Here is a 57,671-nt window from a genome sequence, read left to right on the forward strand (position 1 = left end):
TTACGGCTCTGATGGAGATTACTTCTCGAAGCCTAATGTGGAAGATGTGATAAGAGTAGTACTGGAAATGGTAGAAGAATAGGACTCCTTTCGATATAAAAAAACTAACGCAAGGCAGATGATGCCTTGCGTTTTGTTTTTAACTATAGTTGTAGGTTTGAATAAAAGACTAAGTACTTATGCAAATATTATAAAACTATTTTGTAATATTATCATATAACACGGATTTGATAATAAATTTATCCAGCGCTCTACTCACTGCATTTACTCTAAAAAAACGATAGATTTTTCATAATTACCTTTGATAACTAATATATTAGACATATACGCTTTATCATTTGTGAATAATGAATAAAATGAACACAGAAATATAAGTTGTACTTCTTAAATTTAAGTAGGAATATAGCTAAATTAGATAAACAGTTCAGTCCACGTTATACTGTTGAAAACTATGGTTTTCCTGATGCGTATATGTAGCAGGATAGCCACTTTGATTAACAAATCAATCCAAATCCATTTATGAAAGCAGGAGTTCTTTTAGTAGAAGACGACCACTTTTTTGCCAAGGTTATAAAAAATCAGCTTGAAAAAGCCGGTTATAATGTAGTGCATTGTGCCAATGGAGAGGAGGGATGGGCAACATTTCAGGAGCGTCCCTTTGATATTTGCCTTCTTGATGTAATTATGCCTGGGATGGATGGCTTAGCGCTGGCCCGGGAAATCCGTGATAAGGATGAAAATGTTCCCATAATCTTTGCTTCTTCCCGTTACATGGAACAGGACAAACTCAACGGTTTCGAAGCCGGAGGGGATGACTACCTGGTGAAACCCTTCAATATGGAAGAGTTGCTTTGCCGGATGGAAGTATTCATGAAGAGAAGCCGCCTTTTACAAAATGACAAACAGGTCATATTTAATCTGGGTAGCCTCGTATTCAACTATAGTGAATTCAAGATCTATCACGAACCAACCAATACCAATATTAACCTGCCTCCTAAAGAAGCAGAATTGTTGAAATACCTTTGTGAGAATCCCAATAAACGCCTGAAGAGAGATGTGATATTGTTAAGCGTTTGGGGTAATGACGATTTCTTTACGGGCCGCAGTATGGACGTATATCTTACACGTATCCGCAAGCACTTTAAGCTGGACGGTACTGTAAAACTGGAAACGATTCATGGTAAGGGATTACGCCTCGTAACAGACAATGAAGCCTGTCGCGTGCTCTAATCAACCAAAGTATAAAAGAAAAAGCTCCGTTCTGGTTACCAGAACGGAGCTTTTTCTTTACGCTTGCATTATCTGAGATTGTGAAATACCTGCTGTACATCATCATCCTGTTCCAGGCGATCTACCAGTTCAAGTACTTCTTTGGCCTGCTCCTCACTTAATTCTACGGTGGTAGTAGGAATACGCTTCAGTTCAGAACTGATAGGAGTGATGTTTTTTTCTTCCAGCGCTTTGGCCATATTGCCAAAGTCATTGAATGCCGTACGTAGTACGATATTACCTTCACTGTCTTCTCCGATCTCTTCCAGACCGGCATCAATCAGTTCCAGCTCAAGCTCTTCCATATTCACTCCTTCATTCTTGATCTTGAATTCTCCCATACGATTAAACAGGAAGCTTACAGATCCGCTGGTGCCAAGGCTGCCACCCAGCTTATTGAAGTGCATACGCACATTCGCTACGGTACGGGTAGAGTTGTCGGTAGCGGTATCTACTACTATCGCTACCCCATGTGGTGCATATCCTTCATATACAACCTCTTCGTAGTCGGTCTTGTCCTTACCCATAGCCCGCTTGATAGCGGCTTCTATACGGTCTTTAGGCATGTTAACACCTTTGGCGTTAACCATACATCTGCGCAACGCGGGGTTATTATCAGGATCAGGACCGCTGTTCTTTACGGCCATCGCGATTTCCTTACCAATCCTGGTAAACTGTTTAGCCATCCTGTCCCAACGGGCAAACATGGTTGACTTTCTTACTTCAAATATCCTTCCCATAGTGGGTATGTAATTAATAATTATTAAGAAAACTGAAACGCAAAAATATACACTTTATAGTAATAAAGTGGCAAGGTCGGAAAATCAATCTGCTTATAGCGATGACTTTCCGACCTTGCGACCTTTATTGTAAATTATTTTAGACTATAATTTTCTCGCCTTACTGTTCTTCACACTGTAGCCAAAATAGATCACAAAACCAATCAGTAACCAAACGATCAGTCGTGTCCAGTTTTCCCATCCAAGACTTACGATCATGGTCAGGCAGAACAGGATACCTAATACAGGTACAAATGGTACCCATGGCGTTTTGAACTCACGTGGCTGATCAGGGTTCGTTTTGCGCATTACCATTACACCAAGGCATACCAGTACGAACGCAAATAAGGTTCCGATACTTGTCATATCACCTACCACGCTATCCGGTACGAATGCAGCGAATAAAGAAACGAATACGAAGAACATCGCCTGTGATCTGTAAGGAGTACGGTATTTAGGATGTAATTTAGAGAACACCTTAGGTACCAGACCATCGTTAGACATGGAGTAGAATACCCTTGTCTGACCCAGTAACATTACCAGAATTACAGAAGAAAAACCTGCCAGGATAGCGATAGTAACGAAAGTAGACAGCCAGCTGTATCCAATCATATATTTATCAATAGCATAAGCTACGGATGCTTCACCACCTTCTTTCAGAAAGTCTTTATAAGGAGCGATACCTGTCAGTACATAAGAAAAGAGGATGTATAATAAAGTACATACTGCCAGTGATACCAGGATACCTATTGGCATGTTCTTTTTAGGATTCCTGGTCTCTTGTGCAGCAGTAGATACCGCATCAAAACCGATAAATGCAAAGAACACCACTCCAGCCCCCCTGAGCACTCCCGGTATACCGTGGTACCAGAAGTCGGCATAGTTGATGACCGTCCCATTATGCATGGTTACAGAACCTGCATCTGCCGGTATTGTAAATGGAGTATGGTTTGCAGGATTGATAAACTGCCATCCGAGGATGATCAGCAGGATCACAATAGCCACTTTAGTGATTACGATGATGTTATTTACGATTGCAGAACCTTCTATACCTCTTATGAGTAATAAAGTGAGTAACAGTAAAATAAAAACGGCAGGAAGATTCATGATACCATGAACACCTGCATCCGATGTCTCAAACGGACTATGTGCCCATTGATAGGGTATCGTAAATCCGCAGAGCTTACCCAACAGTTTATTGAGATACTGAGACCAGCCAATAGCTACTGTAGCAGCGCCCAGTGCATATTCAAGTACAAGGTCCCACCCGATAATCCAGGCAATAAATTCACCCATAGTAGCATAAGAGTAAGTATATGCACTACCGGCTATTGGGATCATAGAGGCAAATTCAGCATAACAGAGGCCTGCAAGTGCACAACCTATTGCTGCAATAATAAAGGAGAATACTACTGCTGGTCCGGCATGCTGTCCGGCAGCTGCAGCTGTTCTGACAAAAAGACCAGCACCGATGATGGCACCTATACCTAACGCTATAAGAGAACCAGCTCCTAATGTACGTTTGAGTCCTTTTTCGGTATCGTTTGCTTCAGCTAATAGCAGGGAGAGTGGCTTTTTCACGAAAAGTTTGCCCATACGAAAGAAATATTGTGGTTGACGTTTAAGTGGTTTAGTTTGTTGATTCTTTTTTTTAAGATCGCCAAATATAATTATCTAAAAGCAAAACCATGGCTTTTATTTTATGAGTTAACGCACAAGTTTAGCGCAGTAACCTTATTTTTGGAGGATTTTTATTACATTATCATTTTATTCAATAGAACTTCATGAAGAAATCTAACCGGCTGACTATCTTTATATTCACTGCAATGGTGCTGGGAATATTATTAGGGTACATTATCAATGTAATCTATGCTGGTCCTGAGAATGAGGCTACCGTTCAGAAATTTGCAGGTAATATTTCCATACTCACTGATATTTTCCTCCGGTTAATAAAAATGATCATTGCCCCACTGGTGTTTTCTACTCTTGTAGTGGGAGTGGCTAAGCTGGGTGATATCAAAGCGGTAGGAAGGATAGGCGGTAAAACCATGCTCTGGTTTATTACGGCAACATTCATTTCTCTTTTCTTAGGACTGATACTCGTTAACCTGTTGCAACCGGGTTCCACCCTTAACCTGACTATCCCGGATGCTAACGCCAGCAGTGGTATAGCAACAGCAGATATGACTCTGAAAGGGTTCTTCCATCACGTATTCCCTGATAGCGTGATTGATGCAATGGCGCACAACGAAATCCTGCAGATAGTAGTGTTCTCTATTTTCTTTGGAGTCGCAACAGCGGCCATTGGAGATATGGGACAGATCGTGATCAAGTTTATGGACAGCGTGGCGCACATCATGCTGAAACTTACAGGATATGTAATGAACTTTGCTCCATTTGCTGTATTTGGTGCTATGGCTGCCACTATTGCAGAAAAAGGTCCTGGTATACTGTTAACATACGGAAAGTTTATCGGACAGTTTTACATAGGACTCAGCGCTTTATGGATAGTATTGATATTTGCAGGATTTATAGTACTTGGTCGCAGGATACTTTCTTTATTAGGTCTGATAAAAGACCCTATATTGCTGGCATTCAGTACAGCAAGCAGTGAAGCGGCTTATCCCCGTACGATGGAAGGACTGGAGAAATTCGGTTGTGATCAGAGAATTGTAAGTTTTGTACTGCCACTGGGGTATTCTTTTAACCTGGATGGCTCCATGATGTATATGACTTTTGCCAGTTTATTCATCGCACAGGCATATGGTATGCACCTTGGGTTTGAACAGCAGATCTCTATGCTGCTGGTATTAATGATCACCAGCAAAGGCATTGCCGGCGTACCAAGAGCCTCCCTTGTAGTAATTGCAGGTACCTTGTCTATGTTCCATATACCGGAAGCCGGACTGCTGCTTTTACTGGGCGTAGACCATTTCCTGGATATGGGGCGTTCTGCTACCAATGTAATCGGTAATGCAATGGCTACAGCGGTTGTTTCCAAATGGGAAAATTCCCTGGAAGAAGAATCTAAAGCAGCTTAAAAGAAGTATAATAATGGCGTAACACATTAATGCTTATTTTGCCGTCTGGTACGCTATGTTAATTAACAGATTATGCAGGAATACAGCAGGGCATAAATGTACATTAGTACCTGAAATTTTGAAGATTATAAACATCATATGGATCAGTTAATTGAGTTATTCAAGCATCTTATCAATCCCCAATGGATCATTGAACATGGCGGGCTTTATTTATTATTGATAATCATCTTTGCAGAAACAGGTTTATTCGTAGGTTTCTTCCTTCCCGGAGATTCCCTCTTATTTGTTGCTGGTATCTATGGTGGCTTAATAAGTGATAGCTTCTACAACGTTCCTTTTGTCGTGATCATGCTGATGATTTCAATAGCTGGTGTGCTGGGCAATATGGTTGGTTTCTGGTTCGGACTTAAATCAGGTCCTATATTATTCAGCAGGAAAGATACCTTCTTCTTCAAGAAGAAACACCTGTATCAGGCCAAGGATTTTTACGATAAATATGGCGGAGGAGCTATATTCCTGGCCCGTTTCCTGCCTATCATCCGTACGTTCGCACCTATCGTTGCCGGTATAGTGAAGATGGAAAGGAAGAAGTTCATGTTCTTCAATATCATCAGTTCTTTTTCCTGGGTATTCTCTATGATGCTGGCAGGTCATTACCTTGATAAGTTTTTCCCTACGCTCAAAGATCACCTCGAACTGGTTGTCATTATATTGATATTAATTACTACATTACCTGTGTTATTAAAGTTATTCTTTGGTAAAACAAAACATGCGCATCCACCGCATACTAATGTGAATGAATAAACCTTAAATCACGCTATGAAATCCGGCAATCGCCCAGCAACCATTTTTAACGTAGCTGTGTTAGTAGCTTCGTTAGGCTATTTTGTAGATATCTATGATCTGCTTCTCTTCACGATAGTACGTGTTCCCAGTCTGAAAGACCTGGGAGTTTCGCAAACAGAGATTGATACCGGGGTAGGACCATTACTGATAAGTGTACAGATGCTGGGGCTTTTGGCCGGCGGTATATTCTGGGGCATTATCGGTGATAAGAAAGGAAGATTACGCGTATTGTTCGGTTCTATATTATTATATTCTATTGCCAATATTGCCAACGGTTTTGTGACCGGTACCAATGGTTATCTGTTCTGGAGATTTGTGGCTGGTCTGGGCCTGGCAGGAGAGCTGGGTGCCGGTATTACGCTGGTAGCGGAAATACTGCCAAAGGAAAAGCGTGGGTACGGAACGATGATCGTTGCTACCGTAGGCGTTTCCGGAGCTGTAGCGGCGAACCTCATTGCCAAGCTGGTGCCGGACTGGCGTTACTGTTATTTTATCGGTGGGGGATTAGGACTGATATTGCTCCTGTTGCGTATCAGTGTAATGGAATCCGGTATGTTTAGCAGTACTGTGGAAGATAGTACCATCCGCAGAGGAAGTTTCCTGGCGCTCTTCAATGATCGTACACGGTTTCTTAAGTACCTGAAATGTGTGTTGTTAGGTACTCCCACCTGGTTTGTAGTAGGTATCCTGATTGCCTTTTCCAATAAGTTTGCGATAGAGATGGGGATAAAAGAGCCTATCAGTCCTGGTGATGCGGTTGCTTTTTGTTATACGGGTCTGGTATTAGGAGATTTTACAACAGGTCTCCTCAGTCAGTTGCTTAAAAGTCGTCGTAAGGTGATGATAATTTTCCTGTTATTGACAGGAGCTTGTGTAGCTGTTTATCTAAATCTGCATGGAATAGAAAAATGGTTGTTTTATACCGTTTGTTTTATTCTTGGATTCAGTGTCGGCTTCTGGGCGATCTTTGTAACTATCGCTGCAGAGAGCTTCGGTACTAACCTCCGGGCTACGGTTGCGATCACTGTTCCTAACTTTGCCCGTGGCATGCTTCCCTTGATCACAATGCTTTTCATCTATTTACAGCATTACGTTACCTATCTGCAGAGCGGGGCTATAGTTGGTACGATCACAATTGTAATAGCGTTGATCGCTGCGTATACGGTAGAGGAGACTTTTGGTAAGGACCTGAATTATCTGGAAACTATCAAGTATAAATTAGATGAAATTGATTGAGTATCAATACTCAATCAATTTCATCTAATAACGGGTTAATACCTTATCGAGGAGTCCATTCAGTTGTAATATTTCGTCTTCGGAGAGAGATAATTTGAGAGAATCTTCCAGATCGGGAAGGTCAACATCCATCGTTTCCAATAACGCTAACCCCTTGGCAGTAATTTGTACATCTACTGCGCGGCGGTCTATTTCGCTACTCTTTCTTTCTATCAGTCCGGCCTTGCGAAGACGTTCTACCAGACGTGATACATCGCTCATTTTATCGAGCATTCTTTCCTTTAAAGTATTGATATTCGCTGCTTTAGGATATTGCCCACGCAGTATGCGCAGTATATTATACTGCTGCATGGTAATGTCAAATTTCTTGAAGAATTGCTGATGGCGTGAGACAATCCAGTTACCAACAAATATGAGACCTATTAACCCTTTGTTATACTCGCTCGAAAATGTTTTTTGCGAGATAAGTTTTTCTATGTTTGACATAAGTGAGAATATAGCCGGTTAAAAATACGAATGAATCATATTATTTCGGCAAACAAAGCAGTAGGTTTGATAAAAACGTTGAAACGAATGTAATGAATGTTTCCCGTTGTGAGAAAGGTTTTGTACCCGGTGGAGAGCCAAAGTAAAGAGGCTGACCAGTAGTAATCTGCTAGTCAGCCTCTTATATTTAAATATTGTTATATTATGCTGTAACTTTCATATTATCCAGTACATCCATAACTTCTTTCACGTGGACAGCAGATGTGCTGAGTAATTCTTTTTCGCTGTCGTTCAGCTGAAGCTCTATAATTTTCTCTATGCCTTTTTTACCCAGTATCACCGGAACACCCAGATAAATATCCTTCAGTCCATATTCTCCGGTTAACCATGCGCAGCAAGGGAAGATGCGTTTCTCATCTTTCAGGATAGCTTCTACCATTTGTGCAGCTGCAGCTCCCGGAGCATACCAGGCGGAAGTGCCCAGCAGATTCACTATTTCACCGCCACCTACCTTGGTCCGCTGGATAATTGCTTCCAGCTTATCAGCAGCTACCAGTTCAGTAACCGGGATGCCACCTACTGTGGTGTAGCGGGGAAGGGGGACCATTGTATCGCCATGGCCTCCCATCAGGATGGCCTGGATATCTTTAGGGGAACAGCCAATTTCGTCGGCCAGGAAAGCGCGGTAACGGGCAGTATCCAGGATACCGGCCATGCCGAACACTTTGCTGCTGTCTTTTTTGGCGGTGAGGAATGCGCAATAGGTCATTACGTCCAGCGGATTACTAACAACAATAATTATAGCATCCGGGGAATGCCTGCTGATGTTTTCCGTTACGGATTTAACGATATTGGCATTGGTAGAAATGAGGTCATCGCGGCTCATGCCGGGTTTGCGGGGTAAACCAGAGGTGATTACCACTACATCGCTGTTTGCAGTTCTTGCATAGTCGTTTGTAACGCCTGTCACTTTGGTGCTGTAATAATCGATCGGGGCCTGCTGCCAGGTATCCAACGCCTTACCTTCTGCGGTACCTTCCTTAATGTCCAGTAACACAACTTCCTGCAAAAAATCTCTGTGGGCCAGCACATTAGCGCAGGTTGCGCCTACATTACCAGCTCCTACAACAGTAACTTTCATCGTATGTATAAAATTTAAGGGTGAATAATCGGGTTATTAGTTCAGGTATTCTGTCAGTTGTTCCAGCTTAACAGTACCTTCGAACCCCTTTACAAACTGCTGTTTCTTATTATATACAAACAGGCCGGGGAAATAATGCAGATTGTAATAGTACATGATCTGGCGGGTGGGTTCACTCGTCATAACGATGTTGGGGTAATCTTTGATCTTATAAGTATTGTAATATTCCTTCATTTGCTCCGGTTTAAAAGGAGTAATCATCAGGATCTGTGTTTTTTTGAACTTATCTATATTCTTCAATACTTCCTCTGTAAGGTGTTTACAGTGGTCACAATCAACGCTAAAGATGAAAACGATCGTCTGTGTGTTCTTTTTCAGGTCGTTTTTGGTGATGACATGCCCATCTGGTAAAGTAAGCGGAAATGCCGGGATAAAGGGGAACTGCAGGTATGGAGGCTTATCTTTGTCTGCAGCCGTGGCGGAAGTTTGGGATTGTGCGGATAACAGCGCTGGCAGACAGCATAAGCACAAAAAGAACAAATAACGCTTCATATAACTCATAATTTTTGTCTAAGAGCTAAAGGTATTGAATTTTGGAATAGCCGGTTGAGGGAGCAACACTATATAAGTACTATTCACGCTCTTTATCACTTTTTTATAAAAAAATTACTAGATTACCCTTCCTTACATTATGTTTGCATTCCTAAAAAAAATAATAGGTTATATCCAGGTCTATAACTTAAAAAGAAAATTTAGGGGAAGAAACCAGTTCCATGAGGGATTTTGTAAGAATGAATTACTTTTGCAATCCTAATGTAAATTTTTAACTTTAAATTAAGTAACCTTTTTATGGCTACCACTGCAGATATCAGAACAGGATTAATCATAAAGCTGGATAACAGCTTGTATTCTGTTGTAGAGTTTGGTCAAAACAAAACAGCCAGAGCGGCTGCAAAAGTATGGGCTAAACTGAAGGGAGTTGACAATAGCCGTTCTATTGAACATACCTGGAACTCAGGCGATACAATCTATCCTGTACGTGTTGAAAAGAAAACTTTCCAGTTTTTATATAAAGACGACAGTGGTTACAACTTCATGGATAACGAAACTTTCGAACAGATCGCTCTTCCCGAAACCATGATTGATGCACCTCAATTCCTGAAAGATGGTCAGGAAGTATCTGTATCTATTAATACTGAAACAGACCAACATATGAGTGTGGAACTGCCTGATAAGATAGTAATGAAGGTTACTTACTCAGAACCAGGTTTAAAAGGGGATACTGCTACCCGTACCCTGAAACAAGCTACCGTAGAAACCGGCGCAACTGTGAATGTGCCATTGTTCGTGAATGAAGGTGAGCTGATCAGGGTGAATACCAAAACAGGTGATTACATAGAGAGAGTAAAAGAATAGTTTTAGTCCATAATTTTATCTACTTCAAGCATTTCTAAACCAAAAACTGTCTACATGGATTTTAAACAGATTCAGGAGCTGGTAAAAATGGTCAATAAGTCCAATATCAGTGAACTGAGCATCGAGCAGGACAAGTTTAAGATTACAATAAAGCAAAAGGATAACGAGACTCAGCAAGTGTTTACTATGCCAGCAACACCAATCCAGGCAGTAGCACAGTCAGTCCCTCAGGTTGCTGTATCAGCAGAAGCTCCTAAAGCACCAGAAGCGAAAGTTGATAACCTGGTTACCATCAAATCTCCTATGATCGGTACCTTCTATCGTAGTCCTGGTCCTGACAAACCATCTTTCGTGAACGTCGGCGACGAAGTGACCACCGGTAAGGTAGTTTGTATCATTGAAGCTATGAAGCTGTTCAATGAGATCGAAAGTGAAGTAAGTGGTAAAATCGTAAAAGTACTGGTAGATGACGCTTCTCCCGTGGAATACGATCAGCCTTTATTCCTGGTAGAACCATAATTTGTTAGTTGAAAAGGTTGGAATATTATAAGGTGGTAAGTGTACTTCCCAACCTTATAGTTTTCCAACCTTTTGGGCTTATTACTTTTTCTTTAACCTATTGAAAAAACATGTTTAAGAAAATATTGATTGCCAACCGTGGAGAGATTGCCCTGCGTATCATCCGTACCTGTAAAGAAATGGGCATCAAAACGGTGGCTGTTTATTCTACTGCGGATAAAGATAGCCTGCATGTAAAATTTGCAGACGAGGCAGTGTGCATTGGAAAACCACAAAGCAGCGAATCTTATCTGAATATACCTCACCTGATGGCGGCTGCTGAAATTACCAATGCAGATGCTATACATCCCGGTTACGGCTTCCTGGCAGAAAATGCAAGGTTCGCTGAAATCTGTGGTGAGCATGGTATTAAGTTTATCGGACCCACACCGGATATGATCCGTAAGATGGGAGATAAAATTACTGCCAAAGAAACAATGATAGCTGCCGGTGTACCGGTTATCCCAGGTTCAGCAGGTTTGTTACAGAGCCTGGATGAAGCGAAGAAAATTGCCAAGGAAATGGGCCTGCCTATTATCCTCAAGGCAACTGCCGGTGGTGGTGGTAAGGGGATGCGTGTGGTTTGGCAGGAAAGTGAGCTGGAAACAGCTTATAACATGGCTAAAAACGAAGCACGCGCTTCCTTCAATAACGACGGCATCTACATGGAGAAATTCGTGGAAGAACCCCGCCACATTGAAATACAGGTAGCTGGCGACCAATATGGTAAAGTATGTCACCTTAGTGAGCGTGACTGCTCCATCCAGCGCCGTCACCAGAAACTGGTAGAAGAATCCCCTTCTCCGTTCATGACTCCTGAGCTGCGCGAGAGGATGGGAGAAGCTGCTATTAAAGCGGCATCTGCTATCAATTACGAAAGCGTAGGTACCATTGAGTTCCTGGTAGATAAGCACCGCAACTTCTACTTCATGGAAATGAACACTCGTATCCAGGTGGAACACGGTGTTACGGAAGAGGTAATCAACTTTGACCTGGTAAAAGAACAGATCAAGATTGCTGCCGGTATTCCTATCTCCGGAAAGAACTATACACCGGAAATGCATGTGATCGAATGCCGTATCAATGCGGAAGATCCGTTTAATGATTTCCGTCCTTCGCCAGGAAAGATCACGGTATTACACATCCCTGGCGGTCATGGTGTACGTGTGGATTCCCATATTTACGCAGGATATGTTATCCCTCCGTATTATGATTCCATGGTAGCTAAACTGATCACCATCGCACAAACCCGTGAAGAAGCGATCAATACGATGGAACGTGCGCTCAGTGAATTTGTGATAGAAGGAGTGAAGACAACCATTCCTTTCCACCAGCAGCTGATGCGTGATGAGAACTTCCGTAAAGGTAACTTCACTACTAAGTTTACAGAAACATTCAAGTTGGTATAACTGACCTGTAATGTGAAAAATAAAGAAAGCCGTTCTGCCGCAAGCAGGACGGCTTTCTTATGTACACCCTGAGCAGGATGTAACTTTTAGCAGGGTAGCAGCAATAATGACTGCTGAAGGCATGGGTATAGAATGCTTATTCATGATAGATAAGTTGAGAAGGGTTAAAGAGTTGTGTGAAATGACCGGTATAAGTGTGCTACAGGGTATACGATGTTAACAAAGGGTGGAGTATGCGGTTATTAGGAGTAGTTGAAGATAAGCATAATTATCAGAAAAAGGAAGCGGTTCTGCTATAAAAGAATGGCTTTTTATAACGTTTGATATAGGATCATTACTAAAAACACAAAGCCCCGGATGAAGATCCGGGGCTAATCATACACCAAAACAATCTTACGGTTTTATCGCAAGAAAAGCAGCTCTCTGTACTTGGGCAATGCCCACATTTTGTCATCCACAAGGAACTCCAGTTTATCGGAGTGGTATCGGATCACATCAAAGTACGGCTTAATTTTTTCACAGTAATCTATAGCTTTCTGACGGCTGTCGGCAACTTTATTGGTTACTTTGCGCGCCTCGATCATAGCCTGTACGTTCTCACTGATGACATTTACATGTTCAGCAATTTTTTCAGCGATCTGTTTCTGCGCTTTAACCGCAGAATCTCCCAGACCTATTTCTTTCAGACCACGGATGTTTTCCACCAGTATGTTCATGTAAGAAATTGCTGAAGGCAGGATCGTGTTGGTAGCCAGGTCGCCGATTACGCGGGCTTCGATCTGCACTTTCTTCACATAATCCTCGAGCAGAATCTCATGACGTGCATGTAATTCTTTCTCGTTATACACACCAACTTCTGAGAAAAGTTTTGCTGATTTTGCGGTAACGAATGCATCCAGTGCCTGAGGAGTAGTTTTTACGTTAGGTAAACCTCTTCTTTCGGCTTCTTTTTCCCATTCTTCACTGTATCCGTCGCCTTCAAATAAAACTTTTTCCGAATCTACAATATATTTCCGAAGAGTTTGCATAATAGCAATCTCTTTTTTCTCGCCTTTTTCTATCAGTGCATCTACCTCTACCTTGAAGTTAGTGAGGGTTTTAGCAACGATTGTATTCAGCACTGTCATCGCTGATGCGCAGTTAGCAGAAGAACCTACGGCACGGAATTCAAACTTGTTACCAGTGAAGGCAAAAGGTGAAGTACGGTTACGGTCGGTGTTATCCAGTAACAGTTCAGGAATATGACGGTGAAGGTCCAGTTTCAGGATAGCTTCGTCCTGCTCATCAAACTTGTTGTTTACGCGGGTTTTAACTTCCTGCAGAACATCGTACAGGTATTTACCGGAGAACACAGAGATGATAGCCGGAGGCGCTTCGTTAGCACCCAGACGGAAGTCATTGCTTGGTGAAGCAATAGAAGCTCTCATCAGGTCGGCGTAGTCATGAACCGCTTTGATCGTGTTAACGAAGAAAGTCAGGAACATCAGGTTGGTCTTCGGTGTTTTACCGGGAGCCAGCAGGTTTACGCCAGTGTCGGTAGCCATGCTCCAGTTATTGTGTTTACCGGAACCGTTGATACCTGCAAATGGTTTCTCATGCAGTAATACTCTCAGCTTATGACGTTTAGCTACTTTAGCCATTACGTCCATCAGCAGGGAGTTGTGATCTACTGCTATGTTTACTTCTTCAAATATAGGTGCACACTCGAACTGAGAAGGTGCAACCTCGTTGTGACGGGTCCTTAAAGGAATACCCAGTTTGTAAGACTCTTCTTCGAAGTCGCGCATGAAAGCATATGCACGTTCAGGAATAGAACCAAAGTAATGATCTTCCAGCTGCTGGCCTTTTGAAGGAGCATGACCCACTACTGTACGGCCACACATTACCAGGTCAGGGCGGGCGTTAGCCAGGGCTTCATCTACGATGAAATATTCCTGTTCCCAACCTAAAGTAGCAGTGATCTTGGTTACATTTTTATCGAAGTAGTTACATACGTCTACAGCAGCTTTATCCAGAGCGGAAAGGGCTTTCAGCAATGGAGCTTTGTAATCCAGTGATTCACCGGTGTAAGCAACAAATATAGTAGGAATGCAAAGTGTTTTACCTGCTCCCTGCTCCAGGATAAATGGAGGAGAGGATGGATCCCATGCAGTGTAACCACGTGCTTCGAAAGTTGCACGTAAACCACCGTTAGGGAAGCTGGAAGCATCTGGTTCCTGCTGAACAAGCGCATCTCCGTCAAAAGTTTCCAGTGCAGTACCGTCACCTTTCAGGGTAAAAAAGGAGTCATGTTTTTCAGCGGTAGTGCCGGTTAAAGGTTGAAACCAGTGTGTGTAGTGAGTCACACCTTTTTTCATTGCCCATTGTTTCATACCGGAAGCTATCTGCTCAGCCATTTTGCGCTCGATCTTGGTGCCGGCTTTAATTGAGTTGTTTAAGCTCTTATAAGCTTCGTCACTCAGATTTTCGCGCATTGCTTTTCCTGTAAAAACATTAATACCGAAAACTTCAGTAATCTTAGTACCGTTAGTTGGTTCGGGTTTGATTTTTAGATCAACGCCGGAGAGGTTTTCCAGCGCGGTGAAGCGTAACGATTGCATGCTGTAAATAATTTTACACAAAAGAACGCTCTTGTGCTTACATAAGCAAGAAATAAGTTGATTTTAACTAAAAAATTACATTTTTTGGTCAAAAAGGGTTAATTTTTTAATTTTTAAATAAAAAAACAACAGCCATTAACAAGCAAACTAACACATTAAAAAAATAATAATCTGTATAAACTGCTAATTTGGCGCAGTATTCGCTGCATTTCGCTCTGAAACCCGCAAAGTATTGTCTTTACTGCAAATAAACTGTTTCACGTTCAATATCCTTTGTCAATTGCAGGAAAAACCTGTAGTTTCGCATCTTCTTTTATCTATCGTACTCATACTTTTAGTTACATGCAAACTACCGTAGAAACTACAGATAAGTTTTCCCAAACTACTGTTGAAACTGCCGAACAGCTTGGTCTTACTGCTGACGAATTTGAACGTATTGTCAGCATAATGGGCCGCACTCCTAATTTTACTGAATTAAGTATGTACTCTGTAATGTGGAGTGAGCATTGCAGTTACAAGAATTCAATTGTATGGCTGAAATCCCTGCCCCGTGACGGGGAACGCCTGCTGGTAAAAGCAGGGGAGGAGAATGCCGGCCTGGTAGATATTGGTGATGGTTACGCCTGCGTATTTAAAATAGAATCTCATAATCACCCTTCAGCAATCGAACCCTTCCAGGGTGCTGCTACTGGTGTGGGAGGTATCCACCGTGATATCTTTACTATGGGTGCCCGTCCTATTGCGGCCTTAAATTCCCTGCGTTTCGGTAATCTCAACGATAAGAAAACCCAGCACCTCTTAAAAGGTATTGTACATGGCATAGGCCATTATGGTAACTGCTTCGGTGTTCCTACCGTGGGTGGTGAAGCATATTTCGAAGACTGCTACGGTACCAATCCCCTGGTGAACGCCATGAGCGTTGGTATTGTGAAAGTTGGACAAACAGTTTCCGCTACTTCCTATGGTGCAGGTAATCCTGTATTTATAGTAGGTTCTGCTACCGGTAAAGACGGTATCGGCGGTGCTTCTTTCGCCAGTGCAAACATTACAGAAGACAGCGTGGAAGATCTGCCATCCGTACAGGTAGGAGATCCTTTCCAGGAAAAGAAACTGCTGGAAGCCTGCCTGGAAATCATTCCTACAGGTGCTTTGGTAGGTATGCAGGATATGGGTGCCGCTGGTATCACCTGCTCTACCGCAGAGATGAGTGCAAAGGGAGAACATGGTATGATCATTCACCTGGATAAGGTACCTACCCGCCAGGAGAATATGAAAGCATGGGAAATGCTGCTGAGCGAAAGCCAGGAAAGAATGCTGATCGTATTGCACAAAGGTCAGGAAGCTGAAGTATTGAAGATATTTGAGAAATGGGACCTGCACTGCGTACAGATCGGTGAAGTAACAACTGATAAGAACCTGAAGTTCTATATGAATGGTCATCTGGAAGCAGATGTTCCTGCTGAAAGTATGGTCCTTGGTGGTGGCGCTCCTCAATATCACCGCGCTTATACAGAACCTGCTTACTTTGAAAAGATCAAAGCATTTGATATACAGAACATACAGGATACCCTGCATGCCCGTTTTGCAGCTGAAAGGCTGGTAAAACTGCCTAATATTGCTTCCAAACGCTGGATCTATACCCAGTACGACAGCATGGTAGGTACTGCTAATGCCAGCACCAATGCTCCGAGTGATGCGGCCATTGTTATCGTTAAGGGTACTAAGAAGGCCCTGGCATTAACGACCGACTGTAACAGCCGTTATGTATTTGCTGATCCTCACACTGGCGGACAAATAGCCGTTGCCGAAGCTGCCCGTAATATCGTATGCAGTGGTGGTGAACCGGTTGCTATTACCAATTGCCTGAACTTTGGTAACCCTTACGATCCTGAAGTATACTATCAGTTCGTATATGCACTGAAGGGAATGGGCGAGGCCTGCCGTAAGTTTAATACACCCGTTACCGGTGGTAACGTGAGCTTCTATAACCAGTCTCCTGATGGTCCGGTGTATCCTACACCTACTATTGGTATGCTGGGTATCCTGGACAGCATTGAACAGCGTATCACTTTAAACTTCAAGCAAACCGGTCACCTGGTGTACCTGGTAGGCAGAAGCCGTAATGATATCAGCAGTTCTGAGTACCTGCACAAGCTGATCGGGATAGAGTACAGCCCTGCACCTCACTTCCACCTGGAAGAAGAACAGCAACTGCAACAGGCTATTACCAAGCTGAACAAAGCCGGATTGTTACAGTCTGCCCACGATGTAAGTGAGGGCGGATTATTCATTACACTGCTGGAAAGCGCAATGGCCGGCGGACTTGGGTTCGATATCCATACCAACAGTAATTTCCGCAAGGATGCTTACCTGTTTGGTGAAAGCCAGAGCCGTGTAGTCGTTACAATCAGACCAGAAGATAAAGACAAGTTTGAGTCGCTGTTACACAGCCTGGTAGATGCTACTGATTACTCTGTCCGTTTTGAGAAGATAGGTACCGTACATGGTGAGCAGGTAGTAATTGATGGTGATAGCTGGGGTACTGTTGCCGACTGGAAGAATAATTATGATACAGCGATCGAATCACATTTAGTATAAAACGTATCTATTAATTTATTAACGGGTGCAGCGTATATCCCACATGGGTGTTATGCTGCACTTTTTCATTTTTAACAGTATTTAACAATTGTTCATCATACACTTATAAACTTTCTTATACGCGAAATGAGTATTGTCGGGTGTTTTCTGTTAATAATCCAATTATTGTATTACACATTCGTTTTAACAACTCATTAACAAAATCCCATCTTCGTGTGAGCTTATATAGCAGTGGTTAACCTACTTTTGATAAAGAGAGAAGCAAATAAAAAAGGTCGACGTTAAGTCGACCAAACAAAAATTACTATCCTATACCTAATGAAATAAAAGAAGACTATCCTATACCTATTGACTACTATCCTATAAATTATCCCTGGAATCAAAAGGATTCCTTATTCTATGAAAACCATAGTTCTACCATGTCCTAATGAAAGCTAAGTGAATAACACCTAGTGAGAAAGAACGATTTGCTGTGAGGCCCCGGGAGTATCCCGGGGCCTCCTTATTTTCAAGGAAGCATGTAATTTATTTCAATAATCAAGCCAACTCATCCCCGCATAACCATTCTGGTTAAAACAATCCCAGACTTCATTAATATTCTATCAGAAGATCATTCCAGATAGGGATTTATCCTGTTTAAAAGACAAGAATGCACTCTCATTTTATGGTATTGATGAAACTCATTGAGAGGCTTGTGGAAAGTTGACCGGCAATAAAAAAGCCCTGTATCACCTTCCGGCAATACAGGGCACTTATCAGCAATATTGTTACACCATAGGTATCTCAGCCACTTTGTATTCTTTTTTATCCAATTTGGCCTTGGTTTGGGTGAATGCTTCGAGGGTAAGTTCTATATCCTGATCGCCATGAGCAGCGGTAGGAATAAGACGGTAAATGATCTGCCCTTTAGGTATAACAGGATATACCACGATAGAACAGAAGATGTTGTAGTTCTCACGGAGGTCCAGACACATGGCAGTAGCTTCCGGAATATCACCCTGAAGATAGATAGGGGTAACAGGAGAGTTAGTCTGACCAATATCAAAGCCACGGTCGCGAAGACCTTTTTGCAGCTTATTAACGTTCTCCCACAGTTTAGCTTTCATTTCCGGATGTTTGCGCATCAGTTCCACACGCTTTAAGTGACCAATCACCAAAGGCAAAGGAATAGATTTAGCAAAGATCTGGGAACGTGAATTATAACGCAGGTAGTTAATGATCGCTTTATCTCCGCTAATGAAAGCGCCGATAGAAGCACCGGATTTTGCGAAAGTGTTGAAAATCAGGTCAATTTTGTCCTGAACACCCTGCTCTTCACCTGTACCGGCACCGGTTTTACCCATAGTACCGAATCCATGCGCATCATCTACGAGGAAACGGAATTCGTATTTGTCTTTCAGCGCAGCAATTTCCTTCAGCTTACCCTGGTCGCCGGCCATACCGAACACACCCTCAGTAATTACAAGGATACCACCACCATTGGTTTTAGACAGTTCTTCTGCACGTTTCAATTGTTTTTCCAGATCATCTATATCATTGTGTTTGAACACATAACGATGACCCTGGTGGAGACGTAATCCGTCTATGATACTGGCGTGGCATTCTGCGTCGTATACGATCACGTCCCTGCGGTTGCAGATAGCATCGATAGAACTCATAATACCCTGGTAACCATAGTTGAGCAGGGTAGTGTCTTCCTTGCCCATGTAGTCGGATAATTCTTTCTCCAGCTTCTCATGGTAGTTAGTGTTACCACTCATCATACGGGCCCCCATTGGAGTGGCAAGTCCATAATCTGCTGCTGCTTTGGCATCTGTAGCACGTACCTCGGGATGGTTAGCCAGGCCCAGGTAGTTGTTCAGGCTCCAAACAATCTTTTCATTGCCCCGGAAGTTCATGCGGGGACCAATTTCACCTTCCAGCTTAGGAAAAGCGAAATAACCATGGGCTCTATTTGAGTGTTCGCCGATCGGGCCCATGTGTTTAAGCAGTTTCTCGAATATATCCATATGTTAAGTAATGATTAATAATGTTTGAATCAATCGGACACAAAGGTATTAAAATATTAGTTTTTGTAAACTTGCTTTACTTTTATAAAAGTGAACAATTTCTTAAATATGAACTGGAAATTTCTTTCGGGAATCTGCGTGGCAACATTATTATACACCTCACAGAACGGAATCGCACAAAAAGCAACCTCTCCCAAACCTATTACCGTTAATACACAAAGCAAAGTAAAAAATGCAAATCGTCCCAAACTGGTGGTCGGCATAGTGGTGGATCAAATGCGATGGGACTACCTCTACCGTTACTCGGACCGCTATACTAATGGTGGCTTCAAACGGTTACTGAAGGATGGGTTCTCCTGCGAAAATACATTAATTAATTATACTCCTACGATTACGGCCTGCGGACATACCTGTATATATACGGGTTCTGTTCCTGCTGTTCACGGAATTATCGGCAACAGCTGGTATAGCCGGGAGCTGGGAAGAGACCTCTACTGTGCAGAAGATACATCCGTAAGCACCGTGGGCAGCACTTCCGCTGCCGGAAAAATGAGCCCCCGCAATATGCTGGTGACCACTATCGGTGATGAACTGCGCCTCTCTAACAATTTTCAGAGCAAGGTGATCGGCGTGGCGATTAAAGACAGAGGCTCCATTTTACCTGCGGGACATGCCGCTACTGCTGCTTACTGGTTCGATGGCGCTACCAACAACTGGATCAGCAGTACTTATTATATGAAGGAACTGCCATCCTGGGCAAAAGACTTTAATAATGAAAAGTGGCCTGCACGTTACCTGAGCCAGCCCTGGACTACCCTATATCCCATAGAATCATACAAACTGAGTACGGAAGATAACAAACCCTATGAAGGCAGCTTCAAAGGTGCTACTGCTCCGGTATTCCCATATGCTGATCCGCCGATAGCGGCTACGCCTTTTGGAAATACCATGACCCTGGAATTTGCCAAAAAAGCGGTAGAAGCTTACCAGTTAGGTAAAGGTGCTGTGACAGATATGCTGGCTATCAGCCTTTCGTCCACAGATTATGCAGGTCATCAGTTTGGGCCTAATTCGATCGAAATAGAGGATGTTTACCTGCGCCTTGACAAAGACCTGGATACCTTCTTTAAGTACCTGGATGCGACCGTAGGGAAGGGACAATACACCTTTTTCATTACAGCAGATCATGGCGTGGCTCATGTACCTGGTTTTATGGAAGAAAACAAGCTTCCCGGCAAGGCTTACAGTGATCCAAAATTAATAACTAACCTTAACCAGCTGGTAAAGGACCGTTTCGGTATAGAGAAAACCATCATTGCAGCAGATAACTTCCAGTTAAGCCTGGACCACGATGCCATCGCTAAAAGCGGAAAAAATGAGAAAGAGGTCAGAGATCTGATCATCGCTAACCTGCTGAAACAACCTGCCATCTCCAATGCCTTTTCATTAACAGAGCTGAATACCACTACACTGGCAGAGCCATTGCGTACCATGATCACCAACGGATTCAATATTAAACGCAGCGGTGATATCCAGTATGTATTACTGCCAGGTTATATTGAGGGTGGCGCAACAGGAACTACACATGGTGTATGGAATCCTTATGATGCGCATATTCCGCTGGTATGGATGGGGTGGGGGATTCATCCCGGCCATAGTAACCGCACCATTGGTATGACGGACATCACGCCTACCCTGGCTGCTTTGCTGCATATTCAGATGCCTAGTGGTTGTGTGGGAAAAGTGATAGAAGAGATTACCCAATAAGCCCGGTTGACAATTTCAGATTGCAGAATTTCGCAGGTTCTTGCTATATTCATTCTGCAATCTGAAATTGCCAATACAAAATAAATGACTTTTGAACATATCCTATATAATGTAACGGCGCGCGTCGCAACAGTTACCTTGCACCGTCCGGAAAAGCGTAATGCGCTTAATGGAGCTATGGTGGCAGAATTGCGGACGGCCTTCAGCATAGCAGAAAAAGACACGAACGTAAAAGTAATTGTACTGAAAGGCTCCGGTGAAGCATTTTGCGCCGGCGCAGACCTCGAATATCTACAACAGCTACAGAAAAATACAAGAGACGAAAACCTCGCAGACTCCCGCTCTCTGATGCAACTGATGCAGCAGATCTATTATCACGATAAAGTTATTATTGCCCAGGTGGAAGGACATGCCATTGCCGGCGGATGCGGACTGGTAACCCTCTGCGACCTGAGTTATGCCGTACCTGATGCATTGCTTGGATATACGGAAGTGAAGATCGGCTTTATCCCTGCACTGGTATCCGTATTCCTGGTAAGGAAGATAGGGGAAGGGCGTGCACGCGACCTGCTACTGACCGGCAGACTGATATCTGCCCAGAAAGCGGAGTACTACGGTCTTGTGAATCAGGTGGTCCCTGCTGCCGAGATAGCGGAATATGTAGCGAAAATTGCAGACGACCTGTGCAGCGGGACCTCTGCCAATTCACTGAAAGTGACTAAAAAACTGATTGCCGGGGTACTGGATTTACCCCTCGGAGAGGCATTGGAAGGTGCTGCCCAAAGAAACGCTGAAACCCGTGAACATGCTGACTGTCAACGTGGTATACAGGCATTTCTGACTAAAGAAAAAATGAAATGGTAAACCGGTATGATTTTTTCAATATACCTATGAATCACACAACACTTGTTATGCAGAAATATCTATTAACGTTTTTGTTATTCAGCCTGATCACCGGCCGGTTAACTGCACAACGCCTGGTCTCAGACGCGAAAATTGTTTACAAAATGGAAACGGCCGGGCAACCTGCTGATCCAACTTTTGAAGGAGGTACGCTCACACAATACGTAAAAGGCCATCAAAGCCGTGTAGACATCGACTTTAAAGCCCTTCATTATAGTTATCTTATAGACAGCCGGAATCAGACAGTGGTTACACTGATTGATAATCATGGTGATAAATACCTGATCCGCGCGGGAAAAGAGGATTATGAAAAGGAGCTGAAACAATATGCCAGCGTTCAGTTCACAGACGCAAAGGAAACCAAGGAGATAGCAGGATATACCTGTAAACGCTCTGTGGGTAAAATGCCTGATGGCCAGACCTTTGACGTGTACTATTCAACCGATCTGGTTCCTGAGAACAAACAGTTCAACCGCCGTTTCGTAAACCTGAAGGGTATTCCTTTACAGTTTGAGATCCTGAATAAAAACGGGACCAAGACAACGATGATCGCTACGAAAGTAGATCTGTTCGCAGTACCGGGATCTTATTTCGATACACCTAAATCGGGCTATAAAGAGATCAGCAGGGAAGAAATGTCGAAGATTGGGAACTAACTATAAAAACGAAAGGCTTCGGTGGTCCCGAAGCCTTTCTTATATGCAGGAATGCAATATCAGTTGTAATTAGTTCCTTTTCAAAGGCAGAATGATCTGCAGATGATGGAAGTTCATGTTGGAAGGTGGTTGTATCTGCGTCGCATAAGGCAACACGTACGTCACGTTCCCTTTCTTAAAAGTCATTACTGACTTAATGCTCAAGGCACTGTTATCAGACAACCGGAATGCTGACGTCATAGAACCACTGTAACGAAAACCTGCATCCAGGCTTAAGTTAGCTTTAGGCATCAGCGATAATCCGCTCTCTGTTTTCTTTATCTTGTCTTTATTCTTGTCGGTTAATATGTTGTCACTGGCATGTGCACTGATAGCAACTACTGCCAGAGCGCCCGCCAAAAAGAAAGACAATGAAAAGGCCTGAAATATGTTAGTTATCTGTTTCATTGTAGCACAAATGTACAAACTTTTCAATATATTTTATAACAAATCCTTAACTAAGTTACGATAAATTCTTAAATAAATGTTAATGTTTTCATAAAGCTTGCTACTTTGGGCCCTGGCGCACGATTCAAAAATTTCTTATATTTACAGTAATGAATCAAGACTTTCCATTTTTCAACGAAGATTTTGAGGAGCTGAGAGACTTGTTGCAGCAGTTTGAAAACCTGAAATCTGGCCAGTCTCATTCCTTTCTCGATGAGGATTCTTTCGAACTGATCATAGATTATTATGATGAGCATGACGAACTCCCCAATGCAATGCACGCTGCTGAAATAGCAATCGAGCAGTTCCCTTATTCGTCCTCCCTCTTACTAAAAAAAGCAAATCTGCTCATAGAAGCAAAAAAATACCAGGATGCCATGGAGCTGCTGGAAAAAGCAGCCATCCTTGACAGTACAGATATTAACCTGTACATCTTACAAACAGACGTATTCCTGGCAATGAACCAGCATGCGAAAGCCGCAGCTTTGCTGGAAGAACAGATTGCAATATTCGAAGGAGAAGATAAGACGGAACTGTTACTGGAACTGGCCGATGTGTACGACGACTGCGAAGAATTCGACAAAGTATTCGACTGCCTCAAACTTACTCTGGAGCACGCTCCCAATAATGAAGAAGCCCTGCATAAAATCTGTTTCTGGACGGAATTCACCGGCAGGAACGAAGAAAGCATCCGCCTTCATACCAATATTATCAACGAACACCCTTATAATCAGCTTGCCTGGTTTAATCTCGCTACTGCCTTTCAGGGGCTGAAACTCTACGAGAAAGCAATAGATGCCTACCAGTACGCTATTGTAATCGATGAGAAGTTCGATTATGCCTACCGTAACATGGGGGATGCCTACATCCGCTTACGTAAGTACGCAGAAGCTATTGAAGTGTTGAAAAAACACCTGGAAATAGCCAAACCGGAAGACGTTATCTATGAGGCTATCGGCCACTGTTACGAAAGACAGCGCAAATACACGCAGGCAAGGTATTATTACCGCAAGGCTTCTCACTTAAGCCCCAGCGACGATAAACTCTATTATAAGATAGGGGTGGCCTATATGACAGAATCCAACTGGGAGAATGCCATAAAATCCATCAACAGCGCTATTAAGATCAATAAGAACAACGCTGAATACCTGATAGCGCTGGGGCAGTGCTTCATAGAGCTGGACCGTAATAAAGAAGGGCTTATCCACCTCCTGGCAGCCGTTCGCTTACGTCCCTCCAGTATTACCACCTGGCAGGAATTTATCCGCGGTCTCTACATCTCCGGCTTCTACCAGGAAGCATTGACGCAGCTGGATGCAGCAGATAACAAACTGGGTTACAAGCCGGTATTGTTATACTATCGTGCAGCCGTGCAGTTTGCCCTGGGAAAATCCAAAGAAGGATTGATTTTGCTGGAAAATGCCCTGCAACGCTCTGCCAAACATGTGAAAAAACTGATAGAGTTAGATCCTTCATTGTTGCAACACAGCTCAATTGTGGAGGTCATATCACGCTATAAAAAGACCAAACGCGGTAAAAATCAATAAGATAGCGTAACGCTTATACCAAATGCGAAACGCTGAACGCTCAATGCCGGCGTTCGGTGTTTCGCATTTTACATTTCCTGAAATTCTTATTTGAGACACTTTAATTGGAATGTAGTAATTTTGCGCCGGTTTTATATACATATATTATTTACTATTCCATACCATTACATTTATGAAGGCCCGTCCTCAGTGCCTTTATATTTAGATGATAGGGTTACTGACCAGGACGATAAAAATGTTTTAAATGAATTTTAATCTGACACAAATTCCCGATCGGACAAAGAAGCCTCGCAACCATGGACTAACAATGGTCATGGACAAAGGATTAAGTTTGGAAGAAGCTAAGAATTTTTTATCGGTCGCGGCGCCACACGTAGATATTTTAAAACTGGGTTTTGGCACCTCTTTCGTTACGCCTAATCTGCGTCAAAAGATTGAAATATACCAGGCTGCTAACATCCCGGTATATTTCGGTGGAACTTTATTCGAAGCCTTCCTCATCAGGAACCAGTTTCAGGAGTATGTAAACATCATCAAGGACTACGGCATCACGATGATGGAAGTATCCGATGGTTCTATCACTATCCCTCATGCTGAGAAATGCGGTTATATTGAGAAATTAGCTAAAATCGGACTGGTACTGAGTGAAGTGGGTTCTAAAGATGCAGAACACATTATCCCTCCTTACAAGTGGATCGAGCTGATGAGCGCTGAACTGGGCGCTGGTGCTACCTATGTGATCGCAGAAGCCCGTGAAAGTGGTAACGTAGGTATCTACCGCGGTACCGGTGAAGTACGTGAAGGGCTGGTACAGGAAATCCTGACGCAGATCCCTGCTGAAAAGATCATCTGGGAAGCGCCTCAGAAAGCACAACAGCTGTATTTCCTGGAACTGATTGGCTGTAATGCCAACCTGGGCAACCTGGCTCCTCATGAAGTAATTTCCCTGGAAGCTATGCGTGTTGGCCTCAGAGGCGACACTTTCCATCTCTTCCTGGATAAGGAATAATACAGAACATAATAGGCTCCGTTAGGAGCCACGCATTTGTAGAAATACATTCATCAACAAAACACCGACTCCGTAGGAGCCCACTGATATTCAACATAGAAGGGGACTCCTACGGAGTCGATTAAAGAACATAAACATTTGCTGCAAACACGTAGCTCCTAACGGAGCTGAATGTAGCAACAAGGGGCAATACAGTAGCTAACATGTAGCTGGAACGGAGTTTCTAACGTAGTTAAATCGGAGTTTAAATATCAGCACTAAATTTCTTCAGTTATGAAAGTATACGGTCTTATTGGCTATCCTCTCAGCCATTCGTTTTCTAAGGGTTTCTTTGCTGAGAAATTTGCTAAAGAGAATATTAAAGATTGTATCTACGATAATTTTCCGCTGCCCACTATAAAAGAGCTTACTTCCCTGCTGAAAGATCAGCCGGAATTATGCGGACTAAACGTCACCATCCCTTACAAACAGGCGGTAATTCCTTATTTAGATGAACTAAGCCCTGCTGCTGCACAGATCAAAGCCGTGAACTGTATCCGCTTTATCGACGGTATTAAGACCGGCTTTAATACAGATGCCATAGGGTTCAGGAGATCCCTGGAGCCATTACTGAAGTCCCATCATACCAACGCATTAATACTGGGTACAGGTGGTGCTGCCAAGGCTGTGCAATACGTACTGGAAGCACTCAATATCCCTTATAAGCTGGTAAGCAGGAAGGCTGCTCACGGCGCCGTGACCTATGATCAGCTGGATGCGGATGTGATGGAAGAAAATACCATCATTATCAATACTACTCCTCTCGGAATGTACCCTAATGAAGATGCAGCTCCGGAAATACCTTACCAGTTCCTCTCTTCCAAACACCTGTTATACGATCTGATCTATAACCCGGCTACAACTTCTTTCCTGAAACAGGGAAAAGAGAAGGGTGCAACCATCAAGAACGGACATGAAATGCTCATCCTGCAGGCTGAAGCCAGCTGGGAAATATGGAATGACCTGTAAAGCCGGCGGGTAGCAATCCGGTATACCAATAGATACAGATGGTAATCTAGTGTATCATGTAATACACGCAGGTTGTAACAAAATTCCTTAAGAAAGGTAACTTCGCTACAGGTCCCCACTGTAATCTTGGTTTCAATCCGAATTTATATTTGTAGATAGGATTTATGAGATAGAATTGCTTTTTAGTAATACCATACCCCTGTTCTTTCACGATCTTCTCAAACCGTTCAATAGAAATTCCTGTATCCTTGATCTCCATCAATTCGGTGATCACAGATTCATCTTCTTTAAAAGCACGTAAAAGTCCTTTATAAAAAGGGTTAGGGAGTAAATGTATATAAGGCATCATATTCAGCACCTTGCTCCGGCAGGTCTGCTGATGGCCGCCATGTGGCATATACCAGGGAGGGAAACCAAAATAAACCTGACCTCTTGGCGTCAGGAGGTTTTTGAGATAACCGATGATCCTGGCCTGATCAGGAATATGTTCGATGGCATCTTTCAGGATAATAAGATCAAAAGAATGTTTGAACTCTCCCAAAAAATCAACATCATAAATATTTTTGTTGATGAGTTGCATGATACCTGCATCTACATACTGCTTCAGGAATTCATGCCCCAGTGCGATCTTATCATCGGATAAGTCCACACCTACACAATGACATCCTTTTTCCAGGAAGGGGATTAATACGCCGCCTTCCCCACAGCCAATCTCCATGATCCGGATATCCGGCGTAATGGGCATGGCCGCTTCAATAAAGGGCATTACGTAGTTAATGGAATTGTCCACCTGTTGCTGGTATCTGATGTTTGCGTTGCCGTGTTGTACTAAGGACATAGTCTGAAAATTCTGTGAAAATAGTAAAAAATCCCTAACCCACTTATATTTGCGCCATGAATCAGACGGCAGACAAAAATATTTACGAAGAAGGACAGGTAGTATTGATCAATAAACCATTGAAATGGACCTCCTTCGATGTAGTGCGTAAAATAAGGAATACCACCAGGGCTAAAACTGGCCATGCCGGTACCTTAGACCCGCTGGCTACCGGTTTACTGATTTGCTGTACCGGTAAAATGACAAAGAAGATCAATGAATACCAGGCTGCAGAAAAAGAATATACGGGTACATTCACATTGGGGTCAGTAACACCTACGTACGACCTGGAATCTGAACCTGTCGATTTCAAACCCCTGGACGGAATTACTGATCAGGCTATCCTGGATGCTACAAAGCAGTTCATGGGAGCACAGCAGCAATTACCACCTATTCACTCCGCTATCAAACAGAACGGGAAACCTATTTATGAGCTGGCTCGTAAAGGAGTAGAAGTGAAGGTAGAACCAAGAAGTATTTTCATCGCTGAATTTGAGATTACTAAAATAGAATTACCTGTAGTACACTTCAGAGTAGTATGCAGTACCGGTACTTATATCCGTTCACTGGCAAATGACTTTGGCGCTGCATTGGGAGTAGGTGGTTATATGAGTAGCCTGTGCAGAACAAGAATAGGCACCTTCAGATTGGAAGATGCAAAAGATATTCAGGTATTTATAGATGAATTTAAAGATCAGAAAGGATAACCGATCGCAATATTCCAGATGATATTATCTCTGCGCCATCTGCCATCACCCAGTTGCCATTCGCTGAGATACCAGCCATTTTTATTACCGGTAAAGTAAGGCACTTTGATGGGAATGCCCCAATCCAGCCTTATCAGGAAGAAAGAGAAATCCAGTCGTAAACCTGCGCCGGTACCAACGGCGAGGTCGTGATAAAAGTTGGACAACTGAAAGTTCGATCCCGGACGGTCCGCGTCTTTCCTCAGCATCCAGATGTTACCTGCATCCAGGAAAGTTGCTCCTTTCAGGTTGATGGTGCCGTTAAACAAACGAAGCAGGTCGAACCGGTACTCCACATTGCCTTCCAGTTTCATGTCGCCTGTCTGATCGGGGAAGCTGATCGCCGTTGCAGAAGTATCTTTATAGGTACCCGGACCTAAAGTACGCAAACGCCATGCACGTATACTGTTAGGCCCTCCGGCGGTAAACTGCCGGATATAAGGCAGTACGCTTGAGTGGCCATAGGCAATACCTACTCCGGCATAAGCACGGGTGGCCAGGGTCGTGTGTGTGGTCAGGTTCCAGTAATGCCTGTAATCCACTTCCAGCTTTACAAAGTTGGCGATGGAAGTATGTGTTAATGTATCCAGGTTCGTTTTGTAATTGGTAGCTGCGCCCCACAGGCTGTTGATCCCGTTCAGCCATGCGCCGGATTCCTCTATGTTCGCGCGGAAATAAGAGTTATGCAGTTTATGGTAGATGTCGTTATTACTGAAGATATAGGTTACGTTCTCTCCGCCGATGAATGCCGGTTCAAAACTTCTCTGCAGGTAAGGGTTTTTTGCAACAGTAGAGTCGCGGAATAATTTATTCAGATTTACTCCCACATAGTTCAGGGATATCGGTTTAACGATCCAGCGTTTGTTCTGGGACTCGTTCCATTCGTAACCAAAGGAGGCATTTACGTTGGAGATGTAGAACTTATCAATACGTGTCAGGTAATCTACCCCGGTGGTTAACCTTGTTCTTCCTGTAGAACGGTTCGTCTGCGCTACTTTGAAAAAAGGAATGATGAAGCGGGGGAAGATCAGGCTTACCTGTCCGCCGATCTCCTGCGACTGCAGCATCCAGGTATTTGCCTGGTTGCGGATCAGTTCTATACCACCGTTCAGCGTGATATTCAGCTGAGTGGCGGAACGGGCGATATTCAGGTGTTTATAGTTCAGCGTGATACCACTACCCAGCAGGTAATCGGAGCTGGTACTTACCTCGAAGTTGGCCCCTATTTCCTGACGGCGTTTCGGTGTCAGATAAATGTAAGCGTCCAGTTTATGGGAAGTATCTTTCTTTTCCTTGTATTGCAGCGTTACAAACTGCCAGGCGCCTAAATCATACAGGCGGTTAATGGCGTCGTTCGTCTTTTGCTGTGAATAGAGATCTGAGCTGCGCAGCAGAACTGATCTCGATAATACGGCCGGTTTTAATAAGCTCTGCCGGTAACGGATGGTGAGGTCTTTCCGTTGCAGCTCTTTAAAGGTAGAATCAGCCGTATTCCCGTAGGCCGGATAATCCGGATAAGTGTATATGCTATCTATATGATAAAGGTCGTAATGGGCAGCCGAATCATCCGGGTTACGGATCTTCACCGTGATATCCATGGTCGGGCGGTCCAGTCCTTTCTTTTCATTGTACACGTTCACGATACCCTCGAATGGGTTCATCAGGTTACGGAACAGCATTTTATGCAGGGTATCTATCTCAAACTCTATCGCATCGCGGTCAAATTTATAATAACCGGCATTGCGCATCACACGCATGAGCCTTTCACGTTCACTGCCCAGCAGCTCCTGTTTGTAGGCCATACCGGGTTTTATCAGCGATAATGATTCATTTTTCTTTGTAAGGTCCAGCAGGCTGGAGTCTGGTATTTCGTAATCTATTTTGTTGATGATAAAGTTACGGCCGGTATTCACTTTGTATTTGACGCTTACCTTCTGTTTTTTGATCGTTTCGTGATAATCTACGGTGGCATAGAAATAACCCTGGTTATTCATATAACTGACCATACGTTTCACAGATTCCTTTGTTTTCAGGGAATCGTAGATCACGGGTTCATCAAGGTTGCGTTTGGAGAGCATCAGGTTCCAGAACCAGTTAGACTTCTTCTCGTTGTATTTCTGGTTATACAGCCATACTTTGAAGCGGGTACCAATAAAGGGTTTATTGGACTGCTGCATCATCAGTTGTTTGGATGTAAGGGAACTGCGAAGGTTTTGCTTATCTATGGAAGAGGCATCTCCCTTTACTTCTACGCTGCTGTTGATATACAGCAACTGGCTTTTTTGAAGGTATTTCGTATTGGAACAAGCTGACAGTGCCACGGAAGTGATCAGTATAAATAAATAATTCAGTGGCCGCTGCATCACAGTCAATACAATATTTATAGTTAGTAGCTTTGTTTCAATCAGTATACATAGACCCCTTGCTTTGCCGATTAATAGAAATCATGTAGGTTTGGCCCTATGTTGTCAAAGGCGCAAATTAAGTATATTCAATCATTACAGCATAAAAAATACCGTCAAAAATCCGGCCAGTTCATTGCCGAAGGAGATAAGATCGTCCCTGAACTGCTGTCAGAAGGAGTACCAGTGCAGGAAGTATATGCCACCACCTCCTGGATCAGTGCACACGAACAATTACTCAATAATGTACGGGTTACTGCTGTGGATGAAGCCGTTTTAAAGCAGATTTCTGCTTTAACCACGCCCAACCAGGCCATGGCCCTGCTGAATATCCCCGAACCAACACCGGCAGTTTTAAAAGGAGTAGTCACTATTGCGCTGGAAACTATCCAGGACCCCGGTAACCTCGGGACTATTATTCGTATAGCCGACTGGTTCGGCATTAAACAGGTCATCTGTTCTCCGGATTGTGTGGATGCCTATAACCCTAAAACGATACAGGCTACGATGGGTAGTATTGCCCGTGTACGGGTAATAGAAAGTGAGATCATCCCCTTGTTACAGGAAGTTCCTTCTTATGCTGCTACGCTTCATGGAACTAATATTGTTGAATTTAAGAAGATAGAAGAAGGGATTATCCTGATAGGAAATGAATCCCGTGGATTGAGCGACCAGGTCATTGCTGCCTGTACCTACCGGATAACCATCCCCCGGCTGGGTGGAGCAGAATCATTGAATGCCGGTATTGCCGCAGGTATTATCTGTGGGCGCCTGCTTATTTAAACTGTATCGCCTTCATCGGGGTGATCCGCCGTATAACCATAGAAGGTATAATCAATACCAGCAGGCAGATGATAAAAGTACCTGCATTAATCAGCAATACTTCCCACCAGTGTAGTGATACAGCGGCTACAGACATATAATAGCTTTCTTCGGATAATTTAAAGAAGCCGGTCTTTTGTTGTAAGGCAACAACACTGATACCCAGTATATCTCCCAGTATCAGCCCTGCCAGTACAATGTAACCCGCCTGGTAAATAAAGATCTTCTGAATATTCCAGTTGCGCATCCCCAGCGCTTTTAAAATACCAATCATATTGGTACGTTCCAGTATAAGGATCAATATAGCGGTGATCATATTAATGATCGCTACGATAGTCATGATGATGAGGATAATGATTTCGTTCTGGTTCTGTAATTGTAACCAGTCGAACACATTCGGGTATATCTCTTTAATGGTACGGATAAATAATTTATCGGGCATTACAGCATCTGCCTGGATACTGATCGCATTCATTTTTTTATAATCATCCACAAACATTTCATATCCACCTACATCTCCCGGTTGCCAGTTATTGAGTTTCCGCACCAGTTCCAGGTCTCCTATAACATAAGTTTTATCATATTCTTCAATACTGGTTTTATAAATACCGCTGATAGTCAGTTTACGTGCCCGGGGAGCCTGCCCGTTCCCCTGGATAAAATATACAATAAGGGGATCATGGAGTTTTACCCGTAATTCTTTGGCCAGACTCACAGAAATCACTATTTCAGGGGCATAACTGCTATCCTTGTAACGAATAGGGCCACCCTCTATAAAAAACTGTTGCAGGTGCTGCCAGTTATATTGACGGTCTACTCCTTTGAAAATGACGCCTTCAATATCTTTTTCTGCTTTTATGATGGCAGATTTAGTGGCATAGGCATTCACAGTATTGATCCCTTCAATCTTTTTCAGCCTGGCTACCATGGCGCTATCCCCCTGGAAAGGGATCTGTTCTGTCAACGGACCGGCATTGGGCTGGTACTGTGTAATGTGAATATGCCCCCAGAAGCTGAAGATCTTTTGCTGGATCGTCTGCTGAAAACCATTTACCAGGGCTATTGCCAGGATCATCACCGCTACGCTGATGGCTGTAGCTAAGATAGCTATATTGATGATGAACCGGGAAAAAGAGGAAGATTTGTTAAAAGCGATCCTCCTGGCAACTAGAAATGATAGACGCATAGGACAAAAGTATCAAATTATACTTATCCGCTCAAAAGCACCGTTATTAGGTGACCGGAAATATTGTAACTTGAAAATTATTATGAGGATAACACCTGTTTTCTGCCTGCTAGTACTATTAGCATATATCCTGCCCGTAGCAGCGCAGGATAACCCCATTGGCCCCGACCACGTGTACTATAACAACATCAAATCTGTTAAGTTCAACCAGGCCGGCGACCAGCTCACGATGCCCATGATTACCCTGGGTAGCGGTGATAAGCTGGACCTGAGCTTCGATGATCTTGACAATGATGTGAAAAACTACTACTACACCTTTGTGCTGTGTAATGCAGACTGGTCACCGGCCCAGATCAACCAGCTGGAATACCTGCGGGGTTTCTCCGAAAACAGGATCCAGGATTCCCGTTTTTCCAGTATCGCATTACAGAAATATACTCATTACAGTGTGCAGGTGCCCGGTCAGAACGGTTATCCTATCAAATCCGGGAATTACCTGTTAAAAGTTTACCTGGATAGTGATACCACACAACTGGCATTTACCCGCCGTATGCTGGTAGTAGGGAATAAAGCAGGCGTGAGCGGTTTTATCCAGCAGCCGGTAACACCTAAAATATTCAGGACACATCAGAAGATCAATTTTTCTGTAGGTACAGGAGGATTGAACCTCGTGAACCCTTTTGATCAGCTGAAAGTGGTGATCCTGCAGAATTACCGTTGGGATAAGGCGATTAAATATCCCCGTCCTTTATTTATCAAGGGAAATACGATAGAATATAACTGGGAAGTGGATTGTGTGATGCCGGCAGGGAAGGAGTGGAGATGGATAGATCTCCGCAGTTTCCGTTTACAAACGGAAAGAGTGAAGCATACGGATTACCGTAAAGATGGTACCGATGTATATGCCCAGCCGGATTTTGAGAGAGGCAGTAAACTATATCAGTATATCAAGGATATCAATGGATTATATTACCTGGCTACGCTGGATGATTACGATCCGTTTTTTGAAGGGGATTATGCCAATGTACATTTCAGCTTCCCTGTAAAAGAGCCGTATGCGGGTTATGATATGTATATCGTGGGCCAGTTGACAGATTATGAGATCAATGATAATACGAAGCTCTCTTTTAATCCTGCTACCATGGCCTATGAAGGCGCTTTATTCCTGAAACAGGGATTTTATAATTACGAATATGCGTTGGTAGATAAAACCGTAACCGGTAGTCAGCCATTTACAGAATATACAGAGGGTAACTGGTGGGAGACGGAGAATAATTACACCATCCTGGTATATTACCGGGCATTGGGAGGAAGATCGGATGAACTGGTCGCTACGGTTACACTGAACTCTATGTTAAGCAGAAAATAAAAGAGGAACAAAACAGCTCTTGAACAGGATCATCCTCCGTTTATCCTACGTCTTTTAACGTAGGATAAACGGAGGATGATCCTGTTCAAGAGCCTGTCAGAACCTGGGATATTAGAAGTTTACTGTTTGTCTTAGCTTTACAATATTAGCTGCACCCCGTTTAATAATGATACGGGTACCTCTCTCAAAGGTAAAATAGCGGTAGAACCAGTTGATAAATACTACCAGTTTGTTACGGAAGCCCAGCAGGCTTAATAAGTGTACCGCCATCCATACCATCCAGGCAAAATATCCGTACAGTTTCATGCCGGCAAATTCTGCCACTGCCTTGTTACGGCCTATAGTAGCCATGCTACCGAGGTCTTTATATTTAAAAGGAACTAAAGCAGGATCTTTTTTAAGGATTTTCTTCAGGTTGGCAGCGACATTGGCGCCTTGCTGAATAGCAACCTGCGCTACCATCGGATAGCCTTTAGGGTGAATTTCGTCCGTCATCAGGGCGATATCGCCTATCGCATATACGTTGGTATGGCCTACTATCTGGTTCAGCCCATTTACCTGAACACGTCCGTTGGGCGCTATTATTTCTGGAGCAATACCATTTACGGGAACGCCTTTCACGCCGGCCGACCAGAACAGCGACTGGCTGTCTATTTTTTCTCCTGTACTCAGTGTTAAGGTTTTACCATCGTATTCTTTTACAACGGTTTTCACCATCACTTTCACGCCTAAAGCCGTAAGGGCTTCCAGTGCCTTTTCGGAAGACTCCTCGCTCATCCCTGCCAGCAGGCGGGGACTGCTTTCTATGAGATATACGTTCATAAGGGAAACGGATAGTTCGGGGTAGTCTTTAGGCATGATATATTTACGGAGTTCCGCAAATGCACCAGCCATTTCCACACCGGTAGGGCCACCGCCCACCATTACGAAGTTGAGTTTGGGCTTTATTTCTGCTTCGTCTTTCAGCAGCAGGCTTTCCTCGAATTGTTTGATCACGTAGTTGCGGATCTGTACAGCCTCTATCAGGGATTTCATACCGATAGCATGTTCTTCTATGAGTTTGTTGCCGAAGAAGTTGGTCGTGCTGCCGGTAGCGAATACGAGGTAGTCGTAATGTAAGTCGCCAATACCGGTTTCGAGGATGTTTTCCGCTGCGCGGAGGCCGGTGACTTCGGCCATACGGAAGATGAAATTTTTCTGACTTTTAAAGATCCCGCGAAGGGGGAAAGCGATGCTGTCTGCTTCCAGTCCGGCTGTAGATACCTGGTATAATAGGGGCTGAAAGAGGTGATAATTGTTCCTGTCTAACATTACAATCTGAACAGGTGCATTTTTGAGCTTTTTAGCAAGATTAATACCGCCAAAGCCACCGCCCACAATTACAACGCGTGGCACGCCGGCTTCCGGAACATTCGGTTGGATCATAAAACATCATTTATCAGTCAAAGAATAAACCTACTGTGCTGTTCTAACGCTGGAGTTCATAAATGCATCTCAAAGTTACAAAACTTTCAGAAAAGAATGAAAGTTTAATTAAAAAAAATCCCCGGTACATTGCTGCACCGGGGGATATATACCATCTAAAAGTATGTACTACATTTTTTTCGCGTCTTCCAGGAATTTGGCCAGGCCAATATCTGTCAGAGGATGTTTCAGCAGACCCAGGATAGAGTCTAAAGGGCAGGTACAAACGTCAGCACCGGCTTCAGCACATCTTACGATGTGGAGGGCGTTACGGATAGAAGCTGCGAGGATTTCAGTTTTGAAGCCCTGCAGGCTGTATATCTGGGCAATCTGAGCGATCAGTTCCACACCATCCCAGCTGGTATCGTCGATACGGCCGATGAATGGAGATACGTAGGTAGCGCCAGCTTTAGCAGCCAGGATCGCTTGTCCTGCGGAGAACACCAGGGTACAGTTGGTTTTGATACCATTGTCGGTAAACCATTTCAATGCTTTGATACCATCCTTGATCATTGGAACTTTCACAATGATATTCGGGTGAATAGCCGCTAACTTTTTACCTTCTTCAATAATGCTGGCGAAGTCGGTAGAAAGTACTTCAGCGCTGATAGGTCCGTCTACCAGTTCGCAGATTGTTTCGTAATGCTTGATGATGTTAGCCTCGCCTTTGATGCCTTCTTTAGCCATCAGGGAAGGGTTGGTCGTTACACCGTCAAGTACGCCCAGGTCGTTTGCTTCTTTGATCTGTGCAAGGTTTGCAGTATCTATAAAGAATTTCATGATGAAATGATTTAGTAGTTTAATGGCATTCAATTGTTCAACGAACAAAATAATTGAAGTGCAAAGTTAGGTAGTTTAAATTTAATGCTGAGGGCTGCAGTGAATTTTTAGAAGAAATCTAAAAAAGAGGAAAAAAAATCGGCAAGTTACTTACATCGCACCGCTACAACCACCTACCCTTGCTACATTCCTGTCCTGGGGGAGTTCAGTAGGAGCTGGTCGTATAAGACTTGCCGGCTGCAAATGTAGGGGAATTGAATATAATTCCAAAAAAAGAACTTAAATTTCAGATAATAAAAATTTAACTTCCTGGGACTGCTTCATTTAAAGATATTTAAGCATGGTTTTTAATAATAATACGAATGTTGTATAAATATTAATTAAAAGATCTCTATTTTGTACAGGATCATTTATCCAATTATCTATTAACCTTTAACTTTTACTAGTATGCAATCTAACTACGACGCCTCATCCGGAATAATGGCTATGTTCGGTATAGGCTTCTTCATTTTTATCCTTGTCATTCTTTTCTTCTACGGCTTATGTATGTGGAAAATATTTGAAAAGGCTGGCCATCCCGGTTGGAGCGCCATCGTACCTATCTATAACTACTACATCTTCACAAAAATCATTGGCAAACCAGGATGGTGGACTGTATTATTGCTGATCCCTTACGTGGGCATCATCTTCCAGATCTGGGGCGCTAACCTGTTAAGTAAGAGCTTTGGCAAGGATACCGGCTTTACAATAGGCCTGATCTTCCTGAGCTTCGTATTCTTACCAATCATGGCTTTCGATAAAACCATTCAGTACCGTGGTCCTTCAGGAACACCTTTGAACATGGATGAACAGATCGACAGCATCGGAAAACCAACTATATAATTTTTGTTTTCTGCCATAATGATTACTGCCGGCACACATCTAATGTAGCCGGCAGTTTTTTTATACTTTTATCTATGCTTACTCAAAAAGACCTGCTGGATGATCTTGAGACCGACATCATTCTGCAACCGGCTTCCCGCACACAGCGCTTTGTGAATGTGCTGATAGACAGGATCGTCATTCTTATCCTGCTATTTATGATAATGGTGATATTCGCCATTATAGACGCTACTGCGTTCGATAAATTTATGGATGAAGATAACCATAACGGACAACCTGCTATTATCTATTACGCATTGATCATACTCTATTATTGTATACTGGAAGCTGGTAATAAAGGGGTTACTGTCGGGAAACTGGTTACGGGGACCCGGGTGGTGGTGGAAGATGGAAGTACACCTCCGTTGAAAACAGTGTTTGTAAGAACAATCATCCGTATGATACCGCTGGAAGCATTTTCTGCTTTTAATGTTGCCTGGCACGACCTCTGGACACGCACCACTGTGGTGAAAAAGTAATTACCGGGTAGTGTAGTAGTTATAATCGTTGAGTACTGTTTCCAGGAAAGGAAGATGATCAAGGTCCGATTGAATGTTCAGTACGTCCCTTACCCGGTAGGATACACGTGCCGTTAACTGCACATCTCCGGATTTAATAGCCCTGTCCATCAGTTCTTTGATCTTATTCATGTCCCTGTCAGACAGTTTTAATATCTGTGGGAACTGAGGCGTATAATCTACCTCAGACATATCCCGGAATATGGTTTCGTTGATGCTGGTCTTGCTTCTCGTATTTACTACGATAGTGCCGGCTACCACATCTCCCAGTCTCTGGTCATAGGGAGAACGTACCATAGACACGATCGGGATAACGGCATTGAAGACGATCCAGGGGGTTTCTATCGCACGGAACAACCAACGGATAAGGTGCTGACTGATACTGGGTTTACCGCCATTCATATTTCTTACCCTTATCCCCATCATCTTTTTACCAGGTGTTTGCCCGTTCATCAGAATTTCAAGCGCCAGGAAGTAAAAGGTAAAAGGGAGCAGGTAGATGAAGAAATAGATCACGTACATCGTGGTAGACGAATAGTGCAGCTTGCCCAAAGTGACACTCATTACCAGCACAAACACTCCTCTTATCAAAACATCAATAAGCCAGGCAAGGAACCGCTGACCGATATTGGCGGTTTCAAATTCCAGATCAATGTTGAAGGATGTTGGTATTTTTACACTGGTCATGTACAAATTTACTAATTAATGTATATGTTTGTTAGGCAATTATAAATTTAATAAGAGTATTTTGAGCAGACAGAAAAATTCCGGGACTTAGTCTGCATACCTGATCTGACAACCCATGCGCGAATCTACTTTCATTAAAAAGAACCTGCCCCGCTGGAAAAAATACCAGGAGGAACCCACCGGTGACCCCGATGAGATGGCAGAGCGTTTTACCACGTTACTGGACGACCTGGCCTATGCTAAAACTTTTTACAGTTTCAGCAAGGTAACCGGGTATATCAACAGCCTGGCTGCAGGCATCTATCAAATCATTTATGCTAACAATAAAGAGGAAAGTGGACGATTCCGCTCCTTTTTTGTATACGAACTGCCACTCCTGTTCCGCAAATACCATCGCCTGATATTATTCACCTTCCTGTTTTTCCTGCTGTTTTGCCTGATTGCCGCCTTTTCTGCTGCACATGATGAAACATTTGTAAGAGGGGTAATGGGAGATGAATATGTGAATATGACAGAACAGAACATTAAAAAAGGAGATCCCTTTGGTGTATATAAAGGAGAAAATGAACTGTATATGTTCCTGCGTATTGCTTATAATAATATACAGGTGGCATTTCTTTGTTTTATAGGCGGTATTCTGTTTGGCGTGGGATCGTTGTGGTTCATGATGAAGAATGGCGTGATGCTGGGCGCTTTCCAGTATTATTTCTTTTCAAAAGGATTAGGACTAAAATCTGTACTCGTAATATGGATTCACGGGACACTGGAAATTTCTTCTATTGTCATTGCCGGTAGCGCAGGACTGATAATGGCCAGTGGATTACTGTTCCCCGGTACCCGTAAAAGAGTGGATGCCCTTAAAAAATCGGCCAGGGACGGGGTGAAGGTAGTGATAAGCCTGGTGCCTTTATTTATAACGGCTGCTTTCCTGGAAGGGTTTGTAACGCGTCATACTGCGATGCCTATCGCTATCAGTATTTCTATATTACTGATATCACTGGCATTTATTATCAGTTATTTCATTGTATACCCTATACTACTTCAGCACAGGGGATTCCGGCTGGATGAAAAAGGAAAAGTTATAAAACCTGTGAAATGAATAGATGTGTAAGACTGGTACTGTTGCTGGCATTACTTCCCCTGGCAGGCAGGGCGCAGTATAAAGAACCGTTGTCTGTATATAAGGCCCGGCTGGATTCTATCTCGAATGCAGGAGATGGCACATCATCAGATGAAGAGGAGGATGAAGATGAGTTAATTCAGGATTCAGCAGTAGCTGCGGCAGGTACAGCACAGGATTCAACTGTTTACGACGATACTGATACTACCTCAGCAAGAGTTGCTGCTCCACATCACCTCTGGGACCAGGAAATACCAGTTAATCAGGATTCGACGGATTTCGAATATGATGAAGGCGAGGGACTGAGATTAAGAGAGGTCCCTGCATCCCTGATAAAAGAATTTAAAGCGGATAAAGGGTTACAGTACAAGAAGAAACAGACCAGGGAAAGGGATTTCACTGCTCTGCAGATGATATTGTTCTATATATTCATGTTCATCCGTTCCTTTTACTGGATACTGATTATACTCATAGTACTGGTACTGGCTTTCATCCTGTATAATTATCTGAAAGGCCAGGGGTATATTTTAGGACGTAAAAGCACTTCTATTGATGATGAAATTGTAGCATTGTCAGAGGAAGAACTGGACCTCAGGACTTATGAAAAACAGGTACAGGCAGCTATTGCAGCCGGTAAATTAAGACTGGCAGTGCGGTTATTGTATTTACAAACACTGCGGCTGTTATCTGACAAAGAACTCATTGTTTTCAGCAAGGAAAAAACAAATGCGGCTTACCTGCGTGCAATGGCACAAACAACATGGTATAAGTCCTTTGCTAATCTTACACTGGATTATGAATATATATGGTATGGGGAAATACCTGTGAATGAAGCTCAGTTTGAAACTATTCACAGGCATTTCAATCAATTTATGAACGAATTAGGCTATACCCGGTGAAATCAAAACTACCAATCATCATTGTCGGTGCACTGATAATACTGTTGCTGATCTTTGTGGTCGCTGCTTCGGTGCAGAACCTGCAGGACCAGGATCAGGACCTGCAAAAGCAGAGCTTTAATTATAAGGAGAAAAAACCGGGAGGTTGTTATGTACTGTTTAAGGCATTGCCCGAATTATATTCTACTGAGATAAAGCCAAAGGTAGTTACCAAACCATTTGCAGATACTTATAAGAAAGATAAAGAACTTGCTAACGGATACAATCTCTATGTGCTGGTATCAGACAAATTGTATGCTACCGCACAGGACGTAAAAGACATGCTCACTTATGCAGAACTGGGCAACCAGTTATTCCTGGCAGTGAATATGCCGGACAGTGTGCTGCTGGAAAGACTGGGCCTGACTATAGCCATGGATACTTCGCATGTTTACTACAGAGATAGTGAACAGCATTATGTAAATCCGGCACTGGCGCCGGATACGGCCTTCTCCTGTAAGGGTATTTTTGGCGGGGATTATTTCACCTCCATGGATACCAGTATCACTACTATCCTGGGAACAGATGAGCAGCATCGTCCTAATTTTATCAGGGTGACCAGGGGTTCGGGAAGTATATTGATCTCCCTCAATCCTTCTGCTGTTACCAACTATTTCCTGATGCATGAGAACAACATCGCATCCATGGGTAAAGAGTTTTCTTATACCAATAATTACCAGGATAATATTTATTGGGATGAGTATTATAAATACCAGGATTATAAACGTTCCGAAGGAGACTTTAGTGAATGGCAGGTGCTGATGCGTTATCCTGCTATGCGCTGGGCACTATGGCTGGCCATACTGTTACTCATCATCTATATCGTATTTGAAGGGAAACGCAGACAGCGTATTATTCCGGATAAGCCGGTGATTACGAATAATTCGCTTGAGTTTGTAAATGCACTGGGTCAGTTATATTATCAGCAGCATGATAATGCGAACCTGGGCCAGAAGATCATTCAGCAGTGGTTAGAGTTTATCCGTACCCGTTTTTACATGAATACAAGTTATCTGAATGATACCTTTATTGCTACGCTGTCTCACAAATCAGGGATCCCGGTAGATAGGGTACGTGAGATCATTGATAGCATTCATCATATACGACTGGCCGACCAGGTAAGTGACGATTTTCTGAATACATTTTATAAAAATATACAGGCATTCTATTTAAACACTAAATAATGGAGGAAACTACATTTCAGCCCCGCACAGATTTTGCTGCCCTGCATGAGGCAGTGACAGCTATCCGGGTACAGATAGGAAAAGTTATTATCGGCCAGCACCAGATGGTAGACCTGCTGATTGCGGGTTTACTGACACAGGGACATGTGCTGATCGAAGGTGTGCCCGGCGTGGCTAAAACCCTCACCGCTAAATTGCTGGCACGCTGTATAGATGCTGATTTTTCAAGGTTACAGTTTACTCCGGATATTATGCCGGCAGATGTACTGGGAACTTCTGTATTCAATCCCGAAACAAGGGAGTTCGAATACAAGCGTGGCCCTGTATTCAGCAACCTTGTACTGATAGATGAGATCAACCGTGCTCCGGCTAAAACACAGGCCGCATTGTTTGAAGTGATGGAAGAACGTCAGGTAACCAACGATGGTGTTTCTCACAAATTACCTGCTCCGTTTATGGTACTGGCTACACAGAACCCCATTGAACAGGAAGGTACTTACCGGTTGCCGGAAGCACAATTAGACCGTTTCCTTTTTAAGATAGAAGTGAAATATCCTTCTTTGACAGAGGAAATAACCATGTTGCAATCCATGCATCAGCATAATGAGGTAACGGACCTTACCAAACTGGTAGATAAAGTAGTGACTGCTACGCAGATCATAGAGTTCCAGGCACAGGTCAGGCTGGTACATATTGAAGATAAACTGTTGCATTACATTGCGGCGCTGATACAGGAAACCCGTGTGAACGCATCTTTGTACCTGGGCGCATCACCACGGGCTTCATTGTCTGTGATGAATTGTTCCAAGGCGCTGGCTGCAATGAATAACCGTGATTTCGTAACACCGGATGATGTAATTGAAATGTTGCCGCATGTATTGCGTCACCGTATCATGCTTACACCAGAGCGTGAAATGGAAGGGATCAGCGCAGATGAAGTGATTGCACAGATTATTAAAGCGGTGGAAGTACCGAGATAATATATGAAGAAGACATTTTTTCATTCTTTATTTTTTACTACCCGGTTTTACCTGATCCTGGGTAGTACTACTATGTTATTCGTGCTGGCTTTTTTTTTCCCGGCATTATATCCGATTGCGCTCATCATCATTGCCTCACTGACCCTACTGGTGGTGCTGGATGTTGTATTCCTGTTTGTAGCAGGCGCTTCTCCTTTGATAGTAGAGCGTATCATGGCGAACCGGTTCAGTAACGGAGATGATAATAATGTTGATATCAGGCTGGTAAATAATTATCGTTTCCCCATATTCGTTACCCTGCTGGATGAAATACCTTTTCAGTTTCAGTTGCGCGATTTTACGCAAAAGGAAAGTCTGAAACCGGGAGAGACAAAAGTATTGCGTTATGTACTACATCCGCTGGAAAGAGGGGAGTATGAATTCGGTAATACGAATGTGTTTCTCCGCAGTCCTTTAAGTCTGGCCCAGCGTCGCGTTGTAGCGGAGAACGGGCAGATGGTAAAGGTGTTCCCATCCTTCATTCAGTTGCATAACTATGAGTTGTTTTCCATCAATTCCAAAATGACGGAAATGGGGGTGCATAAAAAACGTGTGATAGGGCATAGCATGGAGTTTGATCACATTAAGGAATATGTAAGGGGAGATGATATCCGCAGGTTGAACTGGAAGGCTACGGCCCGCCGTAGTAACCTGATGGTGAATAGTTATGTGGAAGAGAGGTCTCAGCAGGTGTATTGTGTAATTGATAAAGGGCGTAGCATGAAGATGCCTTTTGAGGGATTAACGTTGCTGGATTATGCAATTAATGCTTCCCTGGTATTCAGCAATATTGCTTTGCAGAAGGGAGATAAAACAGGGCTTGTTACCTTAGCCGCCAACCAGGTAGACGTATTGGCGGCCAGCAATAAAAAAGTGCAGCTGAATAAGATCCTGGATACTTTGTATGCACAGGAAACGCAATGGCAGGAGAGTGATTATGAAAAGCTGAGTGTAACGTTACGCAGTGTATTCTCTCAGCGTTCTTTACTGATCCTGTTCACAAATTTTGAATCTGTGTCCGGTTTGCAAAGACAGTTGCCCTATCTGCGCCGGTTGGCGAAGTATCATTTATTACTGGTGGTGTTTTTTGAGAATACAGAGTTGAAGAAGATGAGCCAGGAAGCGGTACACTCCACTGCGGATATTTACCGGCAGGTAATTGCACAGAAGTTTGCCAATGAAAGAAAGCTGATGGTACGTGAGCTGACGCAGTATGGTATTTTGTCATTACTGACTACCCCCCAGCAACTGACGATGAATGTGGTGAACAAATATTTAGAATTAAAAGCCCGTTCCCTGATCTAGGATTATTTCTTTTTGATCAGGGACATATCATCCGGTAATTGTTTTACGGGGATGCTGGTGGTAACCTTTATGTTGGGATTATTTTTATCGGTAGCTGTTACTGTAATGATACGGGTAGCAGAATGCAGGTCGATGAGCAGGTCCTGACCTATTATTTTCCCTTCGCTTGTTTCAAATTTTATAGCTGAAGTATCCAGCGGGTATATTTTACCGCTGCTGAACACACCTTCTACGTTCAGGTAAAAATGAATATCTCTTTTTAAGCTGTCTGCATAATGGTTAAACCGGATACTTTCCACGTGAGGAAGCGTGAGAGGTACCTGGAAAGGTTGTGCCACACCAGGAACGGTAACGGACAGTTGTACGGTATATTGTTGTTCCGCCAGTTGTTTACGGTTAATGAGCAGGGTCCCGTTCTGGAAGGAGCCGTTGTTAGTGTTTACTTTAAGGCGGTTCCAGCGGTAATCACCTTGAAGGAAGCCTTCTGTTTTTCTAAACTGGCCGTTATCGTATACGAGTTTTAATCCGATAGGGATGCGGTCGTAGAGTTCAGCGACACAGGTGGGATCGTAGGTAGCGGAGATGGCTGTCTGACCAAGCGCAGGGATCCATAACAGCAGTTGTAATGCAGTGAAAAAAAGTTTCATGAGATAAAAGTAGAAAAAATCGTTCCAGAAATAGGGTAGAGATTCGCCGGGACTGCCCCAAAGCCGGTGAACACTACCACGCAATAGGCTCTCTTTGCAGTAAGGTGCAACACAGTAAGAGCCTAAACGTTTCTTTAAACTTACTATAATTCTTACCAGACTTCTATATAAGAGGTATATAAGCCCTATCTAAATAAGTACGGCTTATATACCTGTTATATAGGGGTTATATAGGGCTTATATACGGGTTATATATGCTAAATGGCAGAGTATCAGTTACTTATTAGTAGTGACTAATATTTCGATGCTTTTTTACTACTGATTAGCAATACATTAAAATATAAGGGAAATTATTATAACAGGGTATTGTCGCTAAAACGGGTGAATTAAAGGTAGGTTTTTTGCAGGGTGGCTTTGAGGTCTGTAATGATATGGGCAACAATATCTTTGATGCTGCTCACCTCATGGACCATTTCAACACTCTGACCGGCAGTCCAGAGTTGATTATAGTTATTAGGCTTTACCGCCTGTTCCAGTTTCTTCATGCCGCGTAGCTGTACCAGCATTTTAAAGTACTTACGGGTGCGTGGGTTGTTACTTAGCATTTTCTCGTACCAATGCTGCCTGTAGCCCATTTTCTTCGCCGCAGGGGTATTAATTACGTTACAGGGCGTACCGGAGAGGCGTTCGGTCAGCACAATATCCTCCATCCCATAATTAACGATCCCTTTTTTATACGCGTCACTTACCGGTGCTTCTTCGCTGGCGATGAAGCGGGTACCGATAGAGGCCCCATCTGCGCCTAATACAAGTGCGCTGGCCATTTGCTGACCGGTAGCGATACCGCCTGCAGCGATGAGGACCTTATCCGGGTAGGCTTTTTGCAAAGCAGGTACCAGTATGTGCATGGGGTATGGGCCGGCATGTCCGCCAGCGCCGGCACATACGGCAATGAACCCATCACAGCCTGCCTGGGCAGCTTTATCCGCATGCAGCATATTTGTTACATCGCAAAAAACTTTAGCCCCATAGCTGTGGGCAGCCGCTATCACTTCTTTAGGACTCCCCAGTGAAGTGATATAAAATGGAACTTTTGCCTCCACGCATTCTTTTAAATGCTTGCTATACAACGGGTTTGTTTTCTGAACGATCAGATTAACGCCATAGGTCCCTTGTCCGGGAGCTAAGGAAGCCATGTGTTTATTGAGATTTTCAAGTACTGTCTTCAGTTCACCTTCTTTTCGGAAGTTAAGGGAGGGGAAAGTACCGGCAATCCCGTTGTCCATGGCAGCTTTTACCATTTTCTCATTGCTGACGAGGAACATGGGGGCCATAATAATGGGGTAACGGATAGCCAGGGCAGAGGTAAGTTTCATAATTATGGTTTGACGGATAATTGCCTGGCCACGTATTTGCCGAGTATATCAAATTCCAGGTTGATGGTACTGCCGGGTAAAACAGAAGAGATATTGGTGAATTCGTATGTATAAGGGATCACGGCAACGGTAAATTCGGTGTCTGTGACATTAAATACGGTGAGGCTGATACCATTCAGACAGATAGAGCCTTTTTCCACTATAAGGGCCGCAAACTGGGCAGGGTAGCGGAAGCGGTATTCCCAGCTGCCGTTCTGCGGGGTACAGGAGATACATTCCCCTGTGCTGTCTACGTGGCCCTGAACGAGGTGTCCGTCTATACGTCCGTTGAATACCATGGCGCGTTCCAGGTTTACTTTATGGCCGGGGGCCAGTAAGCCTATGTTGCTTTTCTGCAGGGTTTCGGCCACGGCAGTGATATTATAGGTATCGTGTCTGATCTCTGTGACGGTAAGGCAAACGCCATTGTGAGAGATGCTTTGATCTACTTTCAGTTCCGGAGCCAGTGAGGACCGGATAGTGATCTCCATATTGCTGCCTTCCGTTCTGGTGGCTATTACTTCTCCAAGTGCTTCTATTATTCCTGTAAACATGGAGCTAAATTAATTAATAATAAGGAGATGGGGACAGCGTGCAAAAGAGTGGATCAGATACTTACATTTTTTTGTTTTTTTAAAACAATGCTATATCTTTGCCTTCCTGAAAAAAAGGAGACTAATACTATGTTGATCATCGATTCTAAAGATTGCGAAAATATTGACAAGGCGCTCAAGAAGTATAAAAAGAAGTTTGAGAAAGCTCGTATCCTGCTGCAACTCAGGACGCGTCAATCTTTCACCAAGCCTTCTGTAAAGCGTCGTACTCAGGTACTGAAAGCTGTTTACAAACAGCAGTTGGCTAGTGGTAAATTGGACGATTAATTCAAACTACAGATAATTCCAACGCAAGATATGTGATGATTGTAAGGTTTTGCATAACTTTACAATCATCAATTTTTTTGTATTGAGTGAAGAATTACATCCGGTAGCCATCCGCTTTTTGGCTTATATCCGGCTCGAAAAACGATACTCTGAGCATACTTTCGCTGCATACCAGCAAGATCTTACCCAGTTTTTTACGTTTTTACAGTCAAGTTATGGTGATGTGCCGCTTAAGGGCATCACCCATTCGCATGTCCGTACATGGCTGGCCTGGCTCATGGAGCATAGTAATGTGGCCAAGACTGTTAACCGCAAGATTTCCTCTTTAAAATCATTCTTCAAATATGCTTTAAGGCATGGGGAGGTCAGTATGACCCCTATGACGAAGGTGACTGCCCCTAAGATCGGGAAGCGGCTGCCTGGCTTTATTGATGAAAAGGGGATGCGGGCGCTGGAGGACAATCATAGTATGCGGAGGGGAGAGGAGAAGGAGCCGGTGTTTATGGATGGTCTGGAAGGGCGTACACACCAGTTGATATTTGAATTGCTGTATAATACGGGGATCAGGTTGTCTGAGCTGATCTCTTTGAAGGAAAGGCATATTGATGCCGGTAATCTGAGCATTAAGGTGCTCGGGAAGGGCAATAAGGAGCGGATTATCCCTATCAGTCCTCATTTGATGGAGGAAATAAACACTTACCGGGCTGTTTGCAGGAAGGAGCTGGCGGAATATGATCAGGAGGTTTTGTTGGTAAATCCGAAGTCGGGCCGTAAGTTATACCCCAAATACGTGTACAATGTGGTCCGGGATTACCTCACCCGCCACGAGATAACGACGATCAACAGAAAGAGTCCACATATTCTCCGGCATACGTTTGCCACACATCTCACGAATAACGGAGCGGACCTGAACGCAGTGAAAGAACTGCTGGGTCATTCCAGTCTTGCATCTACACAGGTATATACATCCAATAGCATAGAGAAGCTGAAGGCAGCATTTAAGAAGGCTCATCCCAAGGGATAGGGAATATTAACAAAATATTACTAAATGGTTAGTAATAAGATTGCAAAAGTGACTAAATTAGTAACGAGTTCTTTGTAAAGCATATTGTAATACCATTAAAACAAATGAGAGCCTATGCAAACAATGTTACAAGCATGTACTAAGATTGTTAAATATTAAAAATTAATGCTATGAACGTTCAGATTCAAACTGTGCACTTCGATGCGGATGCAAAACTGATTGACCATGTGAGCAAAAAATTACAAAAGCTCAATACATTCTACGATCGCATTATCAGTGTTGAAGTATTTTTAAAGTTAGATGGAATAGCCCACCAGATTAAAGACAAAATTGCAGAGATAAAGGTCCATATCCCCCGCCAGGACGTCTTTGTAAAGCATGAATCCAAATCCTTTGAAGAGTCGTTCGACTTAGCCTTTGATTCAGTTGTAACCCAGATCAAGAGGCAGAAAGAGAAGAAATTTCAGTAAATCCTTAAAAATATTTTGGAATTAAATATCTGTTTACTACCTTTGCCATCCCGATCGAAAAAAGGGATCGGCGAAGGTAGTAAAGTTCTTTACTGTAGGGCATTTTAGCCAAAACGAACAAGTTTTGAAATTTGTATCCGGGCGCAAAAAAAAGATTTTGAGATTATCTAAATACTGTTATTTTTGCACCTCTTTTAACGGATACCTTTTATAGATACTTGGTATGCCACCATAGCTCAGTTGGCCAGAGCTACTGATTTGTAATCAGTGGGTCGGGGGTTCGAATCCCTCTGGTGGCTCCGGAAAAATTCCGAAGCAAAATTAAAGTCCGGACGATGGACATGACTTTTGAAAAGGGGTTTTAGGATTTAAGATGGGCAGGTTCCAGAGTGGCCAAATGGGGCGGACTGTAAATCCGCTGATTCGTCTTCATAGGTTCGAATCCTATCCTGCCCACACAGTGCAAATGTTCCGCCTTTGCCCCTCGCAAAGGCGGAACTTCCTTGTTAGCAAGAGATTTGCCTCAGTTCTTTTATTGTTTTTTTTATGCGGGAGTAGCTCAGTTGGTAGAGCGACAGCCTTCCAAGCTGTAGGTCGCGGGTTCGAGCCTCGTCTCCCGCTCATTAGTTAAGTAATGGGCAACTATTGGTTAACGAAAGAGTTCTTTACAAATTTAGTAAAAGCTGTTGTAGCTCAGGGGTAGAGCACTTCCTTGGTAAGGAAGAGGTCGTGAGTTCAATTCTCATCAACAGCTCAACGGATTTCAACATCCGGAATCCGGAATTTCGTTGTAGCTCAGTGGAAGAGCGATTCCGGTCTTAGTGCCGGAATAGGTCGTGAGTTCAATTCTCATCAGCGGTACAAGTTTGTAAAACCGTTTTTTTAAAACAACTATCAATACAATCTTTACAAACCATCTAAAAAGTAAAATACAATGGCAAAAGAAACCTTTAAGCGGGATAAACCCCACGTAAACATTGGTACCATCGGCCACGTTGACCACGGTAAGACTACCTTAACTGCTGCCATTACTACGATCCTGTCAAATAAGGGTCTGGCAGAGAAGAGAGGATATGATGAGATCGATGCGGCTCCTGAAGAGAAAGAAAGAGGTATTACTATCAATACAGCCCACGTTGAGTACGCGACTGCAAGTCGTCACTACGCACACGTTGACTGTCCTGGTCACGCTGACTATGTGAAGAATATGATCACTGGTGCTGCGCAGATGGACGGTGCGATCCTGGTGGTTGCCGCTACAGATGGTCCGATGCCACAAACTAAAGAACACATTCTGCTGGCTCGTCAGGTAGGCGTTCCACGTATAGTTGTGTTCATGAACAAAGTTGACCTGGTTGATGATCCTGAGTTGCTGGAACTGGTTGAACTGGAAATTCGCGAACTGTTAAGCAAATACAATTACGACGGAGACAATACTCCAATTATCCAGGGTTCTGCAACCGGCGCTCTTGCTGGCGATGCTAAATGGGTAAAAGCAGTAGATGATCTGATGGATGCAGTGGATTCTTACATTCCATTACCTCCTCGTCCGGTTGATCTGCCTTTCCTGATGTCTGTAGAAGACGTTTTCTCTATCACTGGTCGTGGTACTGTTGCTACAGGACGTATCGAGCGTGGTGTTATTAACGTAGGTGAACCCGTTGAGATCGTAGGTCTGATGGAAAAACCACTGACATCTACCTGTACTGGTGTTGAAATGTTCAAGAAATTATTGGACAGAGGTGAAGCTGGTGACAACGCTGGTCTGTTATTACGTGGTATTGAAAAGAGCCAGATCCGTCGTGGTATGGTTATTTGCAAACCAGGTTCTATCACTCCGCACACTGAATTCAAATGTGAAGTATACGTACTGAGCAAAGAAGAAGGTGGCCGTCACACTCCGTTCTTCAACAAATACCGTCCTCAGTTCTACTTCCGTACAACTGACGTAACAGGTGAAGTTGAATTACCAGCAGGTGTTGAAATGGTAATGCCAGGTGATAACGTATCACTGACTGTTAAGCTGATTCAGCCAATCGCTATGGAAAAGGGTCTGAAATTCGCTATCCGCGAAGGTGGACGTACCGTAGGTGCTGGTCAGGTTACAGAAATTATTAAGTAATCACTTTTTCGAGATAAGGCCATTAGCAATTAGCAAATTGCGATTAGCAGAATAAAATTTAGTAAATTTGATCTGCTGATTAGTCAAACGCTCACCGCTAATGGCTTTTTATACGGGCATAGTTCAATGGTAGAATAGAGGTCTCCAAAACCTTTGATGTGGGTTCGAATCCTACTGCCCGTGCATCCAAATTGTCAAAAGTGAAAGGTGAAAAGTGAATGATTTTAATCACATTTCACTTTTCACCTTTTACGTTTCCAAACGGTTAATATCATAAACCATGAATAAGATTAGAACTTACTTCCGGGAATCTTATCACGAACTGGTGCATAAAGTGTCCTGGCCTACCTGGCAGGAGCTGCAGTCCTCTACAATGGTAGTTTTAATAGCAACCGTTGTTATTACACTCGTTGTATGGGGTATGGATGCCCTTTCTAACTTAGTGTTAACACAGTATTATAAAATGTTCTGATAATGATCGAAGAATCAATTAACCCCGAACAGGAACAACAAGAGGAGCATGAACATCAGGAACAGGAGCAACAAAGTACTCCTCCTATCCCTGAGGTAGAGCATGAAGCTGTTGCGCCTGCTCAGGATACAAAATGGTATGTACTTCGCGTAGTAAGTGGTAAGGAAAGAAAAGTGAAGGAATACCTGGATATTGAGGTTCGCCGTTCTGACTGGGGTAGTATGATTGCTCAGATCTTTTTACCTGTGGAGAAAGTGTACAAGGTACTGGCAGGTAAAAAAGTGATGCGCGAAAAGAACTTTTATCCTGGTTATATAATGATCGAAGCGATAGACGGTAAAATGTCTGATGATGTGATCCAGGCTATCCGTAACGTTTCCGGTGTTATTCATTTCCTTGGTAAGGATAAACCTATCGCACTGCGTAAAGCAGAAGTAAATAAGATGCTGGGTAAAGTAGATGAGATGTCTGATAACGGACTGACCATGAGCGAACCTTTCATCGTTGGTGAGACCATCAAGATCATCGACGGACCATTCAATGACTTTAATGGTGTGATTGAAGAAGTGATAGAAGATAAGAAGAAACTGAAGGTTACTGTGAAGATCTTTGGCCGTGCTACTCCTGTAGAACTCAACTTCATGCAGGTAGAGAAAATCAGCTAACTATTTCTATTATAATATTAAAAAAAGTCCTGGCAATCTGCCGGGACTTTTTCGTTTGCTACAGATACAGTGCTCCATATTGAGCAATTACATTTTCTTACGGGTATACCTGATCTCCATGTTCTTAAACTCCTTACCGGCAACAGGGGTATACATTTCGAGGGTATGATGATCATCATCAACGATCTTGTATACCTGTCTCATCTCCACGTCTTTACCTAACATAGGATCATAGCTTTTGCCAGTGAGGGTAATGGTTTTGGTCGCATCATCCCATTTACCTTCCATTAACATGATGCCCGTACCCATGTTATCGGCCCAGGTATTCTGGAAAATTTTTTTGGCATTATCATAGCCCAGCAGGCTATGACCTTCGAATGGCATTCCTTCCATGTTTCCTTTGTGAACAGATTCCTGGTAGCGGCCGCCCAGTACCATTTTATTTTCGGTAGTACCTGTACTGGAAGTAGGGGTGGCGCCGGGAGTCATCCAGTAGGTCAGGTCGTAGGTCCATTCGCCGTCATCTTTCGCCAGCATCCGGTGAATTTCACCGGGCGTCATGTATTCCGTCCAGGCTTTCTGGGCTGCCTGCTGATCGGCGTTTTGTGCTTTGGCGTGGAAAAAGGGGAGAATGGCAGTTACAAATAACAACAGACGTTTCATAATTGGAGGTATTTTATTAAAGATAACAGATAGAAGCGGGGAAGGTTGAGGCCATAGGAGACAATGTTGGGGGGTATCCGGGACAGATAATTTTATTCTTGTTAACGGGCTGGGGAATTCCGGTAAATTAAATTAGATTTGTCCGGCTTGCCGGGGATGTGTTGACCCAGAATGTTCGTACCGGCGGTTTAATATAAAATAGTTTTGCAATAGAATTGTAAAATTTTAACCTCAGAAAGGTGATAATAGCAAAAAGGATGCCCGAAAGCAAATTCTTTTTGCGAATCAATACATTATTATATACCTTTGCATCCCCTTTAAAAGGTAAAATTTCGTCCTTTTAGTTTTGGGAGTCCCGTCTTAGGCGGAACGTTTTCACCAAATTAAACTGAAACAACATGGCAAAAGAGATCGCAACGTACGTGAAATTGCAGGTAAAAGGCGGCCAGGCCAATCCTGCACCTCCGATTGGTCCCGCACTGGGTTCCAAGGGTGTGAACATCATGGAGTTTTGCAAACAGTTCAACGCCCGCACCCAGGATAAAATGGGTAAGGTATTGCCTGTATTGCTGACTGTTTACACCGACAAATCATTTGATTTTGTAATTAAAACGCCTCCAGCACCTGTACAATTACTGGAAGCAGCCAAATTGCAGAGTGGTTCCAAAGAGCCCAACCGTAATAAGGTAGGAAAGGTAACCTGGGCACAGATTGAAGCTATTGCAGCTGATAAGATGGCCGACCTGAACTGCTTTACAAAGGAAAGCGCTATGAAAATGGTAGCTGGTACCGCCCGTTCTATGGGTATTACTGTTGAGGGTAACGCTCCTTGGGGCAATTAATTGTGTCACCCTGTCTGAACAGGCAGGTTAACTTTTAAAACATTTTGCAATGGCAACGAAGAAAAGAAAAGCAGCCGATACAAAGGTGGACAAAAACAAGGTATACAGCCTGAAAGAAGCGTCCTCTCTTGTAAAAGATCTTAACTGCACAAAATTTGACAGTTCTGTCGATTTACATATCCGTCTGGGCGTAGATCCCAAGAAAGCAGACCAGGCTATCCGTGGTTCCGTAACGCTTCCCCACGGTACTGGTAAAACTAAACGTGTACTGGTTCTTTGCACTCCTGATAAAGAAGCTGCAGCAAAAGAAGCAGGTGCTGATTTCGTTGGTCTGGATGAATTTATCCAGAAGATCGAAGCAGGTTGGACTGATATTGATGTAATTGTTGCTACTCCGGCGGTAATGCCTAAAATAGGTAAGCTGGGTAAAATACTTGGTCCCCGTAACCTGATGCCTAACCCTAAAACCGGTACTGTTACTAATGATGTAGCGGCAGCAGTTAACGAGGTGAAAGGTGGTAAGATTACGTTCAAGGTAGATAAAGCTGGTATCATCCATGCTTCTATCGGCCGTGTATCATTTGCTTCCGATAAAATCGAACAGAACTCACAGGAGCTGATCAACGCTATCATCAGGTTAAAACCTGCTACCGCGAAAGGTCTTTATCTGAGAGGCCTGGCAATGGCAAGCACCATGAGCCCAAGTATCACAGTTGACACTAAATCTGTTCAAAACTAACTGATTCGCCTTCCGGTAGATCAACAAATTGAAAAAAGCTATGAACAAAGATCAAAAAAACGAAGCGATTGAACTGCTGAAAAGCAAGTTCACTCAATATAACAACTTCTACATCACCAACACCGAGTCTCTGACCGTTGCACAGGTGAACAACCTGAGGAAGGTTTGTTTTGATAAGAATGTAGAAATGAAGGTGGCTAAAAACACCCTCATCCGTAAGGCATTGGAATCTCTGGACAGTACTAAGTACGAAGGTGTGTACAGTGCACTGAATGGCGTAACTGCCCTGATGTTCTCTGACAGTCCTAAAGAGCCGGCACTGATCATTTCTACTTTCCGTAAGGAAAATAAGAAAGTTGAGAAGCCGGAACTGAAAGCTGCTTTCGTGGCAGACGAAGTTTATCTGGGAGACAATCAACTGGCTAGCCTGGTGAAGATCAAGACGAAGAACGAACTCATTGGAGACGTTATCGGTCTGTTGCAATCTCCTGCAAAACGCGTTATCGCTGCTTTGCTGGAAAAAGGCAAGAAAGAAGAAGCTGGTGTAGAAGCTCCTGCAGCAGAATAATCAGTTACTCCCGGGTAACACACAAAAATGGCTTCCAAGTCAAATTATAAAACACTCTGTTTAACAACATTACAAACATCTTTTAAAAATTATACAAATGGCAGACGTTAAAGCATTAGCCGAACAATTAGTAGGTTTAACTGTTAAGGAAGTACAAGAACTGGCCGATTTTCTGAAAAGTGAATACGGTATTGAACCAGCTGCTGCTGCAGTTGTAGTTTCTGCAAGCGAAGGCCCAGCTGCCGCTGAAGAAAAAACTGCCTTCAACGTTATCCTGAAATCTGCAGGTGCTAGCAAACTGAACGTAGTTAAGATCGTTAAAGATCTGACAGGTCTTGGTCTGAAAGAAGCTAAGGAATTAGTTGACGGCGCTCCTAAACCTTTGAAAGAAGGTGTGAGCAAAGCTGAAGCAGAAGACCTGAAGAATAAATTGACAGAAGCAGGCGCTGACGTTGAAATTCAGTAATTCTTTGCTTAAGGATACCTCTTTATAAGGTCAAAAGTGCTTCTGGCACTTTTGGCCTTCTTCCCTTTGGGAAAGTGTCTTTTCGGAGAGTCAAAAAGGGGAAATCACCAGGTCGGTGGATTTGACAAATAGGGAAGACAGATAATTTTTGAAGGGTATTTGGCAAAGAAATCTTAATTTCCCCGATTCATGTTGTGATTTGCTTCTTCACAATATTATATAAGTTAATATAACTGCTAACTTCGAATATGTCTCTAAAAAAAGCCCAAACACAAGAAAGAGTAAATTTTGGAAAGATCAAACAAGTTACGGAGACTCCAGATTTGTTGGCTATTCAGATTCAATCTTTCAAGGATTTTTTCCAGTTAGAAACCACACCAGATAAACGTAACAATGAAGGCCTTTTTAAAGTATTTAAGGAGAACTTCCCGATTACAGATACGAGAAATATCTTTAATCTGGAGTTCCTGGACTACTTTGTAGACCCTCCGAGATATACTATAGAGGAATGTATTGAACGTGGGCTTACCTACTCGGTACCGTTGAAGGCTAAACTGCGCCTCAGCTGTAACGATGAGGAACACGTAGACTTCCAGACGATTGTGCAGGATGTGTTCCTTGGGAATATACCCTACATGACGCCTAGAGGTACATTCGTGATAAATGGCGCAGAGCGCGTGGTAGTATCACAGCTCCACCGTTCTCCTGGTGTATTCTTTGGTCAATCTGTACATCCAAACGGAACCAAGATCTACTCTGCAAGGGTGATCCCGTTCAAAGGAGCGTGGATGGAGTTTGCTACAGACATTAATAATGTGATGTACGCATACATCGACCGTAAGAAGAAATTCCCGGTTACTACGCTGTTACGTGCCATCGGCTACGAAACAGATAAGGACATCCTGCAGCTGTTTGGCATGGCAGATGAAGTAAAAGCAGATAAGAAGAGCCTGGAGAAATACGCTGGTAAGAAACTGGGTGCCCGTGTACTCAGAAGCTGGGTGGAAGATTTCGTGGATGAAGATACCGGTGAGGTAGTGAGTATCGAGCGTAATGAAATCATGCTTGAACGTGACAGTATCCTGGATGAGGCCAATATTGAGACCATCGTGGATATGGGCGTGAAAAGCGTGTTCGTGCAGAAAGAAGAGGTGAGCGGCGACTTCTCAATCATCTACAATACCTTAAATAAAGATACATCCAACTCCGAACTGGAAGCCGTTCAGCATATCTACCGCCAGTTGCGCGGGGCAGATGCGCCGGATGATGAAACAGCAAGGGGTATCATTGATAAATTATTCTTCTCTGATAAGCGTTATGATCTGGGTGATGTAGGACGTTATAAGATCAACAGGAAACTGGGTCTGCCTACACCACTGGATATGAAGGTGCTTACCAAAGATGATATCATCTCCATCATAAAATACCTGGTACAGCTTACGAACAGTAAGGCGGAAATCGATGATATCGATCACCTGTCTAACCGTCGTGTACGTACCGTGGGTGAACAGCTGTACGCTCAGTTCGGCGTTGGTCTGGCCCGTATGGCCCGTACCATCCGCGAAAGAATGAACGTACGCGATAATGAAGTATTTACTCCGGTAGACCTGATCAATGCGAGAACATTAAGTTCCGTGATCAACTCCTTCTTCGGTACCAGCCAGCTGAGCCAGTTCCTGGATCAGACCAACCCATTGTCAGAGATTACGCACAAACGTCGTATCTCCGCGCTCGGGCCCGGTGGTTTAAGTCGTGAAAGAGCAGGTTTTGAGGTGCGTGACGTACACTATAGCCACTACGGCCGTCTGTGTACTATCGAAACTCCGGAAGGACCAAACATCGGTCTGATATCTACCCTTTGCGTACACGCTAAAGTGAACGACATGGGCTTTATTGAAACGCCTTACCGCAAGGTGCGTGATGGTAAAGTGGATATGGACAAGGTACAGTTCCTGAGCGCTGAGGAAGAAGATTCTGTGAAGATAGCCCAGGCAAATGCACCGTTGGATGAAAATGGTTACTTCTTAAATGAAAAGGTTAAATCCCGCGAAACCGGTGATTTCCCGATATTAGACAGAGAGGAAGTAGAATACATGGACGTTGCCCCCAACCAGATCGTTGGTTTGAGCGCTTCCCTGATTCCGTTCCTTGAACATGATGATGCCAACCGTGCGTTGATGGGATCAAACATGCAACGTCAGGCAGTGCCGCTGATCAATCCACAGGTGCCTATCGTAGGTACTGGTCTGGAAGGTAAAGCAGCCCGTGACTCCCGTCTGCAGATCACATCAGAAGGTAATGGTACCGTTGAATTCGTGGATGCAAATGAGATCCATGTACGTTACGTACGGGATGAAATGCAGAAACTGGTGTCTTTTGAAGATGACCTGAAAGTATATCAACTGGTTAAATTCGCTAAAACGAACCAGAGTACCTGTATCAACTTACGTCCTGCCGTTAAGAAAGGACAACAGCTGGTATACGGCGACTTCCTCACAGAAGGTTATGCTACCCGTGGTGGTGAGCTGGCCCTGGGTCGTAACATGAAAGTGGCATTCATGCCATGGAAAGGTTACAACTTTGAGGATGCGATCG

General features: G+C 43.4%; 54 protein-coding genes, 6 tRNA genes and 1 other RNA gene (2 of these 61 running past the window's edge). 42 read left to right on the forward strand and 19 right to left on the reverse strand.

All coding sequences use genetic code 11. The annotated features are described in order from the left end of the window. A protein-coding gene (locus GO495_RS08600; RefSeq protein WP_157299281.1) for an alpha-ketoacid dehydrogenase subunit alpha/beta crosses the window boundary here: on the forward strand, positions 1-82 show its 3' end. 2,318 nt of this gene lie to the left of the window's left edge; 82 of the gene's 2,400 nt are visible here — the last part of the coding sequence; its start codon lies off the left edge, out of view; its stop codon occupies positions 80-82. Positions 83-519: 437 nt separating this feature from the next. Continuing rightward, entirely contained in the window at positions 520-1,230 is a 711-nt protein-coding gene (locus GO495_RS08605; protein WP_157299282.1) for a response regulator transcription factor, read from the forward strand. A 68-nt stretch (positions 1,231-1,298) separates the two neighbouring features. Here GO495_RS08605 and GO495_RS08610 read toward each other — a convergent pair whose 3' ends face one another. Further along, positions 1,299-2,009 carry a YebC/PmpR family DNA-binding transcriptional regulator gene (locus tag GO495_RS08610; protein ID WP_157299283.1) on the reverse strand — a complete coding sequence of 237 codons (711 nt, stop codon included), beginning with the start codon at positions 2,007-2,009 and terminating at the stop codon, positions 1,299-1,301. A 144-nt stretch (positions 2,010-2,153) separates the two neighbouring features. Then, positions 2,154-3,644, reverse strand: coding sequence for an amino acid permease (locus tag GO495_RS08615; RefSeq protein WP_157299284.1), 1,491 nt, complete (start codon positions 3,642-3,644; stop codon positions 2,154-2,156). A 188-nt stretch (positions 3,645-3,832) separates the two neighbouring features. Here GO495_RS08615 and GO495_RS08620 point away from each other — a divergent pair, with 188 nt between their 5' ends. From GO495_RS08620 to GO495_RS08630, 3 genes are all read left to right on the forward strand, one after another. Continuing rightward, positions 3,833-5,089, forward strand: a complete 1,257-nt coding sequence (locus tag GO495_RS08620; RefSeq protein WP_157299285.1) for a dicarboxylate/amino acid:cation symporter — start codon at positions 3,833-3,835, stop codon at positions 5,087-5,089. 138 nt (positions 5,090-5,227) lie between these two features. Further along, positions 5,228-5,893, forward strand: coding sequence for a DedA family protein (locus GO495_RS08625; protein WP_157299286.1), 666 nt, complete (start codon positions 5,228-5,230; stop codon positions 5,891-5,893). A gap of 15 nt (positions 5,894-5,908) precedes the next feature. Beyond that, a complete protein-coding gene (locus GO495_RS08630; protein WP_157299287.1) occupies positions 5,909-7,171 on the forward strand; it encodes an MFS transporter in 1,263 nt (420 codons plus the stop codon). A gap of 24 nt (positions 7,172-7,195) precedes the next feature. Here GO495_RS08630 and GO495_RS08635 read toward each other — a convergent pair whose 3' ends face one another. The 3 genes from GO495_RS08635 to GO495_RS08645 all read right to left on the reverse strand — a co-directional run bounded on the left by GO495_RS08635 (position 7,196) and on the right by GO495_RS08645 (position 9,350). Then, positions 7,196-7,657, reverse strand: coding sequence for a MarR family winged helix-turn-helix transcriptional regulator (locus tag GO495_RS08635; protein WP_157299288.1), 462 nt, complete (start codon positions 7,655-7,657; stop codon positions 7,196-7,198). A 202-nt stretch (positions 7,658-7,859) separates the two neighbouring features. Continuing rightward, the gene (gene mdh / locus GO495_RS08640; RefSeq protein WP_157299289.1) at positions 7,860-8,798 is read right to left on the reverse strand and encodes a malate dehydrogenase; all 939 of its coding nucleotides are present in this window, start codon (positions 8,796-8,798) and stop codon (positions 7,860-7,862) included. Positions 8,799-8,834: 36 nt separating this feature from the next. Further along, complete coding sequence (locus tag GO495_RS08645) at positions 8,835-9,350, reverse strand: peroxiredoxin family protein (RefSeq protein ID WP_157299290.1); 516 nt, start codon at positions 9,348-9,350, stop codon at positions 8,835-8,837. 297 nt (positions 9,351-9,647) lie between these two features. Here GO495_RS08645 and efp point away from each other — a divergent pair, with 297 nt between their 5' ends. From efp to accC, 3 genes are all read left to right on the forward strand, one after another. After that, positions 9,648-10,214, forward strand: coding sequence for an elongation factor P (gene efp, locus GO495_RS08650; RefSeq protein WP_157299291.1), 567 nt, complete (start codon positions 9,648-9,650; stop codon positions 10,212-10,214). A 54-nt stretch (positions 10,215-10,268) separates the two neighbouring features. Then, a complete protein-coding gene (gene accB / locus GO495_RS08655; RefSeq protein ID WP_157299292.1) occupies positions 10,269-10,733 on the forward strand; it encodes an acetyl-CoA carboxylase biotin carboxyl carrier protein in 465 nt (154 codons plus the stop codon). Between the two features lie 110 nt (positions 10,734-10,843). Next, positions 10,844-12,181, forward strand: a complete 1,338-nt coding sequence (gene accC, locus GO495_RS08660; RefSeq protein WP_157299293.1) for an acetyl-CoA carboxylase biotin carboxylase subunit — start codon at positions 10,844-10,846, stop codon at positions 12,179-12,181. Positions 12,182-12,582: 401 nt separating this feature from the next. Here the strand turns inward: accC and GO495_RS08665 are convergent, their stop codons facing one another. Next, a complete protein-coding gene (locus GO495_RS08665; protein WP_157299294.1) occupies positions 12,583-14,781 on the reverse strand; it encodes a glutamine synthetase III family protein in 2,199 nt (732 codons plus the stop codon). 342 nt (positions 14,782-15,123) lie between these two features. On the opposite strand from GO495_RS08665, the gene purL reads away from it, so the two are divergent. Beyond that, positions 15,124-17,379, forward strand: a complete 2,256-nt coding sequence (gene purL / locus GO495_RS08670) for a phosphoribosylformylglycinamidine synthase subunit PurL (RefSeq protein ID WP_157299295.1) — start codon at positions 15,124-15,126, stop codon at positions 17,377-17,379. A 767-nt stretch (positions 17,380-18,146) separates the two neighbouring features. Here purL and GO495_RS08675 read toward each other — a convergent pair. Beyond that, on the reverse strand, positions 18,147-19,388 hold the full coding sequence (locus GO495_RS08675; protein WP_157299296.1) for an aminotransferase class I/II-fold pyridoxal phosphate-dependent enzyme: 1,242 nt from the start codon (positions 19,386-19,388) through the stop codon (positions 18,147-18,149). Between the two features lie 108 nt (positions 19,389-19,496). On the opposite strand from GO495_RS08675, the gene pafA reads away from it, so the two are divergent. The 3 genes from pafA to GO495_RS08690 all read left to right on the forward strand — a co-directional run bounded on the left by pafA (position 19,497) and on the right by GO495_RS08690 (position 22,714). Further along, positions 19,497-21,155, forward strand: coding sequence for an alkaline phosphatase PafA (pafA, locus tag GO495_RS08680; RefSeq protein ID WP_157299297.1), 1,659 nt, complete (start codon positions 19,497-19,499; stop codon positions 21,153-21,155). Between the two features lie 84 nt (positions 21,156-21,239). Continuing rightward, the gene (locus GO495_RS08685) at positions 21,240-22,019 is read left to right on the forward strand and encodes an enoyl-CoA hydratase/isomerase family protein (RefSeq protein WP_157299298.1); all 780 of its coding nucleotides are present in this window, start codon (positions 21,240-21,242) and stop codon (positions 22,017-22,019) included. A 47-nt stretch (positions 22,020-22,066) separates the two neighbouring features. Further along, positions 22,067-22,714 carry a hypothetical protein gene (locus GO495_RS08690; protein WP_157299299.1) on the forward strand — a complete coding sequence of 216 codons (648 nt, stop codon included), beginning with the start codon at positions 22,067-22,069 and terminating at the stop codon, positions 22,712-22,714. Between the two features lie 69 nt (positions 22,715-22,783). On the opposite strand, the gene GO495_RS08695 is transcribed toward GO495_RS08690, so the two are convergent. Further along, positions 22,784-23,161, reverse strand: coding sequence for a hypothetical protein (locus GO495_RS08695; protein ID WP_157299300.1), 378 nt, complete (start codon positions 23,159-23,161; stop codon positions 22,784-22,786). Between the two features lie 149 nt (positions 23,162-23,310). Between GO495_RS08695 and GO495_RS08700 the strand changes: the two genes are divergently transcribed. The 3 genes from GO495_RS08700 to GO495_RS08710 all read left to right on the forward strand — a co-directional run bounded on the left by GO495_RS08700 (position 23,311) and on the right by GO495_RS08710 (position 26,764). After that, a complete protein-coding gene (locus tag GO495_RS08700; protein WP_157299301.1) occupies positions 23,311-24,747 on the forward strand; it encodes a tetratricopeptide repeat protein in 1,437 nt (478 codons plus the stop codon). A 244-nt stretch (positions 24,748-24,991) separates the two neighbouring features. Beyond that, entirely contained in the window at positions 24,992-25,756 is a 765-nt protein-coding gene (locus GO495_RS08705) for a phosphosulfolactate synthase (RefSeq protein WP_157299302.1), read from the forward strand. A 273-nt stretch (positions 25,757-26,029) separates the two neighbouring features. Next, positions 26,030-26,764 (forward strand): shikimate dehydrogenase family protein, encoded by a 735-nt coding sequence (locus tag GO495_RS08710; protein WP_157299303.1) that lies wholly within the window; start codon positions 26,030-26,032, stop codon positions 26,762-26,764. 46 nt (positions 26,765-26,810) lie between these two features. Here the strand turns inward: GO495_RS08710 and GO495_RS08715 are convergent, their stop codons facing one another. Then, positions 26,811-27,602: a class I SAM-dependent methyltransferase gene (locus GO495_RS08715; protein WP_157299304.1), complete on the reverse strand. Its 792-nt coding sequence runs from the start codon at positions 27,600-27,602 to the stop codon at positions 26,811-26,813. 56 nt (positions 27,603-27,658) lie between these two features. On the opposite strand from GO495_RS08715, the gene truB reads away from it, so the two are divergent. Continuing rightward, positions 27,659-28,348, forward strand: coding sequence for a tRNA pseudouridine(55) synthase TruB (truB, locus tag GO495_RS08720; RefSeq protein ID WP_157299305.1), 690 nt, complete (start codon positions 27,659-27,661; stop codon positions 28,346-28,348). Here truB and tamL read toward each other — a convergent pair. Then, positions 28,336-30,750, reverse strand: coding sequence for a translocation and assembly module lipoprotein TamL (gene tamL, locus GO495_RS08725; protein ID WP_157299306.1), 2,415 nt, complete (start codon positions 30,748-30,750; stop codon positions 28,336-28,338). The genes truB and tamL overlap by 13 nt on opposite strands. A 99-nt stretch (positions 30,751-30,849) precedes the next feature. Between tamL and GO495_RS08730 the strand changes: the two genes are divergently transcribed. Continuing rightward, on the forward strand, positions 30,850-31,572 hold the full coding sequence (locus GO495_RS08730; protein ID WP_157299307.1) for a TrmH family RNA methyltransferase: 723 nt from the start codon (positions 30,850-30,852) through the stop codon (positions 31,570-31,572). On the opposite strand, the gene GO495_RS08735 is transcribed toward GO495_RS08730, so the two are convergent. Next, on the reverse strand, positions 31,565-32,797 hold the full coding sequence (locus GO495_RS08735) for an ABC transporter permease (RefSeq protein WP_157299308.1): 1,233 nt from the start codon (positions 32,795-32,797) through the stop codon (positions 31,565-31,567). The genes GO495_RS08730 and GO495_RS08735 overlap by 8 nt on opposite strands. Before the next feature lie 82 nt (positions 32,798-32,879). On the opposite strand from GO495_RS08735, the gene GO495_RS08740 reads away from it, so the two are divergent. Then, positions 32,880-34,166, forward strand: coding sequence for a type IX secretion system plug protein (locus GO495_RS08740; protein ID WP_157299309.1), 1,287 nt, complete (start codon positions 32,880-32,882; stop codon positions 34,164-34,166). A gap of 111 nt (positions 34,167-34,277) precedes the next feature. Here the strand turns inward: GO495_RS08740 and GO495_RS08745 are convergent, their stop codons facing one another. The 3 genes from GO495_RS08745 to ffs all read right to left on the reverse strand — a co-directional run bounded on the left by GO495_RS08745 (position 34,278) and on the right by ffs (position 36,646). Beyond that, a complete protein-coding gene (locus GO495_RS08745) occupies positions 34,278-35,591 on the reverse strand; it encodes an NAD(P)/FAD-dependent oxidoreductase (RefSeq protein ID WP_157299310.1) in 1,314 nt (437 codons plus the stop codon). 168 nt (positions 35,592-35,759) lie between these two features. Next, positions 35,760-36,410: a fructose-6-phosphate aldolase gene (gene fsa / locus GO495_RS08750; RefSeq protein ID WP_157299311.1), complete on the reverse strand. Its 651-nt coding sequence runs from the start codon at positions 36,408-36,410 to the stop codon at positions 35,760-35,762. Positions 36,411-36,546: 136 nt separating this feature from the next. After that, positions 36,547-36,646: signal recognition particle sRNA small type (ffs, locus tag GO495_RS08755), an RNA gene on the reverse strand. Between the two features lie 211 nt (positions 36,647-36,857). Between ffs and GO495_RS08760 the strand changes: the two genes are divergently transcribed. Together GO495_RS08760 and GO495_RS08765 are read left to right on the forward strand one after the other, a co-directional pair. Continuing rightward, positions 36,858-37,292, forward strand: a complete 435-nt coding sequence (locus GO495_RS08760; protein ID WP_157299312.1) for a DUF5684 domain-containing protein — start codon at positions 36,858-36,860, stop codon at positions 37,290-37,292. A 74-nt stretch (positions 37,293-37,366) separates the two neighbouring features. Next, positions 37,367-37,810: an RDD family protein gene (locus tag GO495_RS08765; protein ID WP_157299313.1), complete on the forward strand. Its 444-nt coding sequence runs from the start codon at positions 37,367-37,369 to the stop codon at positions 37,808-37,810. Here GO495_RS08765 and GO495_RS08770 read toward each other — a convergent pair whose 3' ends face one another. Beyond that, the gene (locus tag GO495_RS08770; protein ID WP_157299314.1) at positions 37,811-38,536 is read right to left on the reverse strand and encodes an RDD family protein; all 726 of its coding nucleotides are present in this window, start codon (positions 38,534-38,536) and stop codon (positions 37,811-37,813) included. Between the two features lie 115 nt (positions 38,537-38,651). Between GO495_RS08770 and GO495_RS08775 the strand changes: the two genes are divergently transcribed. From GO495_RS08775 to GO495_RS08795, 5 genes are read left to right on the forward strand one after another with little or no spacing between them, the layout of a single operon-like run. Next, on the forward strand, positions 38,652-39,635 hold the full coding sequence (locus tag GO495_RS08775) for a stage II sporulation protein M (protein ID WP_157299315.1): 984 nt from the start codon (positions 38,652-38,654) through the stop codon (positions 39,633-39,635). Next, the gene (locus GO495_RS08780; protein WP_157299316.1) at positions 39,632-40,555 is read left to right on the forward strand and encodes a DUF4129 domain-containing protein; all 924 of its coding nucleotides are present in this window, start codon (positions 39,632-39,634) and stop codon (positions 40,553-40,555) included. Before GO495_RS08775 ends, GO495_RS08780 begins: the two co-directional genes overlap by 4 nt. Further along, positions 40,552-41,778: a DUF4350 domain-containing protein gene (locus tag GO495_RS08785; RefSeq protein ID WP_157299317.1), complete on the forward strand. Its 1,227-nt coding sequence runs from the start codon at positions 40,552-40,554 to the stop codon at positions 41,776-41,778. Before GO495_RS08780 ends, GO495_RS08785 begins: the two co-directional genes overlap by 4 nt. Next, positions 41,778-42,758: an AAA family ATPase gene (locus tag GO495_RS08790; protein WP_157299318.1), complete on the forward strand. Its 981-nt coding sequence runs from the start codon at positions 41,778-41,780 to the stop codon at positions 42,756-42,758. Before GO495_RS08785 ends, GO495_RS08790 begins: the two co-directional genes overlap by 1 nt. 3 nt (positions 42,759-42,761) lie before the next feature. Next, on the forward strand, positions 42,762-44,102 hold the full coding sequence (locus tag GO495_RS08795) for a DUF58 domain-containing protein (RefSeq protein WP_157299319.1): 1,341 nt from the start codon (positions 42,762-42,764) through the stop codon (positions 44,100-44,102). A 2-nt stretch (positions 44,103-44,104) separates the two neighbouring features. Here GO495_RS08795 and GO495_RS08800 read toward each other — a convergent pair whose 3' ends face one another. From GO495_RS08800 to GO495_RS08810, 3 genes are all read right to left on the reverse strand, one after another. After that, positions 44,105-44,749 carry a hypothetical protein gene (locus GO495_RS08800; protein WP_157299320.1) on the reverse strand — a complete coding sequence of 215 codons (645 nt, stop codon included), beginning with the start codon at positions 44,747-44,749 and terminating at the stop codon, positions 44,105-44,107. A 386-nt stretch (positions 44,750-45,135) separates the two neighbouring features. Beyond that, the gene (locus GO495_RS08805) at positions 45,136-46,125 is read right to left on the reverse strand and encodes an NAD(P)H-dependent flavin oxidoreductase (RefSeq protein WP_157299321.1); all 990 of its coding nucleotides are present in this window, start codon (positions 46,123-46,125) and stop codon (positions 45,136-45,138) included. A gap of 2 nt (positions 46,126-46,127) precedes the next feature. Beyond that, on the reverse strand, positions 46,128-46,718 hold the full coding sequence (locus GO495_RS08810) for a riboflavin synthase (RefSeq protein ID WP_157299322.1): 591 nt from the start codon (positions 46,716-46,718) through the stop codon (positions 46,128-46,130). 129 nt (positions 46,719-46,847) lie between these two features. Here GO495_RS08810 and rpsU point away from each other — a divergent pair, with 129 nt between their 5' ends. The 12 genes from rpsU (at position 46,848) to nusG (ending at position 51,798) form a co-directional block, all read left to right on the forward strand. Next, positions 46,848-47,045 carry a 30S ribosomal protein S21 gene (gene rpsU / locus GO495_RS08815; protein WP_089783689.1) on the forward strand — a complete coding sequence of 66 codons (198 nt, stop codon included), beginning with the start codon at positions 46,848-46,850 and terminating at the stop codon, positions 47,043-47,045. 82 nt (positions 47,046-47,127) lie between these two features. After that, complete coding sequence (locus GO495_RS08820) at positions 47,128-48,069, forward strand: tyrosine-type recombinase/integrase (protein WP_157299323.1); 942 nt, start codon at positions 47,128-47,130, stop codon at positions 48,067-48,069. 170 nt (positions 48,070-48,239) lie between these two features. Continuing rightward, positions 48,240-48,539, forward strand: a complete 300-nt coding sequence (locus tag GO495_RS08825; protein WP_157299324.1) for an HPF/RaiA family ribosome-associated protein — start codon at positions 48,240-48,242, stop codon at positions 48,537-48,539. Positions 48,540-48,764: 225 nt separating this feature from the next. After that, a tRNA-Thr gene (locus GO495_RS08830) sits at positions 48,765-48,838 on the forward strand. A gap of 76 nt (positions 48,839-48,914) precedes the next feature. Then, positions 48,915-48,995: transfer RNA gene (locus GO495_RS08835), tRNA-Tyr, on the forward strand. Between the two features lie 92 nt (positions 48,996-49,087). Then, positions 49,088-49,160, forward strand: a tRNA-Gly gene (locus GO495_RS08840). 61 nt (positions 49,161-49,221) lie between these two features. Beyond that, a tRNA-Thr gene (locus GO495_RS08845) sits at positions 49,222-49,293 on the forward strand. Between the two features lie 32 nt (positions 49,294-49,325). Continuing rightward, positions 49,326-49,400: transfer RNA gene (locus GO495_RS08850), tRNA-OTHER, on the forward strand. Positions 49,401-49,473: 73 nt separating this feature from the next. Continuing rightward, positions 49,474-50,661 carry an elongation factor Tu gene (gene tuf / locus GO495_RS08855; RefSeq protein ID WP_157299325.1) on the forward strand — a complete coding sequence of 396 codons (1,188 nt, stop codon included), beginning with the start codon at positions 49,474-49,476 and terminating at the stop codon, positions 50,659-50,661. A 112-nt stretch (positions 50,662-50,773) separates the two neighbouring features. After that, positions 50,774-50,844, forward strand: a tRNA-Trp gene (locus tag GO495_RS08860). A gap of 97 nt (positions 50,845-50,941) precedes the next feature. Further along, positions 50,942-51,133, forward strand: coding sequence for a preprotein translocase subunit SecE (gene secE, locus GO495_RS08865; protein ID WP_089782540.1), 192 nt, complete (start codon positions 50,942-50,944; stop codon positions 51,131-51,133). Positions 51,134-51,135: 2 nt separating this feature from the next. Further along, a complete protein-coding gene (gene nusG / locus GO495_RS08870; RefSeq protein WP_240915193.1) occupies positions 51,136-51,798 on the forward strand; it encodes a transcription termination/antitermination protein NusG in 663 nt (220 codons plus the stop codon). A gap of 87 nt (positions 51,799-51,885) precedes the next feature. Here the strand turns inward: nusG and GO495_RS08875 are convergent, their stop codons facing one another. Then, positions 51,886-52,461: a DUF1579 domain-containing protein gene (locus GO495_RS08875; protein WP_157299326.1), complete on the reverse strand. Its 576-nt coding sequence runs from the start codon at positions 52,459-52,461 to the stop codon at positions 51,886-51,888. A gap of 398 nt (positions 52,462-52,859) precedes the next feature. Here GO495_RS08875 and rplK point away from each other — a divergent pair, with 398 nt between their 5' ends. From rplK to rpoB, 5 genes are all read left to right on the forward strand, one after another. After that, on the forward strand, positions 52,860-53,303 hold the full coding sequence (gene rplK, locus GO495_RS08880) for a 50S ribosomal protein L11 (RefSeq protein WP_089782543.1): 444 nt from the start codon (positions 52,860-52,862) through the stop codon (positions 53,301-53,303). A gap of 49 nt (positions 53,304-53,352) precedes the next feature. Further along, a complete protein-coding gene (rplA, locus tag GO495_RS08885; RefSeq protein ID WP_157299327.1) occupies positions 53,353-54,042 on the forward strand; it encodes a 50S ribosomal protein L1 in 690 nt (229 codons plus the stop codon). 40 nt (positions 54,043-54,082) lie between these two features. Beyond that, complete coding sequence (gene rplJ, locus GO495_RS08890) at positions 54,083-54,610, forward strand: 50S ribosomal protein L10 (RefSeq protein ID WP_089782545.1); 528 nt, start codon at positions 54,083-54,085, stop codon at positions 54,608-54,610. 97 nt (positions 54,611-54,707) lie between these two features. Beyond that, positions 54,708-55,076 (forward strand): 50S ribosomal protein L7/L12, encoded by a 369-nt coding sequence (rplL, locus tag GO495_RS08895; RefSeq protein ID WP_089782546.1) that lies wholly within the window; start codon positions 54,708-54,710, stop codon positions 55,074-55,076. Positions 55,077-55,324: 248 nt separating this feature from the next. Continuing rightward, positions 55,325-57,671: the 5' portion of a DNA-directed RNA polymerase subunit beta gene (gene rpoB, locus GO495_RS08900; RefSeq protein ID WP_157299328.1), read on the forward strand. 1,463 nt of this gene lie beyond the right edge of the window; the window shows 2,347 of its 3,810 coding nt (coding positions 1-2,347); its start codon is at positions 55,325-55,327; its stop codon lies beyond the right edge, outside the window.

The sequence above is a fragment of the Chitinophaga oryziterrae genome (assembly GCF_009758125.1).
Classification (GTDB): Bacteria; Bacteroidota; Bacteroidia; order Chitinophagales; family Chitinophagaceae; genus Chitinophaga; species Chitinophaga oryziterrae.

What these genes read in the sequence shown, in the direction of transcription:
- GO495_RS08690 (WP_157299299.1), top strand. Translation starts at nt 22,067, where the DNA reads ATGCAGAAATATCTATTAACGTTTTTGTTATTCAGCCTGATCACCGGC.
- GO495_RS08700 (WP_157299301.1), top strand. Translation starts at nt 23,311, where the DNA reads ATGAATCAAGACTTTCCATTTTTCAACGAAGATTTTGAGGAGCTGAGA.
- GO495_RS08745 (WP_157299310.1), bottom strand. Translation starts at nt 35,591, where the DNA reads ATGATCCAACCGAATGTTCCGGAAGCCGGCGTGCCACGCGTTGTAATT.
- tuf (WP_157299325.1), top strand. Translation starts at nt 49,474, where the DNA reads ATGGCAAAAGAAACCTTTAAGCGGGATAAACCCCACGTAAACATTGGT.
- GO495_RS08620 (WP_157299285.1), top strand. Translation starts at nt 3,833, where the DNA reads ATGAAGAAATCTAACCGGCTGACTATCTTTATATTCACTGCAATGGTG.
- GO495_RS08615 (WP_157299284.1), bottom strand. Translation starts at nt 3,644, where the DNA reads ATGGGCAAACTTTTCGTGAAAAAGCCACTCTCCCTGCTATTAGCTGAA.
- GO495_RS08685 (WP_157299298.1), top strand. Translation starts at nt 21,240, where the DNA reads ATGACTTTTGAACATATCCTATATAATGTAACGGCGCGCGTCGCAACA.
- rplK (WP_089782543.1), top strand. Translation starts at nt 52,860, where the DNA reads ATGGCAAAAGAGATCGCAACGTACGTGAAATTGCAGGTAAAAGGCGGC.
- fsa (WP_157299311.1), bottom strand. Translation starts at nt 36,410, where the DNA reads ATGAAATTCTTTATAGATACTGCAAACCTTGCACAGATCAAAGAAGCA.
- GO495_RS08705 (WP_157299302.1), top strand. Translation starts at nt 24,992, where the DNA reads ATGAATTTTAATCTGACACAAATTCCCGATCGGACAAAGAAGCCTCGC.
- GO495_RS08715 (WP_157299304.1), bottom strand. Translation starts at nt 27,602, where the DNA reads ATGTCCTTAGTACAACACGGCAACGCAAACATCAGATACCAGCAACAG.
- GO495_RS08805 (WP_157299321.1), bottom strand. Translation starts at nt 46,125, where the DNA reads ATGAAACTTACCTCTGCCCTGGCTATCCGTTACCCCATTATTATGGCC.
- GO495_RS08630 (WP_157299287.1), top strand. Translation starts at nt 5,909, where the DNA reads ATGAAATCCGGCAATCGCCCAGCAACCATTTTTAACGTAGCTGTGTTA.
- GO495_RS08790 (WP_157299318.1), top strand. Translation starts at nt 41,778, where the DNA reads ATGGAGGAAACTACATTTCAGCCCCGCACAGATTTTGCTGCCCTGCAT.
- GO495_RS08810 (WP_157299322.1), bottom strand. Translation starts at nt 46,718, where the DNA reads ATGTTTACAGGAATAATAGAAGCACTTGGAGAAGTAATAGCCACCAGA.
- GO495_RS08875 (WP_157299326.1), bottom strand. Translation starts at nt 52,461, where the DNA reads ATGAAACGTCTGTTGTTATTTGTAACTGCCATTCTCCCCTTTTTCCAC.
- GO495_RS08710 (WP_157299303.1), top strand. Translation starts at nt 26,030, where the DNA reads ATGAAAGTATACGGTCTTATTGGCTATCCTCTCAGCCATTCGTTTTCT.
- rpsU (WP_089783689.1), top strand. Translation starts at nt 46,848, where the DNA reads ATGTTGATCATCGATTCTAAAGATTGCGAAAATATTGACAAGGCGCTC.
- tamL (WP_157299306.1), bottom strand. Translation starts at nt 30,750, where the DNA reads ATGCAGCGGCCACTGAATTATTTATTTATACTGATCACTTCCGTGGCA.
- GO495_RS08825 (WP_157299324.1), top strand. Translation starts at nt 48,240, where the DNA reads ATGAACGTTCAGATTCAAACTGTGCACTTCGATGCGGATGCAAAACTG.
- GO495_RS08765 (WP_157299313.1), top strand. Translation starts at nt 37,367, where the DNA reads ATGCTTACTCAAAAAGACCTGCTGGATGATCTTGAGACCGACATCATT.
- GO495_RS08665 (WP_157299294.1), bottom strand. Translation starts at nt 14,781, where the DNA reads ATGCAATCGTTACGCTTCACCGCGCTGGAAAACCTCTCCGGCGTTGAT.
- accB (WP_157299292.1), top strand. Translation starts at nt 10,269, where the DNA reads ATGGATTTTAAACAGATTCAGGAGCTGGTAAAAATGGTCAATAAGTCC.
- pafA (WP_157299297.1), top strand. Translation starts at nt 19,497, where the DNA reads ATGAACTGGAAATTTCTTTCGGGAATCTGCGTGGCAACATTATTATAC.
- nusG (WP_240915193.1), top strand. Translation starts at nt 51,136, where the DNA reads ATGATCGAAGAATCAATTAACCCCGAACAGGAACAACAAGAGGAGCAT.
- GO495_RS08800 (WP_157299320.1), bottom strand. Translation starts at nt 44,749, where the DNA reads ATGAAACTTTTTTTCACTGCATTACAACTGCTGTTATGGATCCCTGCG.
- GO495_RS08735 (WP_157299308.1), bottom strand. Translation starts at nt 32,797, where the DNA reads ATGCGTCTATCATTTCTAGTTGCCAGGAGGATCGCTTTTAACAAATCT.
- truB (WP_157299305.1), top strand. Translation starts at nt 27,659, where the DNA reads ATGAATCAGACGGCAGACAAAAATATTTACGAAGAAGGACAGGTAGTA.
- rplJ (WP_089782545.1), top strand. Translation starts at nt 54,083, where the DNA reads ATGAACAAAGATCAAAAAAACGAAGCGATTGAACTGCTGAAAAGCAAG.
- GO495_RS08770 (WP_157299314.1), bottom strand. Translation starts at nt 38,536, where the DNA reads ATGACCAGTGTAAAAATACCAACATCCTTCAACATTGATCTGGAATTT.
- GO495_RS08605 (WP_157299282.1), top strand. Translation starts at nt 520, where the DNA reads ATGAAAGCAGGAGTTCTTTTAGTAGAAGACGACCACTTTTTTGCCAAG.
- GO495_RS08740 (WP_157299309.1), top strand. Translation starts at nt 32,880, where the DNA reads ATGAGGATAACACCTGTTTTCTGCCTGCTAGTACTATTAGCATATATC.
- secE (WP_089782540.1), top strand. Translation starts at nt 50,942, where the DNA reads ATGAATAAGATTAGAACTTACTTCCGGGAATCTTATCACGAACTGGTG.
- GO495_RS08675 (WP_157299296.1), bottom strand. Translation starts at nt 19,388, where the DNA reads ATGGATATATTCGAGAAACTGCTTAAACACATGGGCCCGATCGGCGAA.
- GO495_RS08780 (WP_157299316.1), top strand. Translation starts at nt 39,632, where the DNA reads ATGAATAGATGTGTAAGACTGGTACTGTTGCTGGCATTACTTCCCCTG.
- GO495_RS08645 (WP_157299290.1), bottom strand. Translation starts at nt 9,350, where the DNA reads ATGAAGCGTTATTTGTTCTTTTTGTGCTTATGCTGTCTGCCAGCGCTG.
- mdh (WP_157299289.1), bottom strand. Translation starts at nt 8,798, where the DNA reads ATGAAAGTTACTGTTGTAGGAGCTGGTAATGTAGGCGCAACCTGCGCT.
- GO495_RS08795 (WP_157299319.1), top strand. Translation starts at nt 42,762, where the DNA reads ATGAAGAAGACATTTTTTCATTCTTTATTTTTTACTACCCGGTTTTAC.
- GO495_RS08625 (WP_157299286.1), top strand. Translation starts at nt 5,228, where the DNA reads ATGGATCAGTTAATTGAGTTATTCAAGCATCTTATCAATCCCCAATGG.
- purL (WP_157299295.1), top strand. Translation starts at nt 15,124, where the DNA reads ATGCAAACTACCGTAGAAACTACAGATAAGTTTTCCCAAACTACTGTT.
- rplA (WP_157299327.1), top strand. Translation starts at nt 53,353, where the DNA reads ATGGCAACGAAGAAAAGAAAAGCAGCCGATACAAAGGTGGACAAAAAC.
- accC (WP_157299293.1), top strand. Translation starts at nt 10,844, where the DNA reads ATGTTTAAGAAAATATTGATTGCCAACCGTGGAGAGATTGCCCTGCGT.
- GO495_RS08635 (WP_157299288.1), bottom strand. Translation starts at nt 7,657, where the DNA reads ATGTCAAACATAGAAAAACTTATCTCGCAAAAAACATTTTCGAGCGAG.
- rplL (WP_089782546.1), top strand. Translation starts at nt 54,708, where the DNA reads ATGGCAGACGTTAAAGCATTAGCCGAACAATTAGTAGGTTTAACTGTT.
- GO495_RS08695 (WP_157299300.1), bottom strand. Translation starts at nt 23,161, where the DNA reads ATGAAACAGATAACTAACATATTTCAGGCCTTTTCATTGTCTTTCTTT.
- GO495_RS08775 (WP_157299315.1), top strand. Translation starts at nt 38,652, where the DNA reads ATGCGCGAATCTACTTTCATTAAAAAGAACCTGCCCCGCTGGAAAAAA.
- GO495_RS08730 (WP_157299307.1), top strand. Translation starts at nt 30,850, where the DNA reads ATGTTGTCAAAGGCGCAAATTAAGTATATTCAATCATTACAGCATAAA.
- efp (WP_157299291.1), top strand. Translation starts at nt 9,648, where the DNA reads ATGGCTACCACTGCAGATATCAGAACAGGATTAATCATAAAGCTGGAT.
- GO495_RS08610 (WP_157299283.1), bottom strand. Translation starts at nt 2,009, where the DNA reads ATGGGAAGGATATTTGAAGTAAGAAAGTCAACCATGTTTGCCCGTTGG.
- GO495_RS08760 (WP_157299312.1), top strand. Translation starts at nt 36,858, where the DNA reads ATGCAATCTAACTACGACGCCTCATCCGGAATAATGGCTATGTTCGGT.